This is a genomic window from Clostridium sp. (assembly GCF_051656525.1).
In the GTDB taxonomy this organism is placed as follows: Bacteria; Bacillota; Clostridia; order Clostridiales; family Clostridiaceae; genus Clostridium.
This window is the reverse complement of sequence record NZ_JBOGCC010000366.1, coordinates 1-57,671: the sequence shown is the minus strand read 5'-3', so window position 1 is coordinate 57,671 and position 57,671 is coordinate 1. Positions and strand designations below refer to the sequence as shown.

56 protein-coding genes, 1 pseudogene and 1 riboswitch (1 of these 58 running past the window's edge) are annotated in these 57,671 nt (G+C 27.8%); of the genes and pseudogenes, 41 read left to right on the top strand and 16 right to left on the bottom strand.

All coding sequences use genetic code 11. The features are described 5' to 3' along the window. Both yjeM and ACRDDY_RS18010 read right to left on the bottom strand, forming a co-directional pair. A protein-coding gene (gene yjeM / locus ACRDDY_RS18015; RefSeq protein ID WP_438566308.1) for a glutamate/gamma-aminobutyrate family transporter YjeM crosses the window boundary here: on the bottom strand, positions 1-1,084 show its 5' portion. 461 nt of this gene lie to the left of the window's left edge; 1,084 of the gene's 1,545 nt are visible here — the first part of the coding sequence; the start codon lies at positions 1,082-1,084; its stop codon lies beyond the left edge, outside the window. A 254-nt stretch (positions 1,085-1,338) separates the two neighbouring features. Further along, positions 1,339-1,662 carry a winged helix-turn-helix transcriptional regulator gene (locus ACRDDY_RS18010; protein WP_438566307.1) on the bottom strand — a complete coding sequence of 108 codons (324 nt, stop codon included), beginning with the start codon at positions 1,660-1,662 and terminating at the stop codon, positions 1,339-1,341. Between the two features lie 244 nt (positions 1,663-1,906). Here ACRDDY_RS18010 and ACRDDY_RS18005 point away from each other — a divergent pair, with 244 nt between their 5' ends. After that, positions 1,907-2,221 carry a hypothetical protein gene (locus ACRDDY_RS18005; RefSeq protein ID WP_438566306.1) on the top strand — a complete coding sequence of 105 codons (315 nt, stop codon included), beginning with the start codon at positions 1,907-1,909 and terminating at the stop codon, positions 2,219-2,221. A gap of 63 nt (positions 2,222-2,284) precedes the next feature. On the opposite strand, the gene ACRDDY_RS18000 is transcribed toward ACRDDY_RS18005, so the two are convergent. After that, positions 2,285-3,814: a sodium:solute symporter gene (locus tag ACRDDY_RS18000; RefSeq protein WP_438566305.1), complete on the bottom strand. Its 1,530-nt coding sequence runs from the start codon at positions 3,812-3,814 to the stop codon at positions 2,285-2,287. 207 nt (positions 3,815-4,021) lie between these two features. Between ACRDDY_RS18000 and ACRDDY_RS17995 the strand changes: the two genes are divergently transcribed. The 10 genes from ACRDDY_RS17995 (at position 4,022) to ACRDDY_RS17950 (ending at position 11,839) form a co-directional block, all read left to right on the top strand. Further along, positions 4,022-4,705, top strand: coding sequence for an N-acetylmannosamine-6-phosphate 2-epimerase (locus ACRDDY_RS17995; protein ID WP_438566304.1), 684 nt, complete (start codon positions 4,022-4,024; stop codon positions 4,703-4,705). A gap of 15 nt (positions 4,706-4,720) precedes the next feature. After that, on the top strand, positions 4,721-5,590 hold the full coding sequence (locus ACRDDY_RS17990; protein ID WP_438566303.1) for an N-acetylneuraminate lyase: 870 nt from the start codon (positions 4,721-4,723) through the stop codon (positions 5,588-5,590). After that, positions 5,571-6,566, top strand: coding sequence for a hypothetical protein (locus ACRDDY_RS17985; RefSeq protein ID WP_438566302.1), 996 nt, complete (start codon positions 5,571-5,573; stop codon positions 6,564-6,566). Before ACRDDY_RS17990 ends, ACRDDY_RS17985 begins: the two co-directional genes overlap by 20 nt. Then, a complete protein-coding gene (locus ACRDDY_RS17980; protein WP_438566301.1) occupies positions 6,563-7,003 on the top strand; it encodes a YhcH/YjgK/YiaL family protein in 441 nt (146 codons plus the stop codon). Before ACRDDY_RS17985 ends, ACRDDY_RS17980 begins: the two co-directional genes overlap by 4 nt. 12 nt (positions 7,004-7,015) lie before the next feature. Next, positions 7,016-7,888 carry an ROK family protein gene (locus ACRDDY_RS17975; protein WP_438566300.1) on the top strand — a complete coding sequence of 291 codons (873 nt, stop codon included), beginning with the start codon at positions 7,016-7,018 and terminating at the stop codon, positions 7,886-7,888. Positions 7,889-8,023: 135 nt separating this feature from the next. Further along, entirely contained in the window at positions 8,024-8,875 is an 852-nt protein-coding gene (locus tag ACRDDY_RS17970) for a MurR/RpiR family transcriptional regulator (protein ID WP_438566299.1), read from the top strand. Between the two features lie 201 nt (positions 8,876-9,076). Further along, complete coding sequence (locus tag ACRDDY_RS17965; RefSeq protein ID WP_438566325.1) at positions 9,077-9,769, top strand: DUF969 domain-containing protein; 693 nt, start codon at positions 9,077-9,079, stop codon at positions 9,767-9,769. Continuing rightward, entirely contained in the window at positions 9,754-10,689 is a 936-nt protein-coding gene (locus ACRDDY_RS17960; protein ID WP_438566298.1) for a DUF979 domain-containing protein, read from the top strand. The genes ACRDDY_RS17965 and ACRDDY_RS17960 overlap by 16 nt, the downstream gene beginning before the upstream one ends. An 89-nt stretch (positions 10,690-10,778) precedes the next feature. Next, positions 10,779-11,420, top strand: coding sequence for a pyroglutamyl-peptidase I (gene pcp, locus ACRDDY_RS17955; protein ID WP_438566297.1), 642 nt, complete (start codon positions 10,779-10,781; stop codon positions 11,418-11,420). Continuing rightward, complete coding sequence (locus ACRDDY_RS17950) at positions 11,414-11,839, top strand: gamma-glutamylcyclotransferase family protein (protein ID WP_438566296.1); 426 nt, start codon at positions 11,414-11,416, stop codon at positions 11,837-11,839. The genes pcp and ACRDDY_RS17950 overlap by 7 nt, the downstream gene beginning before the upstream one ends. Positions 11,840-12,149: 310 nt before the next feature. On the opposite strand, the gene ACRDDY_RS17945 is transcribed toward ACRDDY_RS17950, so the two are convergent. Beyond that, positions 12,150-12,587, bottom strand: a complete 438-nt coding sequence (locus ACRDDY_RS17945) for a hypothetical protein (RefSeq protein WP_438566295.1) — start codon at positions 12,585-12,587, stop codon at positions 12,150-12,152. Between the two features lie 101 nt (positions 12,588-12,688). On the opposite strand from ACRDDY_RS17945, the gene ACRDDY_RS17940 reads away from it, so the two are divergent. The 3 genes from ACRDDY_RS17940 (at position 12,689) to ACRDDY_RS17930 (ending at position 15,506) form a co-directional block, all read left to right on the top strand. Further along, on the top strand, positions 12,689-13,363 hold the full coding sequence (locus tag ACRDDY_RS17940) for a response regulator transcription factor (RefSeq protein ID WP_438566294.1): 675 nt from the start codon (positions 12,689-12,691) through the stop codon (positions 13,361-13,363). Beyond that, positions 13,360-14,370 carry a sensor histidine kinase gene (locus tag ACRDDY_RS17935; protein ID WP_438566293.1) on the top strand — a complete coding sequence of 337 codons (1,011 nt, stop codon included), beginning with the start codon at positions 13,360-13,362 and terminating at the stop codon, positions 14,368-14,370. The genes ACRDDY_RS17940 and ACRDDY_RS17935 overlap by 4 nt, the downstream gene beginning before the upstream one ends. Before the next feature lie 110 nt (positions 14,371-14,480). Continuing rightward, on the top strand, positions 14,481-15,506 hold the full coding sequence (locus ACRDDY_RS17930) for a hypothetical protein (RefSeq protein WP_438566292.1): 1,026 nt from the start codon (positions 14,481-14,483) through the stop codon (positions 15,504-15,506). 33 nt (positions 15,507-15,539) lie between these two features. On the opposite strand, the gene ACRDDY_RS17925 is transcribed toward ACRDDY_RS17930, so the two are convergent. Continuing rightward, positions 15,540-16,118, bottom strand: coding sequence for a hypothetical protein (locus ACRDDY_RS17925; protein WP_438566291.1), 579 nt, complete (start codon positions 16,116-16,118; stop codon positions 15,540-15,542). After that, on the bottom strand, positions 16,119-16,982 hold the full coding sequence (locus ACRDDY_RS17920) for a hypothetical protein (protein WP_438566290.1): 864 nt from the start codon (positions 16,980-16,982) through the stop codon (positions 16,119-16,121). A 608-nt stretch (positions 16,983-17,590) separates the two neighbouring features. Between ACRDDY_RS17920 and cls the strand changes: the two genes are divergently transcribed. Continuing rightward, positions 17,591-19,123, top strand: a complete 1,533-nt coding sequence (gene cls / locus ACRDDY_RS17915) for a cardiolipin synthase (RefSeq protein ID WP_438566289.1) — start codon at positions 17,591-17,593, stop codon at positions 19,121-19,123. A gap of 29 nt (positions 19,124-19,152) precedes the next feature. Next, positions 19,153-19,905 (top strand): TrkA C-terminal domain-containing protein, encoded by a 753-nt coding sequence (locus ACRDDY_RS17910; RefSeq protein ID WP_438566288.1) that lies wholly within the window; start codon positions 19,153-19,155, stop codon positions 19,903-19,905. 24 nt (positions 19,906-19,929) lie between these two features. On the opposite strand, the gene ACRDDY_RS17905 is transcribed toward ACRDDY_RS17910, so the two are convergent. After that, positions 19,930-20,199, bottom strand: a complete 270-nt coding sequence (locus ACRDDY_RS17905; RefSeq protein WP_438566287.1) for a DUF1294 domain-containing protein — start codon at positions 20,197-20,199, stop codon at positions 19,930-19,932. Positions 20,200-20,306: 107 nt separating this feature from the next. Then, positions 20,307-21,134: a hypothetical protein gene (locus tag ACRDDY_RS17900; RefSeq protein ID WP_438566286.1), complete on the bottom strand. Its 828-nt coding sequence runs from the start codon at positions 21,132-21,134 to the stop codon at positions 20,307-20,309. A gap of 153 nt (positions 21,135-21,287) precedes the next feature. Here ACRDDY_RS17900 and ACRDDY_RS17895 point away from each other — a divergent pair, with 153 nt between their 5' ends. Further along, the gene (locus tag ACRDDY_RS17895) at positions 21,288-21,881 is read left to right on the top strand and encodes a hypothetical protein (RefSeq protein ID WP_438566285.1); all 594 of its coding nucleotides are present in this window, start codon (positions 21,288-21,290) and stop codon (positions 21,879-21,881) included. Between the two features lie 42 nt (positions 21,882-21,923). Beyond that, positions 21,924-22,370, top strand: coding sequence for a hypothetical protein (locus ACRDDY_RS17890; protein WP_438566284.1), 447 nt, complete (start codon positions 21,924-21,926; stop codon positions 22,368-22,370). A 46-nt stretch (positions 22,371-22,416) separates the two neighbouring features. On the opposite strand, the gene ACRDDY_RS17885 is transcribed toward ACRDDY_RS17890, so the two are convergent. Together ACRDDY_RS17885 and ACRDDY_RS17880 are read right to left on the bottom strand one after the other, a co-directional pair. Further along, positions 22,417-22,656 carry a DUF3892 domain-containing protein gene (locus ACRDDY_RS17885; RefSeq protein WP_438566283.1) on the bottom strand — a complete coding sequence of 80 codons (240 nt, stop codon included), beginning with the start codon at positions 22,654-22,656 and terminating at the stop codon, positions 22,417-22,419. A 47-nt stretch (positions 22,657-22,703) separates the two neighbouring features. Then, the gene (locus ACRDDY_RS17880; protein WP_438566282.1) at positions 22,704-23,975 is read right to left on the bottom strand and encodes an ectonucleotide pyrophosphatase/phosphodiesterase; all 1,272 of its coding nucleotides are present in this window, start codon (positions 23,973-23,975) and stop codon (positions 22,704-22,706) included. A 332-nt stretch (positions 23,976-24,307) separates the two neighbouring features. Here ACRDDY_RS17880 and sfsA point away from each other — a divergent pair, with 332 nt between their 5' ends. Beyond that, positions 24,308-25,000 (top strand): DNA/RNA nuclease SfsA, encoded by a 693-nt coding sequence (gene sfsA, locus ACRDDY_RS17875; protein ID WP_438566281.1) that lies wholly within the window; start codon positions 24,308-24,310, stop codon positions 24,998-25,000. 13 nt (positions 25,001-25,013) lie between these two features. Next, the gene (locus tag ACRDDY_RS17870) at positions 25,014-25,508 is read left to right on the top strand and encodes an NAD(+) diphosphatase (RefSeq protein ID WP_438566280.1); all 495 of its coding nucleotides are present in this window, start codon (positions 25,014-25,016) and stop codon (positions 25,506-25,508) included. A 23-nt stretch (positions 25,509-25,531) separates the two neighbouring features. On the opposite strand, the gene ACRDDY_RS17865 is transcribed toward ACRDDY_RS17870, so the two are convergent. Together ACRDDY_RS17865 and ACRDDY_RS17860 are read right to left on the bottom strand one after the other, a co-directional pair. Then, positions 25,532-25,879, bottom strand: a complete 348-nt coding sequence (locus ACRDDY_RS17865) for a hypothetical protein (RefSeq protein ID WP_438566279.1) — start codon at positions 25,877-25,879, stop codon at positions 25,532-25,534. Beyond that, complete coding sequence (locus ACRDDY_RS17860) at positions 25,869-27,131, bottom strand: DUF1576 domain-containing protein (RefSeq protein ID WP_438566324.1); 1,263 nt, start codon at positions 27,129-27,131, stop codon at positions 25,869-25,871. The genes ACRDDY_RS17865 and ACRDDY_RS17860 overlap by 11 nt, the downstream gene beginning before the upstream one ends. A gap of 201 nt (positions 27,132-27,332) precedes the next feature. Here ACRDDY_RS17860 and ACRDDY_RS17855 point away from each other — a divergent pair, with 201 nt between their 5' ends. From ACRDDY_RS17855 to ACRDDY_RS17825, 7 genes are all read left to right on the top strand, one after another. After that, the gene (locus tag ACRDDY_RS17855; RefSeq protein WP_438566278.1) at positions 27,333-28,031 is read left to right on the top strand and encodes a hydrolase; all 699 of its coding nucleotides are present in this window, start codon (positions 27,333-27,335) and stop codon (positions 28,029-28,031) included. Between the two features lie 38 nt (positions 28,032-28,069). Then, positions 28,070-28,276 (top strand): GNAT family N-acetyltransferase, encoded by a 207-nt coding sequence (locus tag ACRDDY_RS17850; RefSeq protein ID WP_438566277.1) that lies wholly within the window; start codon positions 28,070-28,072, stop codon positions 28,274-28,276. Positions 28,277-28,430: 154 nt separating this feature from the next. Then, positions 28,431-28,597, top strand: a riboswitch (Lysine riboswitch). Between the two features lie 107 nt (positions 28,598-28,704). Further along, positions 28,705-30,000, top strand: a complete 1,296-nt coding sequence (gene lysA / locus ACRDDY_RS17845; RefSeq protein WP_438566276.1) for a diaminopimelate decarboxylase — start codon at positions 28,705-28,707, stop codon at positions 29,998-30,000. A gap of 127 nt (positions 30,001-30,127) precedes the next feature. After that, positions 30,128-30,634 carry a signal peptidase I gene (lepB, locus tag ACRDDY_RS17840; protein ID WP_438566275.1) on the top strand — a complete coding sequence of 169 codons (507 nt, stop codon included), beginning with the start codon at positions 30,128-30,130 and terminating at the stop codon, positions 30,632-30,634. 402 nt (positions 30,635-31,036) lie between these two features. Continuing rightward, positions 31,037-31,612 (top strand): signal peptidase I, encoded by a 576-nt coding sequence (gene lepB, locus ACRDDY_RS17835; protein WP_438566274.1) that lies wholly within the window; start codon positions 31,037-31,039, stop codon positions 31,610-31,612. 82 nt (positions 31,613-31,694) lie between these two features. Then, positions 31,695-33,806, top strand: coding sequence for an ATP-dependent zinc metalloprotease FtsH (gene ftsH / locus ACRDDY_RS17830; protein ID WP_438566323.1), 2,112 nt, complete (start codon positions 31,695-31,697; stop codon positions 33,804-33,806). 12 nt (positions 33,807-33,818) lie between these two features. Next, the gene (locus ACRDDY_RS17825; protein WP_438566273.1) at positions 33,819-35,915 is read left to right on the top strand and encodes a HelD family protein; all 2,097 of its coding nucleotides are present in this window, start codon (positions 33,819-33,821) and stop codon (positions 35,913-35,915) included. A gap of 38 nt (positions 35,916-35,953) precedes the next feature. On the opposite strand, the gene ACRDDY_RS17820 is transcribed toward ACRDDY_RS17825, so the two are convergent. Continuing rightward, positions 35,954-37,954, bottom strand: a complete 2,001-nt coding sequence (locus ACRDDY_RS17820; RefSeq protein WP_438566272.1) for an oxidoreductase — start codon at positions 37,952-37,954, stop codon at positions 35,954-35,956. A gap of 190 nt (positions 37,955-38,144) precedes the next feature. Continuing rightward, positions 38,145-39,227 carry a PRK06851 family protein gene (locus ACRDDY_RS17815; protein ID WP_438566271.1) on the bottom strand — a complete coding sequence of 361 codons (1,083 nt, stop codon included), beginning with the start codon at positions 39,225-39,227 and terminating at the stop codon, positions 38,145-38,147. A gap of 376 nt (positions 39,228-39,603) precedes the next feature. On the opposite strand from ACRDDY_RS17815, the gene ACRDDY_RS17810 reads away from it, so the two are divergent. The 4 genes from ACRDDY_RS17810 (at position 39,604) to ACRDDY_RS17795 (ending at position 42,113) form a co-directional block, all read left to right on the top strand. Continuing rightward, entirely contained in the window at positions 39,604-40,437 is an 834-nt protein-coding gene (locus ACRDDY_RS17810) for a transporter substrate-binding domain-containing protein (protein WP_438566270.1), read from the top strand. Between the two features lie 122 nt (positions 40,438-40,559). Then, positions 40,560-41,246 (top strand): amino acid ABC transporter permease, encoded by a 687-nt coding sequence (locus ACRDDY_RS17805; RefSeq protein WP_438566269.1) that lies wholly within the window; start codon positions 40,560-40,562, stop codon positions 41,244-41,246. Then, positions 41,233-41,958, top strand: a complete 726-nt coding sequence (locus tag ACRDDY_RS17800) for an amino acid ABC transporter ATP-binding protein (protein ID WP_438566268.1) — start codon at positions 41,233-41,235, stop codon at positions 41,956-41,958. The genes ACRDDY_RS17805 and ACRDDY_RS17800 overlap by 14 nt, the downstream gene beginning before the upstream one ends. 32 nt (positions 41,959-41,990) lie before the next feature. After that, positions 41,991-42,113, top strand: coding sequence for a hypothetical protein (locus tag ACRDDY_RS17795; protein WP_438566267.1), 123 nt, complete (start codon positions 41,991-41,993; stop codon positions 42,111-42,113). Between the two features lie 326 nt (positions 42,114-42,439). On the opposite strand, the gene ACRDDY_RS17790 is transcribed toward ACRDDY_RS17795, so the two are convergent. Continuing rightward, positions 42,440-43,618, bottom strand: coding sequence for a cation diffusion facilitator family transporter (locus tag ACRDDY_RS17790; RefSeq protein ID WP_438566266.1), 1,179 nt, complete (start codon positions 43,616-43,618; stop codon positions 42,440-42,442). 199 nt (positions 43,619-43,817) lie between these two features. On the opposite strand from ACRDDY_RS17790, the gene ACRDDY_RS17785 reads away from it, so the two are divergent. The 9 genes from ACRDDY_RS17785 to ACRDDY_RS17745 all read left to right on the top strand — a co-directional run bounded on the left by ACRDDY_RS17785 (position 43,818) and on the right by ACRDDY_RS17745 (position 54,828). Beyond that, entirely contained in the window at positions 43,818-45,113 is a 1,296-nt protein-coding gene (locus ACRDDY_RS17785; protein WP_438566265.1) for a M18 family aminopeptidase, read from the top strand. 217 nt (positions 45,114-45,330) lie between these two features. Continuing rightward, positions 45,331-46,374, top strand: coding sequence for a galactose ABC transporter substrate-binding protein (locus ACRDDY_RS17780; protein WP_438566264.1), 1,044 nt, complete (start codon positions 45,331-45,333; stop codon positions 46,372-46,374). Between the two features lie 261 nt (positions 46,375-46,635). Then, on the top strand, positions 46,636-48,135 hold the full coding sequence (mglA, locus tag ACRDDY_RS17775) for a galactose/methyl galactoside ABC transporter ATP-binding protein MglA (RefSeq protein ID WP_438566263.1): 1,500 nt from the start codon (positions 46,636-46,638) through the stop codon (positions 48,133-48,135). Between the two features lie 16 nt (positions 48,136-48,151). Further along, positions 48,152-49,186 (top strand): galactose/methyl galactoside ABC transporter permease MglC, encoded by a 1,035-nt coding sequence (gene mglC / locus ACRDDY_RS17770; RefSeq protein ID WP_438566262.1) that lies wholly within the window; start codon positions 48,152-48,154, stop codon positions 49,184-49,186. Between the two features lie 15 nt (positions 49,187-49,201). After that, a complete protein-coding gene (locus ACRDDY_RS17765; protein WP_438566261.1) occupies positions 49,202-49,351 on the top strand; it encodes a hypothetical protein in 150 nt (49 codons plus the stop codon). A gap of 107 nt (positions 49,352-49,458) precedes the next feature. Next, positions 49,459-51,066: a response regulator gene (locus tag ACRDDY_RS17760; RefSeq protein WP_438566260.1), complete on the top strand. Its 1,608-nt coding sequence runs from the start codon at positions 49,459-49,461 to the stop codon at positions 51,064-51,066. A 9-nt stretch (positions 51,067-51,075) separates the two neighbouring features. Then, positions 51,076-52,866 (top strand): sensor histidine kinase, encoded by a 1,791-nt coding sequence (locus ACRDDY_RS17755; RefSeq protein WP_438566259.1) that lies wholly within the window; start codon positions 51,076-51,078, stop codon positions 52,864-52,866. Beyond that, positions 52,863-53,801: a substrate-binding domain-containing protein gene (locus ACRDDY_RS17750; RefSeq protein ID WP_438566258.1), complete on the top strand. Its 939-nt coding sequence runs from the start codon at positions 52,863-52,865 to the stop codon at positions 53,799-53,801. The genes ACRDDY_RS17755 and ACRDDY_RS17750 overlap by 4 nt, the downstream gene beginning before the upstream one ends. Positions 53,802-53,823: 22 nt before the next feature. After that, positions 53,824-54,828, top strand: a complete 1,005-nt coding sequence (locus ACRDDY_RS17745) for a galactose ABC transporter substrate-binding protein (protein WP_438566257.1) — start codon at positions 53,824-53,826, stop codon at positions 54,826-54,828. A 27-nt stretch (positions 54,829-54,855) separates the two neighbouring features. On the opposite strand, the gene ACRDDY_RS17740 is transcribed toward ACRDDY_RS17745, so the two are convergent. After that, positions 54,856-55,071 carry a hypothetical protein gene (locus tag ACRDDY_RS17740; protein ID WP_438566256.1) on the bottom strand — a complete coding sequence of 72 codons (216 nt, stop codon included), beginning with the start codon at positions 55,069-55,071 and terminating at the stop codon, positions 54,856-54,858. Between the two features lie 783 nt (positions 55,072-55,854). Here ACRDDY_RS17740 and ACRDDY_RS17735 point away from each other — a divergent pair. Next, a pseudogene (locus ACRDDY_RS17735) lies at positions 55,855-57,671 on the top strand (hypothetical protein); the annotation flags it as partial.

Here is a 57,671-nt window from a genome sequence, read left to right as displayed (position 1 = left end):
CTTTTTGAAGTTTTTCAGGTAACATTCCTTTTGGTAGACCTTCGAACATGTGCTTGATTGGTGTATAAAGTCTTAATGGGATAGAAGTTAATCCAATTAATCCGATTATAGTTGTAATTCTATTAATCCATTCACCAAGTCCTAATGCTTGTGATGGCGATAATCCAAGTAAAGTACCAAGCCTAAAGAATTCTTGTTGAACTATATAAATACTGAAATTGGCAAGGTTAACTTTAGAGGAATTGAAAGTTGCATTCCAGTTACAAACAAAACCTAAAATTAAAACAGTTCCTATATAAAGTACTGTAATAAGTACTGTAGCAACAAAAATTGCTCTAGGTACATTTTTCTTACCATTTTTTACTTGGTCAACAAGACCACCACTATTTTCCATTCCAGCAAAGATACAAACAGCAAATACTAAGAATCCAAGTGCTGGTAAAAATGATGAATAGCTAGGGTTTGGTCCATAAAAATAAGAATGTATATTTGTAAAATCAAATCCTTGAGCTGGCTTAAATCCTGATAAAGCAAATAAAAGGATACCACCACCTAATATTAAAATATGTGAAACAATAACTGTTACAATTGATATATTAGAAAGAAACGATAATCTTTTTAATCCTCTAGTAGTAATTAAAGCCGCTACTATCATATATATAGCACCAACGATAGCTAGTGTTTCAGGTGCATTAAATCCCAAGAAATGCCATGTTGAGGTTGTATCTACTCCAAAGATTGCAACAGAAATTGCAATACATATAGATGAAGCTGAGAACCACATAACAACGAATGATCCATACCAAATGAAAGTTCCAACTAAACTAAAACCTTCATTTACAGATTCAGACATCCAAGAAAATATTCCACCTTTTTTATGTTTAAAAGCTGAACTCATTTCAGCAACAATAAATGAATAAGGTATAAAAAATATGATAACGGCTATTACTAAGTATGTAATTGCTGCATATCCCATTTGGTAATAAACTTGTTCACCATTTGGTAGCCCATAAACAGTTAGAAAAATCATAACTAAAAAGCTGAAAAAAGATATACTATACTTAGTATTTTTTTCATTTGACATAAGGTTTCCTCCTAAAATTTTTAATCAATCGTATCTATTATTAACGAACATATAAAAATGTCTTCCTATAAAATACATTTGTCCTTATTATATAATACATCTTTAATATGAATAAAAAGAAAACTAAAAATGCATAAATTGTAAAAATAAATTGTTTTAACAAAAATAATCTTAAATAATAAAAAAAGTATTATAAAAACAATGAAATAATGAGTGAATTAAAAAAATACCACTTTAATTTATTAAATTGAAAATTATTTTAATTCATTTAAGAATTCAGTTCCTACTTTTTGCATTATTTTTAATGCTTCTAATATTTCTTTTCCTCTAGAAGTTAAAAAGTATTCAACTCTAAGAGGATAGCCAGGATAAACAATTTTATTAATGATTTTAGCTTCAATAAGTTCTTTTAATTGCTCTAAAAGCATTTTTTGAGTGATACCTTTAATATCTCTTTGAAGTTGAGATGGTGATGTATTACCACAGCGAAGTCTCCATATAATAATAGGTTTCCATTTACCACGGATAATGTCAAAACAAAGTTCTAATGGACAAGTAAAAGTTTTTCTAACTTTCATAAAAATACCTCCTTAAAAAAATTACAGTAATATGTAATAGTATTTCGTAATATAAATGATTATATAAGTTAATAATATTAAACAAAGAAGTAGATACTGTGAATGATTTTTAAATAAATCAAGAAAGACACTATAAAGACATTATTATGTAACCATATGTTCAAAAAAATAAATTATAATTACAAGAATAAATAGAATAAAAAGGATATAAACTATAAGTATTAAAATGAAGGAGTGGGGAAATTTGTTTGAATTGTATAACGATATCATAGAAGTTTGTAGAGAAGCGGGACTAATGCCAGGTTTTAAATTTGATAAAATGTTTCAAATGATTAATAGTAAGGGAGCACTTTTATCACTAAAAGAAATAGTAAGAAGTAATGAAGATACAGAAAATGTTGAAGAACTTATAAAAGTAGGAAGAGAAGATTTAACAATAGAAACATTAATATTAAGCGAGAAATATAAAAATGAATTCAGCGAAGAAGATAAAGAATTTGCAAGAATAAAATTAGAAAAGTTTAAAACTAAAGAAGAGTTAGTAATAACTGAGGAATAATATAAGTATGATAAATATATAAAAGAGTCCGCCTTTAAGACGGACTCTTTTATATTCATAAAGTTAATTTGATGAATTAACTTTATTTTTCTTTAATGAGCCATATATAGTGATTTTATTTAAATCTTCACGTTGAGTAGCTTTATTATCTTTAAAGAAGAAACTAGCTATATAACCAACAACGATGACAGTTAGAATGTTTATAATTGAATATGCCCAAAAATCTACTTTAGTAAAATAGTTTATATAAACGGATAGTACTAAAGAGACAATAAATCCTACAATAGCACCCTTAGTATTAGCTTTTTTAGTAAGTATTCCTAAACCAAATAGACCACCAACTAATCCTAAAATAATTCCAACAAATCCATTAAAGAAATTGAACATGGACTCTATATGAGAATTAGCAAAAACTATAGCAAGAATGATAGAGAATGCACCTACAGCAAAAGATAAAATTTTACCATATCTAGTAGCTTGTTCGTCAGTGAAATTTGTTTTTAATGATTTAGCTAAATCTAAAGTCCATGTTGAAGCTATACCATTAATACCAGAAGAAAGACTAGATTGACCTACTGCAAAAAGTGCTGCAATAAGTAAACCAGAAATACCTATTGGTAATTGGTTAACAATAAAACTTGCAAAAATTTTATCTTCAGTTGCATGAGCAGCAATTAATAGATGTGGATTTTGTTTATAAAATACAAACATTCCAGTACCAACAAAGAAAAATAAAGAAGCAACAATAATAGACATAATACCATTTAAATAAGTCATTTTTTTCATTTTACCTAAATCATCTGTTGTGATGTAACGTTGAACCATATCTTGGCTTGAAATATAAGAGGCAAGAGTAGATAAACCAGCACCAACTATAACGATAGGTAAACCATTTTTAAAAATACTTACAGACATCATTTGAGAAGTATTTAAAAATTTATGACTAGCGATTCCAGTGGAAATTATTTGAGAGAAACCACCTTTTACAGAGAATATTAAATAGAACACAACAAAAAGTACACCAGCAGTAAGAACAATACCTTGTATAAAATCTGTCCATAAAACAGCTTTTAGACCTCCGAAAGCAGAATAAATAACAGCAATTACCCCAAATATCAGGATTAAGACATCAATATTCATATGAGTTATAAATGCTAAAGCGATAGCAGGCAAATACATTATGATTGCATTTCTAACTATCTGAAAGATAATAAACATTGAACTACCTAAAAAACGAAGTTTTCTATCAAAACGTCTTTCTAAATATTCATATGCAGTATCTAATTTCATTCTTTTATAAACTGGTAAGAACCAGATTATAGTTAAGGGAACGGCAATGAAAATACCAAGTTGTCCAAGCCAAGCTTCCCAGTCAGTCATAAAAGATTTACCAGCTAGGGTTAAGAATGATATAGGACTTAATAAAGTAACAACTAAACTAACTCCAGCAACCCACCAAGGTATAGTACCATCATTACCTTTGAAAAATGTTTTACCACCTTGTTTTTTTCGGGAAAAACTTAATCCAATAGCAAAAACAGCAAGTAAATAAACAACAATAATAATGTAGTTAATAGGGGAATATGATTTCATTTAAAAAACCTCCTTCTTTTGTTAACGTTTACTTTATGATTTAATTATAGAAATAAAAAAATCAAAATGCAAAAAATAAACTGTTAAAATAAAATATTTTTCATTAATAATAAAAAAATAAAAATTAATTTCAAAAAATGAAAATAATATTGAAAAATGAAAAAATAAATCTTATAATAAAGCTATAAAGTGAAAGGAGGGAGAGAAATGGATAATATTTTAAAAAGTCTAGAAGGAAAATTGATAGTATCATGCCAAGCATTAAAAGATGAACCACTACATAGTTCATATATAATGACTAGGATGGCTATTGCTGCAAAAGAAGGAGGAGCATCTGGAATTAGAGCCCAAGGGATAGAAGATATAGAAGAAATAAAAAAAGTAATAGATATGCCTATAATTGGTATAATTAAAAAGAAATATGAAGACTCAGAGATATATATAACACCTACCAAAAAAGAGGTAGAGGAATTAATAAAAACTAAATGTGAGATAATAGCATTAGATATGACAGAAAGAAAAAGACCTAATAATGAAAATGTAAAGGATTTAATAGAATTGATAAAAAAAAATAATAGGATAGTTATGGCTGATATATCTACGTTAGATGAAGGCATAGAGGCGGAGAGATTAGGAGTAGATTGTGTTTCAACAACTTTAGCAGGATATACAAATTATAGTGAGTTTATAGATGGACCAAACTATAAACTTATAGAAGAATTATCAAAAATTTTGAAAATTCCTGTTATAGCAGAAGGAAAAATACATTATCCAGAGCAATTGAAAAGAGTATTAAAAAATGGAGCATTCTGTGCAGTTGTTGGAGGAGCAATAACTAGACCACAGGAGATAACAGAACGATTTGTTAAAGAAATAATTAAAGAAAAATAAGGAAGGTGTTTTAAAATGAAAGGAATTTATTCAGCATTATTAGTATCATTTAAAGAAGATGGAAGTTTAAATGAAGAAGGGCTTAGACAAATTATTAGACACAATATTGATGTATGTAAAATTGATGGGTTATATGTTGGAGGTAGTACAGGAGAAAATTTTATGCTTTCAACAGACACAAAAAAAAGAATATTTGAAATTGCAGCAAGAGAGAATAAAGGACAAGTTAAATTAATTGCTCAAGTTGGATCTTTAAATATTGAAGAATCAATAGAACTTGCAAAATTTGTAACTGACTTAGGATATGATGCAATTTCAGCAGTAACACCATTTTATTATAAATTTACGTTTGAAGAAATAAAGGATTATTATAATACAATAATAAACTCAGTAGATAATAAGATGATAATTTATTCTATTCCATTTTTAACTGGAGTAAATATGAGTGTTGAACAATTTGGGGAACTTTTTGAAAATAAGAAAATTATAGGAGTGAAATTTACTGCAAATGATTTTTATTTATTAGAAAGAATAAGAAGAACATATCCTGATAAACTTATTTTTTCAGGATTTGATGAGATGATGTTACCAGCAATTGTTCTAGGAGTTGATGGTGCTATTGGATCAACATTCAATGTTAATGGAAAAAAATCAAGAGAATTATTTTACTTAGCAAAAGAAGGAAAAATTACTGAGGCATTAAAATTACAACATGAAGTAAATGATTTTATTAGTGAGGTATTAGATAATGGACTATACCAAACATTAAAAGGATTATTATCATTACAAGGTATTGATGCAGGATATTGTAAAAAACCAATGAGAAGCCAAAATGAGGAGATGAAAGTAAGGACAAAAGAGATATATGAAAAGTACATCAGATAAAATAATATTTAAAAAGGAATTCTTTTTAAAAAAAGATAAATTAGGATTTGTTAGTATGAATATATTAGGAGATAGTATATCGCATGGAGCGAATGTAGAGAAGATTTATGAAGATTCTTGGGTAGCACTTTTAAAACAAAAGTTTATGAGTGATTTAGATACAAAAAATTATGGATTTATAAATTGTCTATCTCCTATTTCAAATGAGAAAGGTATATATAACGAATTAATAATATTTAAGAGTAAGGAATGTGATACAAAAGAAGAGAATAGTACTATTGGATTTTATGATATTGAAATGAATGAAAATACTAGTAGCTGTAAGGGAAGTTTTTTATTAAAAAAAGAATTTAGTAAAATATACTTGAAATTGAGAAGTAAAACAAAGTTTGGAAAGATAAAAGTTCTATTGATAGGAGAGGAAAATGTTCTTATAAAAGAAAATATAGTGAATATTGACTCTAGAGAAGATTTTTTAGTTGAAATTGAGAATGAAAGAAATGAAAAAATTGAAAGTATAAATATTATAAATATAGAAGGAAAGAATGTATTTTCAGGAATCTATTTAATTGAAGAAAAAAATATGCCAGTAATAAATAATTATTCTCGTAGTGGATTGAGAATATCTAATTTGAATGATGAAGTTTTAAATCAGATATTAGATTCTAATATAGTGATATTTTCATTAGGATACAATAAATGTGAAAATGTAGAAAAGTATATAGATAGATGTAAGGAGTTAATAGAAAAATTTAAACCGAGATTAATTATATTAGATTTTTGCTGGAGTAAAGATCGTGTGAGTACGTCAAAAAAACTAAAAAAATTTGCAGAAGAGTGTAGTGCTATCTATATAGATTTTACGAGATTTAATGAAATTAAAGGCTTTTTAAGTGATAAGGCTCATCCAACGAAAGAGGGGCATAAAATTATATTTAAAGAAATAATTAAAGTATTGGAGGAAGAGTTAAAATGATATTTGGAAATATAAATAATCTTAAAAATGTAGATGAAAAAATAGTATATTTAATAGAAATAGCAAAGAGTGAAGACTTATTAAATCTACCTATTGGAAAAAATAATATATATGGAGATATTATTTTTTTAAATAGGCAGTCAAAAGATTTAAGTGAAGATGGTTTTTTTGAAGGACATAAGGAGTACCTAGATTTGCATATTATTTTAGAGGGAGATGAGAAGATTGGATATAATTTAAAAGAAAATTTAAAGTTAGTAAACTTTAATGAAGAGGAAGACTTTATTAAATATGAAGGAAAGGAACAATTCTTTATAAATTTAAAGAAAGGAGATTTTGCTGTATTTTATCCAGAGGATGCACATAAAGTATTATTAAAACCAAGTTCAGAATGTAATCATGTAGAAAAAGTAGTATTAAAAGCTAAATTATTTTAGGAGATGATGAAAGTGTTTTATTTGGGAATTGATATTGGAGGAACCAATATAAAATATGGCATCACAGATATAAATGGGAATGTATTATTTCATGGAAAGGTTAAAACTACAATAATTGAGAATAATAATTTTATATTAAATGATATAGATAAAATTATTCAAATAGCTTTAGAAAAATATCAAATAAATGGGATTGGTATATCAACAGCAGGTGTTGTAGATGTAGAGAATGGAAAAATAATATATGCAGGAGCAAGTATTCCTAACTATACAGGTACTGAGTTAAAAAAGCATATTTTGGAGAAATATAATTTAACATGTATTGTAGAAAATGATGTTAATTCTGCAGCTTTAGGTGAGTTATGGAAGGGAGCGGGGAGAGGAAAAGAAAATATATTTTGTTTAACTGTTGGAACTGGAATAGGTGGAGCATGTATAATAAATAAAAAGTTGATATATGGTAAGCATAATAGTGCTGGAGAAGTTGGGTATATGCATATATTTGAGGAAGAGATACAGAATATAGCATCTACGACAGCATTAGTAAAGATGGTGAAAGATGAAATAGATGAAGAGATTGTAGATGGAAAATATATTTTTAATAAAGCAATAGAGGGCGATGAAGTTTGTATAAAGGCAATTAATCATATATTAAAAAATATAGCAATGTTGATTGTTAATATTAATTATGTAATAGCTCCAGATATTTTCATTTTAGGTGGTGGAATTATGGAGCAAAGGGAATATATAAAGCCAATATTAGAGATGTATATATTAGAAAAAACAAGAGGGACAATATTTAAAAGTATTGAAGTTGTTTTTTCTGAAGCAGGGAATATGGCAGGTGTTTTAGGTGCTATATACAAATTAAAAGAGATAGAATAAAAATTTAGAAATGTTATATCCTTTAATTTAAAAATATTTTAGTATATTATAAGGATGTAACATTTTTTATGCACAATATTAAAAATATATTATGTATAAAAAATGTTAATAAAAATAATAAGGATAGGGATAGACATGAATATTATTGATAGAATAAAAGTTCAAGAATTTAGGCCAAGTAAAAATGATTTAATTTTGATAAATTTTATAAATGAAAATCCAAAAGAATGTGTAGATAAATCAATTTCAGAGTTAGCAAATAAATTAAATATTGGGGAAGCAACAATAACAAGATTTTCAAGAAAAATGGGGTTTGGTGGATATCAAGAATTAAAAAGAAATATAGCAAATTACATATTTAAAGAAAATAAGGTGAATAGAGTAAATATAAAAATAGAAGGTGGTGAATCAGTAAAAGAAGTAGCAGAAAAAATATATGTTAATAATATAAAGGCAATGCAAGAGAGTATAAAAATATTAGAAGAAGAGAAAGTACTTGAGATAAAAGAATTAATATTAGAAGCAAAAAGAATATTCTTTTTTGGAATAGGTGATTCCGGTATAGTAGCAACACAAACAGGATATAAGTTTATGAGAATTGGATTAAAAAGCGAATCATCAACTGATGCACATACTATGAGTATGCTTGCAGCATTAATGACAAGAGGTGATTTGGTAGTTATATTTTCACATACAGGTGAAACGCATGAAGTAATAAAAGTATGTGAAATTGCAAAAAGAAATAAGGCAAAAATTATATCAATAACTGAGAATACAAATAATACATTAGAGAAGAATTCAGATATTAATTTAGGATATGTAGCAAATGAAACAAAATTTGAGAAAAGTGTAACCTTATCAAAATTTACTCAATTATTTCTTGTTGAGATTATTTATGCAGAGGTTATAAAAGAAAATTATGAAGAGTATATAAAAAATAGAGAAAAAACAATGAAAGCTATTAAATATATGAGAGAAGAATTTTAAAGAATTAATTGTAATATAGATTGTAAATAAAGAAACCATATCAAAAATTGATATGGTTTATTTGTTTTATTTATATTATTAATCGACATAAATATTAATAAAGTGTTAAAAATGTGTTGCATTTTTGAATAAAGTATTATAAAATTGAAACAAGAAGAAAAAGCGAAAGTAAACATAAGAAAGAAGGGAAATAAAGTTATGATTAAATTAATTGGTATAGCCATTGTAATATTAGGATTTACATTTAAGGTAGAAACGTTATTTACAGTACTACTTGCAGGAGTTTCCACAGGGCTTGTAGCTGGGATGAGTATAAATGAGATATTATCAGTTTTAGGAGAATCTTTTGTAGCAAATAGAGCTGTATCATTATTTATACTAACTTTACCTGTAATAGGAATATTAGAAAGATATGGATTGAAACAAAGAGCAATTCAATTAATAAAGAATTTAGGTAAACTTACAACTGGTGGAGTTTTGTCAGCTTATACATTTATTAGACAAATAATGGGAGCACTTTCAATCAGAATAAGTGGACATCCTCAATTTGTAAGACCATTAGTAAATCCAATGGCTCAAGCAGCAGCAGAAAGTAAGTTTGGGAAAATTGATGAAGATGATGAAGAAAAGATAAAAGCACTTGCAGCAGCATCAGAGAACTATGGAAACTTCTTTGGACAAAATCTTTTTGCAGGAAGTTCAGGAGTTTTATTAATAGCAAGTACATTAACTGAATTTGGATATAGTGTATCAGGATTACAAATAGCAAAGGCAAGTATAGTAATGGCTATTATAGCATTTTTAATATCATTGATACAGAATAGATTATATGATAAGAAATTACAAAGAAAATATGCAAAGAAAAAGGAGGAAGTTAAATGCAAAACTTCATAAATGTAACTTTAGAAAGCTTTTACGTGGTAATGGGATTATTAATGTTAGTGATTGCATATAAATCCTTCACAACAATAAAACATGGACAGAAAAAATATGGAACAGCATTATTTTGGACACTAATTGCAATACCGTTTATATTTGGAAAAGTATTACCATCTCATATAGTTGGAGGAATATTAGTATTATCGAGTCTTCTAACATTATCTAAGAAAGTAGTTTTTGCTAAATATGATGAAGCATCAGAAGAGAAGTCAGCAAAATCATCATTAAAGATAAAGAATAAAATATTCATACCATCATTGGTGTTAGCATTTGTAGCTGTTATTATTTCGATGTTATTCTCAGATTTAAAGAACTCATCTCAGTTTGCAATAGGGGCAGGAGCTATAGTTGCATTAATAGCAGCATTCTTTATAACTAAGGCAAAGCCTAAAGAGGCAGTAAATGATGGAGCAAAATTATTACATCAAATGGGACCAACGGCAATGTTACCACAATTATTAGTAGCACTTGGAGCTTTATTTACACAAGCAGGAGTGGGACAAGTTATAGCAGATGGAATATCAGGAGTAGTTCCAACAGATAATAGATTCTTTGGAGTAGTAGCATATGTACTTGGAATGGCAATATTCACAATGATAATGGGTAATGGATTTGCAGCATTCTCAGTAATTACTGCAGGAATAGGAGTACCATTTGTACTTATGCAGGGAGGAAATCCAGTTATAGTTGGAGCATTAGCATTAACAGCGGGTTACTGTGGAACATTATTAACTCCAATGGCAGCGAATTTTAACATAGTACCAGCAGCATTATTAGAATGTAAAAATCAGTATTCAGTTATTAAGCATCAATCAATAACAGCAATAATACTTTTAGTGGTACACATATTTGCAATGTATTTCTTGGCTTTTTAATTAAGAGTTAAGGATTAGAATTAAAAAGTAAAGGTTAAGAAAGTAGAAATTAAGGTTTGGATAGATTTTAACTTAGGAGGAAGTTTATTATGAAAGTTTTAGTTACGGGGTTTGATCCATTTGGAGGAGAGAAGATTAATCCAGCACAGGAGGCTGTTTTAAGAGTAAGAGATGAGATTAATGGAGCAGAGGTTATTAAGGTTATTATTCCAACGGTTATGGAGAAATCTTTAGAAGTCATTGAAAAAAGCATAGAAGAGCATAAACCAGATGTGGTTATATCTATAGGTCAAGCAACTGGAAGATTTGGAATTACACCTGAGAGAGTAGCTATTAATTTAAATGATTTTAGAATAAAAGATAATGAAGGTAATCAACCAATTGACGAAGTTATAAGGAAAGATGGAGAGGCAGCTTACTTTACTACATTACCAATAAAGGGAATGGTAGACCATTTAAATAAACATGGAGTACCAAGTGAAATATCAAATACAGCAGGCACGTTTGTTTGTAACCATGTAATGTATGGTGTATTATATCTAGCACAAAAAAAGTATACCAATATAAAGGCAGGATTTATTCATATTCCATGTGCAACAATTCAAGCTATTGGAAAGAGGAATGTACCATATATGTCTTTGGATGAAATTGTAAAAGGCATTGAATTAGCCATAGAAGCATGTACAATTTATGAGAACGATATTAAAGAAGTAGGTGGAGCTATATGTTAAAGAAAGTTTTTGTTTATGGAAGTTTAAGAGAAAATATGTTCAATTATGATAGATTATTAAAAGGAAAAGTTGAAAAAGTAGAAGAGGGAAAAATAAAAGGTGAATTATTTCATATAGAAAATAAAGGCTATCCAGCAGTTATAAAAGGTGATGAATGGATTATTGGTGAACTTATGACAATAAAAGACTTTGAAAAAAATTTAGAAATATTAGATCATCTAGAAGGATATGTAGATGGAGATGAGAACTGCGAATACTTAAGAGAAATTGTTAAAATTATACTATCAAATGATGAAGTAGAAGAAGCATATTTTTATAGATATAATAGAGAAGCAAAAAGAAATAAAAATGATGTATTAGTAAAAGTTTCAGGAAATGACTGGAAAGAATATATGAATGAATATAAAAAAGTAATTTAGATAAATACTATAATGAAAAGCTATTCACTTTGAAGAAGGTATCTTTTAGAACCTTACTTTTAAAGAGTGAGTGGCTTTTTTAAATTTTAGAGTGAAAAATTTAAAATTTAGAATTAGTGGGAATCGCAAGCGATTCTTGGGAAAACTCAAAATTTACCTGGAGGTAAATTTTATCGTTAGAAAATGGTTTAGTGAATAGTTAATAAATTAGGTGAGAAATAAAAAAAATTGGCTTTACCAATTTTTTTGTATTTCCAAAACTCGCTCAAGTGAGTTTTTCATCAATTCTTAATGATTAGCTTTTAATTCCTCAAAGGTTTATGAAGATTAAACGATTATTTATAAAGTACAACTCTAAATTTTTGTCTAAATGATGTTTTAATTCTGATTTATCAGAAGCCTTTAGTTTGGGAAGTTGTTTGTTGTTTATAAAATATAAAGGAGTTTTTTCTTTTTTTAGAGTGAGTTTTCCCTCATATTTTTTTATAAGCTTTGGATTTTTTAATCCGTTAGAAATTGATAAAATATCTCTAAATGTATCATATAAAAGAAGTAGTGCAAAGAAGTCTATTACTATAAGAATAGATGAAACTGTTTCGTTTGCTGTTAATTTTAATAGAAATAATACACAAGAAAGTATTATTAGAATAAAATAGGCTATTAGATGTTTGGTAAATTTCTTTAAACTAGCTCTTAATGTTTGTTCAATTTTTTCTGAATCTATATTTTCTATAGAAATAATAGTCATTTTTTAATTCCTCCTATATTTAGCTTAATGTAAATTATATCATAGCTTTAAGAGAGGGGAAAATATTGATATAATTATGAAAAAGGAAAGGTGTTTATATAATGAAGAAAATTGGAATAGTAGAAGATGATTTAAATATTAGAAATGAAATAGTTAAAACTATAGGAAGATATGGATATGAAGGCATTCAACTTACTGATTTTGAGAATATATTAGATGAGATAAAGAAAAAAGATGTAGATTTATTATTGTTAGATATAAATTTACCTTATTTTGATGGATATCATATTTGTCGTGAAATTAGAAAGTTTAGTCAAATGCCTATAATTATGGTTACTAGCAGAAATAGTGACATGGATGAACTTATGAGTATTAATATTGGTGCCGATGATTTTGTGACTAAGCCATATAATATTCAAGTATTATTAGCTAGAATTGAAAGGCTTTTAATAAGAAGTGGTATGGGTAAAGCAGAAAAAAGCAGTGTTTTAGAGCATAGAGGAATGAAGCTTAATTTAGAAAAAGGTGTAATTACTTATAATGATAATGAAATTGATTTAACTAAAAATGAGATTAAAATAATTACTTATCTTATGAAGAATAAAGAAAAAATAGTTTCAAGAGAAGATTTAATGAAATATTTATGGGACTCTGATTATTTTGTTGATGATAATACTTTGTCAGTTAACATCACTAGAATAAGAAAAAAATTGTTAGAGGTTGGTCTTATTAATATTATTGAAACTAAAAGAGGGCTTGGGTATATTATGCAATGAGTATAGGAAGATATTTTAAGGATAGAAGTCTTTTTTTAGGAATAAATTTATTTTTATATTTTTTAGTAGTATTACTATTAAGTCTTGTTTCTGTAGGTTCAGGAATTTTATTTTTAATTTTTATAATTTGGTTTTTACCGATAATTTCCTATATGATTATAGAATATTTTAAAGTTGGGAAGTTTTATAAAGATATTAAGGAAACTGTAGAGGAGTTAGAAGAAAAGTATTTAGTATGTGAGATTGTAAATAAGCCTAATTTTATAGAAGGTGAAATTATATATGAAGGTCTTAAGGAATGTAATAAAGAGATGCATGAAAGAGTTAAAGCATATAGAAAAAAGACAGAGGAATATAAAGAGTATATTGATATGTGGGTACATGAGATTAAAACTCCCATAGCGGCTACAAAGCTTATTATTGATAATAGTGATTCAAGGGAAGTGAAAAGGATAGACAATGAACTGAAAAAAATAGATAAGATGATTGAGCAAGTGTTATATTATTCAAAAATAGATGAGGCAAATGAGGATTATAGAATAGTAAATTTAAAACTACAGGAAGTGGTAGGGAAAGTATTAAAAAACAATTCTATGGATTTTATTTTAAAAAGAATAAGAGTAGATTTGAAAAATTTAGATTTAAATATATTCTGTGATAAAAAGTGGTTAGAATTTATTTTGAATCAGATAATAGGAAATTCATTAAAATATACTAAGAATGAAGGTGAAATTTTATTAGAAGGTATAGAGAAAGAAAATAGTGTTGAATTATTAATAAAAGATAATGGAGTTGGAATTAGAAAAGAAGATTTAAAAAAGGTATTTTTAAAAGGATATACTGGGAAAAATGGAAGAATATTTGGTAAATCAACAGGAATGGGCCTTTATATTTGTAAAAAGCTTTGTGATAAGCTAAATATTGGAATAAAAATATCATCAGAAGAAAATGGAACAAGTGTAAAATTAATCTTTTCGAAAGGGAAAAATACAAATTTATTTAAATAAAATCTAAATTTTAGGCAAAAAGTAATAAATACAATGGATAAAAGTAGTATTATCATTTAGAATATAATAATGGATATAGTTAAAAGTTAGGAAGAGAAGGTAGGACTCTTATGAAAAAAATTAGTTGGAAAAAGGGAATAATTATAGGGATTATAGTTGTAGCACTTATAATTATAATTAGTGTAGTTGTAGCATTTTTTAATACAATAAGTGAAAAAGAAAAAGCTCTTGATGGAACAAATTATAAAAATTCATATCAATACAAGATGCAAAGAGAAAAGAATTTACAGGTTTTAAAAAGTTTTTATGGAGATTACATAGTAACAGGTGTAAGCGGAACAACATCATCAGTTGGATTAAGTAGTGATGATTTAAAAACTTTAGAAAATGATATGGTTGGTTCTAAAATTGTATTACAGCCAGATCAATTCTCAATAACATATAATGATACAAAGCCAGTTAATTTAGTTAACTTTAGTAATGAAAGCATAAATAAGCCTTACTATGAAGTGAATAGTACTAATGAAAGTATGTTCCAAAGCGTATATAATACAAGTTTAAGTGCTGTAGGAATAAAATCTAGTACACCATATTTTATAAATGTAGGTGGAAGCAATAACTATGCACAAGAAATAATTCAAAATGGTGATGGTGGATTATTAATATATAGCCAAGGGGTATTCTTTAAGTTAGAAGCAGAAACTAAAGTTTTAGCAGAGAGAAATGCACAGCTTGAAAAACTTGCTGGTAATGCATTAAAAGTTGGAACAGGAAATGAATATAAATATATTTTCCCAGTTGAACAAATTCAAAAAGATGGAAAATTTGAATATAAAAACTCAGATAGTAGTTTAATATTCATGTGTAAAAATAAAGATAATTCAGTAGTTCCAGATAAAGATACAGATTTTATCACTTTATCGCAAGGCGTAGTAACACCAGTAGGTACTACAAGTAAAGATAATAAAGATGCTAAAGACAATAAAGATACTCAAAATAAACAAACTGAGGATAAGAATGCAGGAAAGCCGTTCTATAACTTTACAATAAATACATTAGGACAAATGAATCAAACTCAAGGTGGAAAACCTATAGTAGGGAAAGTTTATTTAAATGGAGATGTTGTTATAAGTTAAAAAAGTGGGGATTACCAAAAAGGTAATCTCCACTTATTTTTTTTCAGTAGGCTGAACAATATCTATTTTGATATCTGTATCAGTAGATATATTAACATTATCTTTAAAGGCATTAATTTTAATTTTTCCCTTAAAATTTTCAGGAACTACAATACGAAGTTCAGGAGAAAAAACACCGCTAAAAGAGTCATTTATAATAATTTTAGCTGTTTTAGTATTGTTGAAATATTTATAATCAATAGTATTAATATGATATAAACTATTAAGTTTTCTAACATTATAATCATAAGAGATTGTATCTAAATCATATGAATCAACAATTAAAATATTAGTATTAGGTGCCTTGATGTCGATAGTATTAACTGGAGTTTCATTAAGATAAATAAGATTATGATCATAAGAATCTCCAGAAGCAAACCAATATCCAAAATCTAAAAGAGTTTCTGAATCAAGGTTATATAATTTCTTTAATTCGCCTGAATAATTAGAAAGTCTATAACTTGTACTACTAAGCGAGCCTAGAGCAAATAGAAAAAATATAAAGGAGAGTAGAAAAGAAACTAAAGCAAATTTTATATAAAAGCTTTTTTTAAATAAATTAGTAAGCTTCATTTAAATTCCTCCCCTTTTTTTAAAAATAAAGTTTAAAGCGCTCTTTGTTATTGAAAAAATTGTTTTCTTAAAAGATTTTACATATGCAATTCCTAAAAAAAATAATCCTAAGCTTAAGAATAAAAAAGATGTACTAAAGAGCAAAATTATGCTACTTGGAAACTCTGTTAAAAAGCTAGGTACAGATGTAAAAATAATTGTACTAAAAGATTTAACAAATAGAATACAAATCCCTGATATAGACAATGCAAAAGGAATTAAAGACATTCCAAAAATAAAAATACCAATAGCAAATGCAATAAGAATAGATGAAATATATAATGCACCTGCGGATAGTCCTAAACAAGATCCAATTGGAATTGTTATAGCTAAAAGTGGAATAGATAAAAGATATCCCAAAAAGCTTTTTTTATTTACTTTTTTCTTAGGGAGAGAGTCTTTTTTAGTTTGCTTTTTTTTACTAATCTTTTTTATAGTTTCTATATCTTCAGAATCATTTTTCATATTGAAATCAATAGTTGTAGTATCTTCTACAGAAAAATAATCATGTATATCTTCTTTTGAAACTGTTTCAATTTCTGATTTTGAAGGAGTTTCATTTATATTTATAAAACTTTCAGAGATTGTAGGAATTTCTTGTGTGAAACTTAATTTTTTAGTTTTTAGTAGATGAGAATATTCCTCTTTATAATGTGTAATTAAATTTTCTATGGAACCTAAAGCAAATATTGCTTCCTCTTCAGATAAAATTTCTTTCTTTGATTCAAAATAGTCTTGATAATCAAATAAAATATCTGAAACCACATTTGGAGGAAGGTCCTTAAGTTCTAATATAATTTTGTTTAAAAAATCTTTTTTGGTCAAATAATCACCTCATATTCGTAGTAACCCTTTTAAAGAAAGTATATATAGTCAGGAAATATATAACAATATATATATAGGTTAATTAAGGAAAGAATAAGAAATCTTAAGGTTTCTTAAGAATATGTAATGAAGATATATAACTATAAATACAAATATTAATATTTTTTTAAATAAAAGATTAATTTAGTTAAAAATAGGACATTTGTAACAAGTTTTCATTTTGAATTGATTGAAAATTTAATGAGTTTGTATTAAATTTTAAGAAATTAAAGATAAATGATTGAAATATAATGAACAAAGTTACTATTCGATGCTAAATAAGAAGTGAATATGAATAAGTGAGTAATAATCAGTAACTAAATAGTTAAAAAATAGAAATTCACATAACAAGAGTAAAAAAATATGATAAGATAATGATATAAAGCTAACCAATAATGGAATAACTTAATTTAAGAAGAAAGTCCCTATTTGCTATACACAGGTACTCAATATTTGCGTATAACCAATGGGGATTTTTTTCTTAAAAAATCTTAAGGTTTAGAAACATTGTAAAGAGATAGAATATTGTATTAAAATATAGATATTAAAAAGGATAGAAGGAGTTATAGATGAGAAAAATATTTGAATTTTTATTTAGCAGGTTAGCTATTGTAGGAATTTTATTATTAATTCAATTAGGAATTTTAATTTTTGGCATATGGCAACTTGCAGAAGCATTTGCATATATTTATATACCATTATTAATTATAAGTGGATTAGTTGTTGTATATATAGTAAGTAGGAGAGATAATCCATCATATAAGCTTGCATGGACTATTCCAGTTTTGATTTTTCCTTTGTTTGGAGGATTACTATATCTAATATTTGGAGGAAAAAAAATTAATTTAAAATTTAGAAGAAAAATAGCAATAGCATATAATGATGCACGTAAAGTCTCAATACAAGATGAAAGTGTTATAAAAGAGTTAGAAAATGAAAACAAATATATTGCAGGTCAAGCAAAATATACAAGTGAGTACGCACTAGCTCCAGTCTATAGAAATACAAGAACAGAATACTTATCACCAGGGGAAGTTTTCTTTGAGAAGTTAGTGGAAGAGTTAGAGAAAGCAGAAAAATACATATTTATGGAATATTTTATTATTAATGAAGGAAAAATGTGGAATAAAATATTAGAGATACTTGAAAGAAAAGTAAAAGAGGGAATAGATGTTAGAATGCTATATGATGATGTTGGATGCTTAAGAACATTACCATATAAATATGATGAGGTACTAAGAAAGAAAGGAATAAAATGTCAAATATTTAATAAATTTGTTCCATTTCTTTCAATAATTTTAAATAATAGGGATCATAGAAAAATAACGGTTATAGATGGACATACTGGATTTACTGGTGGAATAAATTTAGCAGATGAATATATAAATGAAATAGTTAAGTTTGGGCATTGGAAAGATTCATCTATTATGTTAAAAGGTAAAGCAGTTTGGAATTTAACTGTAATGTTTCTTCAAATGTGGAGCTATGAGAGTAAGGTTAAAATAGATTATGAAAGCTTTAAACCTGAGTTTAAGGAAGAGGAGCTTATTGATGATGGATATGTTCAGCCCTATGGAGATAGTCCATTAGATGATGAAATAGTAGGAGAAAATGTATATTTAAATATAATAAGTAAGGCAAAGGACTATGTTTATATAAATACACCTTACTTAATTATAGATAATGAAATGGTAACAGCTCTAACTAGAGCAGCAAAAAGTGGTGTAGATGTAAGAATAGTAACTCCTCACATAGAGGATAAATGGTATGCTCATATGCTTACAAGGTCTTATTATCCACAACTTATAGAAGGCAAAGTAAAAATTTATGAGTATACACCAGGATTTATTCATTCTAAAACTGTAGTTTCAGATGATGAGGTTGCAACTGTTGGGAGTATAAATTTTGATTATAGAAGTCTGTACTTACATTTTGAATGTGGAGTATGGCTATATAAAACTAAATCAGTACTTCAAATAAAAGAAGATTATTTAGAAACATTAAAGGCTTGTGAACCAATAAGTTTAGAAAAAGCTAGAGGTTCAAACTGGTTACTAAAAATTATAACTGCAGTATTTAGAGTATTTGCACCACTTATGTAAGAGATTTTTACAAAAGAGGAGAGTTGAAAATGGTTTTAATATTAACATTTATACTTTTTATGACATTATTTTTATTAGTAATAGATTTTTTTGCAATATTGTTTAGAATGACAGGAATGCCTATATATAAGGCGCGATTTCAAGTTATATCATTGTTATCAAGTACAGGATTTACGACAAGAGAGAGTGAAATGATTGTAAATAGTCCTATTAGGAGAAAACTTGCAGGATGGCTTATGGTATTTAGTTATGTAAGTACAGCAACATTTATTTCATTTTTTGTTAGCATGCTATCGCATACTGTAACAAGTATTGGTTTTTTTGCAGTAATTTTATTTTTCCTATTTGTTGCAGTTTTTTTTCATAAATTATCATTATTAGAGAAGGTAGAAAATAAAATAGAAAGTAAAATTATAAAATCAAAGATATGGCAAAGATTAAATGCACAAAAAGCAACTTTAATAACAAGTTCAAGAGGATATGGAATATATGAGGTATGTATAGGGAGTGAAAATAGATTGATAGGAGAAACTATAGCAAATAGTGGGTTATCAGAGTTAGAAATTAGAATATTAAATATTGATAAAGGTGATGTATTTGTAAAATTTCCTTCAGCAGATTATGTTTTTGAAAGTGGAGATAAGGCCACAGTATATGGAAATTTAAAAAACATAAAGAATGAATTTGATAGAGAAGAAGTAGAGTTACAGGAAAGTGGGAAATTAAAAAATAAATTACATAAGATAGAGGGAAAACTAAAAATTAAAGAAAAAACTACATAAAAAAAAGCGTATCCTAAGACACGCTTAAAAACGATGAAATAAAAATATTATACATATTATTTCAGCAAAAATTATGATGGGAATTCCAAGATTGAATTTTATTCTTGAAGTTTTATGATTAAAAATGTACATACCAATCCAGGAACCAAATCCGCCACCAAGTATAGGGATAAGTAGGAGAGTTGCTTCACGTATTCTCCATTTGTGATGAATAGCCTTTCTTTTATCAATAAACATAGATAAAAATCCTATAATATTTATTAATATAAGGTAGGCACCTATAAATTTATACAAAAAATAACCCCCTAAAATACTAATTATATAAATTATATATAAAATTTAATGAGAATACAAATATATTCAAAAAGTATGATGTTTAAAAAAACAAAACATCATACTTTTTAATTTTCTTTTTTTGCTGAAATAGTAATGGTAAGTGTTTCATTTAAGTAATGACAAGAATCATTAATAGACGAATCTAAAATTGCAATAATGTCATTACCAATTACATTATATTCTTCATTTGCATTTATAGTATTTGAGTTTAAAGTTAAATTAAAAGGCATTTTTTCAGAACAGATAAGTTCATTTTGATTATTGAAAAATGAATATAAAAGACAACAATCAAGAAAAAGAGTTTTTCCAAAAACTTTATTTACATTAGATATTAAAAATCTTTTTATGTTTAGATTAGAAATACTTGAATTTTGAAGAGAGTTAGATAAAGGAGTAGAAAATCCTTTATTTATAATCGTATTTAGTACTGGTGAGAAAGAATCTTCAAGTGGAACAATTTCATCACAAAGTTTATCTAAATCTAATGAAAGTGATAATAAAACATCTTCATTTAAATTAAAAGCTACATAAGAAAAAACCCTATGATACACTCCAATACCAGAAAGATAATTATCAATTGATGAAGCAGATATAGAAATTGCTGATAGTGGTACAACATCTATACATTCAGATTGTTCATTGGTTAAAGAGAAAATAGTTTCAAACTCTTTTTCATCAGAGAGACAATGTTCTAAAATATTTGAATTAGGATCAAATATTTTATAAGATATTATTTTCTTTAAGACACCTTTAATTATAATTGAGTTATTGATTTTATAAATTCCTATAATATAAGGTTCATTTTTAGTATTTATATCACAGCTAACTATAGCTGGAGGTACTAAAGGTGTATTCATTTCAATAGTTAAGTTAGAATGTAAAATTTCACTCATAGCATTACTCCTAAAAAGTTTTATATTAGTATATGTATTAAAATTTTTAAGATTTGTGAAAAAAATATAGAAAATGGGTAGACTAAGACTAGGTTTTTTTAAAGGAGTGTAGATGATATAATAAGAATTATTACAAAAGAGGAGAGGAAAAATTTGAAAAAAATAATAATAGGGATAATAATTGCAATTGTAGTATTAGTAGCTGGATTTTTTATATTTACTAATAGAACAAGTTCAGCAGAAAGTAGCTTTAAAACATTTATTGGAGATATAAATAAATTTCAATTAAGTAATGCAGAATCATATTTAGAACCAAGTGGGGATTTATCACAAGATATAACTGAAATTAATAATAGTGATATGACAAGAAAACAGGCTTTAAAAATTTGGTTTAGTGCTGTGAAAGTTAATATAACAAAGGCAGAAAAAGAAGGTGGAAATACTGTTCTAGATGTACAATTTTTCTCGCCAAATGGACAAAAGATTTCTAATGATTATCAATATAATGTAAATCAGTTAGATATAAATAGTCAAACAATTCAAGATAGTAATGAAAATGGAGATTATTTAGAAGGACAAATAAGTAGTGCACTTTTAAATGCAGTAGAAGGAAATGTAACTAATGTTGTTCAAACAAATGTTAAAGTAAAAATGAAGAAAACTATGTCAGGATGGGAAATAGTAAATGATGATGATGTTATAAATGGGATATTAGGAGGAACTAGCGCTAGCAGTGTTTTGAATTAAGTAAAAAGGTGGTATAATTAGGTAAAAAGGGGGAGTTTGAATATGAAAAAAATGGTGATAGCTTTAGGGGGGATTTTAGCTATAATGCTAGTTTTTATAGGTTGCACAAGTAAGAAGGATATGATGTTTACTGGGAGTGGATTAGATAAAATACATATAAAAGAATTAGTTGTAACAAATGATGTAACAAAGAAAATATCAAATATAACAGATGCAGATGCAATTAGTAAATTTGAAGATGAATTAAATAATATAAAAATAACAGAGGCAAAAGAAGAGGGTGAACATTCAGGTTGTAATGTTCCGGGAAAAAATAAATATTATATTGAGTTTTTAGGTGATAATAATCAGGTTGTAGGTGATCTTATTATTAGTAAAGCTGGAGATATACAAATAAATAATTTTGAAACAAAATATATAAAAGAAGTTCAAAATGAAGAGGCTAGTAAGTCTTTAGAAGAGATAATAGAAACTAATATAAATCCATAAAATAGAGCACCATAAATGTGTAAGTGAAACATTTATGGTGTTTTTTTTAATCAGAAGGTCTATTAATATTTTCAGATCCGATATAGTCTAGACTAAAACTATCATCAGATGTTCCAACTAGAAATTCATGACCGAAGCTATCTATAGAAGGAGTTACATTTTGAAGAGCACCACTACGTGCTAAAGAAAGTGCTTCTTCTAATGTAACTTGAGTGCCATCAGATAATTCATAAGCCATAGGAACACCGTTATTAGTTAGAACTTTACTAACATTTAAATAATCCATAAAAAAACTACCTCCATATATAGATAGTTTGCCTAAAGATAGGGAATTTATTCAATAAAAATATCTAAAATATTTCCATCAATATTAGGTTCTATGTGATTAAGAAGTCTAAATATAGTAGCACCTTCATCAACTAAGTTCATAGGTCCGATATCAAAATCTTTTTTTACTAAAGGACTTTTACAAGTAAAGAATGTTTTATAATTATCATTTGAAGGATTATAGCCATGATTTGCAACAGGATGAAGTCCTTTTGTTTCTTCAATAATAGGGTAGGTTAAATCATTTATAAAGTAATAGTTATCACTAGCTTCAAGCATAAAGGTACATTTATCACTAGCACCTAAGAGAGAAGCTTCTTTACTTGAAAGGATGTTTTTTATACAATTATTATTTTCTTTTGAAAAATTAGAAATTAAATTATAAATAAGTTTATCAAGATCATTATCTTTAACATAAACATAGGCAGAACCATCACAAAAATTCATATAAGCTATATAATCTTTTATATTTCCCTTAGAATCAAGAGTGATAAGATTGTTATCAATAAAAAATTTATTTAATTTAATAACAAATTCAGCATCTTTAAAACTATGATCACCAAGACAAATTATTGTAGATTTTTCATAAACATTAGTATCTTTTAGAAGAGATATAATGGAATTTAATCTATTATTATGCCTTTTAAGTGATTGAGAGATATGTGGATTAGTAGTACCAAACTCATGTTTGTGAGCATCTGTATCAGTGAAATGAACCATTATAAAATCAGCTAGATCATTTTTAAGTACATACAGTAGAGAATTAAAAACAAAATTATCTAAGTAAGGTTGTTTAAAACCTTGTCTTAAATGACCATAAAGTTTTTCTACTTTTAATTGAAAAATAGGACTTCCGTTTAAAGCAGATACCATTATTTGATTTTGAAATTTTCTATTAGGAAAAATTTCAGGTAAATTTAAATCAATGTTTTTTGCCTTTCCTGTAACAGGCCATAAGAGTGTGCAAGTTCTTAAGCCTTGTTTTTTAGCAATATCATAAACAGTAGTTCCATTAATATATTTTCTATTCCAAAACCAATCAGGAGAAGTTCTCTTAGGTTGGATTAAAATGTTATTTACAATGCCATGATGTATAGGAAGTTTTCCAGTACAAATAGAAGTGTGAGCAGGGTAAGTAAGAGATGGATATACAGATGAAACATTTGAAGAATATGCACTATCTTTAACTAAATCCCTAAAACTAGATAAATTCTTTAACATTTGAAAATCTTCTGATGAAACAGCATCAAAAGAAAGAATAATAAATTTTTTATTCAAAATATCACCTCCAAATCTAAGTTTACTATTAAAAAGAATAAGTTTAAAGAGAAGAGTGTAAAATAAAGTTATCAACAATGTAAAGCTAGTGTTTTCAACGTGTTGTGAATAAGTGTGGATAAAAGCATCAAAATTGTGGATAAGTTAATTATGAGAAAAAGTAAACAGTAACACAATATATGAGGGGATAGTTTGTTCGACAAACTATATAATGGATGTTGTAGAAAAAAGTGAGGTAGGTTAAAATTAACTTAAATAAATGTCGAAAAATATTAACATTACTCACAAGAGTGTGGATAAAATGTGTGGATAATGTGGAAAAGGTGGAAGAAATGAAGTACATAAAAGAAATTGTAGAGGCTGAATTTATTGATAGACCAAATAGATTTAATGCATTAGTTAAAATAGGAGATAAAAGTGAAGTTGTTCATGTTCCTAATACGGGAAGATGCAAAGAGATATTAAGACTTGGAACTAAAATTTTATTAAGAAAAGAAGATAGTGAGACTAGAAAGACAGGATATGATTTAATTTGTGCATATAAACAAGGGATGCTTATAAATATAGATTCTCAAATTCCTAATAAGGTTGTATTAGAAGCTTTAATAAATAAAAAAATAAAAGGATTAGAGAAGTATACTGATATATTAAAGGAGAAAACTTTTGGGAAAAGTAGATTTGATTTTAAGCTAGCAGATGAAGAGGGTGAAACATATTATTTAGAAGTGAAGGGTGTTACCTTAGAAAAAGATGGATTTGCAAGCTTTCCAGATGCACCAACAGATAGAGGAAGAAAGCATCTTTTAGAATTAGTAGATGTGAAGAAGCAAGGGATGGGTGCAGGCATATTGTTTTTAATTCAAATGGAGAATATGAAGGAGTTCATGCCAAATGATGAAAATGATCCAGCTTTTGGAGAAGCACTTAGATATGCAAAAGAAAATGGAGTGGATATTTTTGTTTATTCTTGCATTGTAACTGAAAAGGAAATAACATTAGATAAAGAAGTAAAATTAAAATTATAAGAGGTGAGAAAAATTGAAATTTAAATATTGTCCTATCTGTGGAAATGAACTAGAAGAAAAGTATAGTTATGATGAGGGAGGAGTTCCTTATTGTAAACATGATGATAAATTTTTTTTTGATACTCCAAGACCATGTGTAGTGGTTGGTGTAATAAAGGAAGATAAAATATTACTATTAAAGCAAAGTTATATATTTAAGAATTCAAAAGTTCTAATTTCAGGATATGTAGGGCAAAATGAAAAAGTTGAAGATACAGTATATAGAGAAGTCTTAGAGGAAACTGGAATAAAGGTTAGGGATATAGATTATATAGGTTCAGATTATGTAAAAAATAATGATTTATTAATGTTAACTTTTATTGCATTTTATGAAGATGGTGAAATAAAAAAATCTAATGAAGTTGAGGATTTAGGTTGGTGTAAAATAAGTGAAGCATTAGATCAAATGAAAGAAGACTTAGTTGGAACAAAGGCAGTTAAGAAAATAATAGAAATGCTGAAGGTGTAAAAGCCTTCAGCATTTTTTGTGAATTAAAGTATAGATTTTCTTTCTAATTGTATATCAAGAATATTATTATTATAAGAAATATTAACTTTATCAGTCATCATACCTACTAAAGTTAGCTCAGAATCAAATTCATATTCACCACCAATTTGCCAATAATATTGTTCAACTTCTCTTTGGCGTGGTGTGTTTAATGATGCTCTAAGTTTAGCTAAAGCTTTTTCAGGAAAAGATGGAATTAAAGCTTCAATTTCTATATAGGAAATACTTTCTATTGTTTTAATATTAACTTTAATATCTTTAGTATTAAAATGATAGCAATATGAAACAAGTTCATTTAAAATTTTTAAATCTTTTTCAGTTCTAAAATTCATCTTGTCTTACCTCTTTTCTAAATGTGATTATAAGTGGAACTAAAATCATTGCAACAAGTCCACCTGAGAGCCCATTGTTGTAAAGATTTAATCCACCATGCAAATATCCTACATTTGCACTTAAACAAACGTGTAAAAATCCAGCAATAAGACCTGGAATAAAGCCAAATTTACCTGCAATTGGTGCAAGGCAAGTACTAAATAAAATTGAGAGTAATATACTTGGTGTATTTATTGGATCAATATTTAATCCGGCAGCCATAGTTGAACCTATAAGAATAGGAAACATATTTTTTAGGTGTTTTCCAAAAGCGCCAAATCCAATAGTAGTAAAAATAGCACCTATAGTAGGACCATTTAAATCACCACCAATAAGCAATAAAAATATAGTTGAGAATAGTCCTAAAATCCCCATATTTATATAAGCTACATCGCCATAAAGTAAATAAAAATCTGATACAAGTCTTCCTGATTGTTCTTTAAGAGAACTTAATTTCTCATATCTATTTTCTCCAAAATAGATACCTATAAAAATAAGATAAAGAGAAATAAAAATCATAAATATAAAGAAAAATGTATTATCTCCACTATGCCAAATAAGTCTAGTTTCAAAATCTATTTCTAAGAATCTGAAGATAGACATTAAAATGGTAGCAATAAGTCCTCCTGCAAAACCAATATTGTATAGATTATATCCAGAATGAGCAACCATACAATGGCTCGCTATAGGAGCTAGAATAAATCCAGTTATAACACCAATCACAGAACCTAGAATTAATCCTAAAAGAACATTATCAGATGTAAAGCTAAGTTGACTTACAGTTGGTGCTAGTGCAGTAGATAAAAGCATAACTAAACTATAATTTAGTAAAGGTTCCTTTCGATATCTAGAAAAAAGATAAACACCAAACATAATTGGCCAAATGTTTAAAAGATTTTTTCCAAAGAATGCAAAACCAGTCATTAAAAATAATGCCATAATAGTTGAACCATTAGGTTTTATATCTAAATAAATAAGTATAAAAATACTTATAATACTAGTAAGACTAGCATTATATAATGCAGCAGCATGTCCACCTATTACAACATAATCAGTTATGAGAATATCAGGTGTAAATAAAATTTTCTTTAGACCATACAAAATTTCAGAAGGACTAGAAATAAAAAGTCCAGCAATTAAGAAAAATAAATACATAATTAAAAGAACTTTATAAGGTTTAAAGATTTTTTTCTTTTTAAACAAAAAATTCACCTCATGAATAATATTTTTATGCTTATTCAATAAATAGACATAAATTTAATAATTTATTATAATATAAAAAGGTTGAAAATTTCTATAAAAGTTAAAAATAAAATTCATAGAAAATATTCTCAAAAAAGGATAAAAAATATATAATGAATAATAGAGTGAAAGGAAGGGGGTGAAGCTATTATTTAAAAATAATAGCAATATATGAATAATACAAATAACAATAATACAGGTAAATATGTTCCTGAAGTTATGGGCGTTTTAAGAAGTCATATAGTTAAAGTGCCAGAAATAATAAGGAATTGTACAGGAATTAGAATATTTGGCAAAAGGATAAAAAGTATACTATTTTCAACAGATGTTGCAATGATAAAAAATACAAACGCAGATGCAATAATGGCAGTATATCCTTTTACACCTCAACCTAAAATAACAGAAGCAATAATAACAGCAGCAGATGTACCAGTTTTTTGTGGGGTAGGAGGAGGAATAACTCAAGGTATAAGAGTTGTTAACCTTGCATTAGATGCAGAATTTAAAGGTGCTATTGGTGTAGTTGTAAATGCACCAACATCTAATGACATAGTAAGAAACATAAAAGAAACTATAGATATACCAATAATAGTTACTGTATGTTCAGAAGATGAAGACATAGAAGAGAGAATAAATAGTGGTGCAACTATTTTAAATGTATCAGGAGGAAAAGATACAAGTAAAATAGTAAGAAGATTAAGAGATAAACATCCAACATTTCCAATAATAGCAACAGGTGGACCAACAGTAGAAAGTATAAAAGAAACAATAGATGCAGGGGCAAATGCAATAACATATACACCACCAGCAGGGGCGGAGATAATGAGTGAGCTTATGGATATTTATCGTGAGCGTAAAGGACATAAATAGTTAGGAATTAAGAGTTAAGAATTAAGAATTAGGGGGACTTGCAAGCAAGTCTTCCTTTTGTTGCAGAAAATGATTGTGAGGTGGTAGGAGTTCATATATTAAACAGATATAATAACCTAAGAAAAAATCATGTGGGATTTATTACTATAATGGTGGATAGTAATTATCAATCAAAGGGAATTGGAACTTTGTTGATGAAAAATTTGGGTTTATTAAAGAAGGAATTCAAAAATATTCAGCACTGAAAAATGGAAGTTATGTTGATGAATTAATGATGGGAAGACTATATAATTGATTGAACAATTTAAATTTTAAATTTTAAATTTAAAAAAACTTGTTGCAAAAGTTGAATATTGTGATATTATAATATTAAATATTTTGAATAAAATGGAAATACAAAATTAGGGTAGAGGTGCCAATGTAATTAGTAATTATTAGGAGTTTTGCAGACTGTGAGCAGTAATGAAAGGTGCATTGGCCGAAGTTAACTTTTAGCTAAGGGAGTTTTCTGGGGGTATGTAGAAGATGCATATCACTGTCACATAACGTGGAGTGCTACAAAAGTCTGGATGTTTTTAACAAAGAGGCATAATTAAATTACACGCTATAGCCCGTCACAGTTCTATCTGTGGCGTTTTGTTTTACTACAAATTTGTTGATGGAGGTAATTAAAATGAAATTATTTGGAACTATGAATGTAGAAGAAAATGTATTAAGTGTAGGAGCGGTAAAACTAAGTAAACTGGCAGAAGAGTTTGGAACACCATTATATATAATGGATGAGGAACAAATTGAGGAAAAGTGTAAGAGCTATTATAAAAATTTTAAGTGTGAGGAAAGAAGAAATAGAGTGGCTTATGCTGGAAAGGCTTTTTTGACACTTGCAATGTGTAAACTTATAGAAAAGGAAGGATTATGTCTTGATGTTGTATCAGGTGGAGAACTTTATACAGCTTATAAAGCAGATTTTCCACTGGAGAGAATATTATTTCATGGAAATAATAAAACGTTAGAAGAAATGAAACTTGGAGTTTCAGTTGGAGTTGGAACATTTGTTGTTGATAACTTTTATGAGTTAGAACATTTAAATCATATTGCTAAAGAGCAAGGAAAAATTCAAAATGTATATTTAAGAATTACACCAGGGATTGAGGCACATACTCATGATTATATAAAAACAGGGCAGATTGATTCAAAATTTGGATTTGCACCTATTGGTGATAATATTTTAAATGGAATAAGAAAAGCAATAAGTTTAGAGAATATAAATTTAGCAGGACTTCATTGTCATATTGGTTCTCAAATTTTTGATATAGAACCTTATGAAGATGCTACTGAAATAATGTTAAAGTTAATAAATAAGGTTAAATTAGAAACAGGATACTTAATAAAAGAACTAGACTTAGGTGGTGGTTTTGGAATTTATTATAGTAATGATGATGAACCAAAAGAAATTAAAGAGTATTGTGAGGCAATACTTGCTAAGGCGGATAATGTATGTAAAGAATTAGAACTTGAGATGCCAACACTTATAATAGAGCCAGGAAGATCGATTATAGGAAATGCAGGTATGACACTATATACTGTAGGTTCAATAAAAGATATTCCAGAGATAAGAAAATATGTATCTGTAGATGGTGGAATGTCAGATAATATAAGACCAGCTTTATATCATGCAAACTATGAGTGTGTAGTGGCAAATAGAGTTATACATGATTCAAATGAGAAAATAACAATAGCAGGGAAATGCTGTGAATCTGGTGATATTCTTCTTCAAGGAATAGAGATTCCTTCAGTTTTAAGTGGAGATTTATTAGCTGTAATGTCTACAGGTGCATATGGATATTCAATGTCTAATAATTATAATAAAATACCAAAAGCAGCTGTTGTAATGGTTAAAGGTGGAAAAGCTAGAGTTGTTTGCAAAAGAGAAAGTTATGATGATTTATTGAAAAATGAAATAGTATAATAAGAAAGTCCTATCAAAAGCTTAAAAGTAAGTAGATGATTGGACTTTTTTTCATATAAAAATTCTTTTTATAGTAAAATGAGTATATTTTTGGTAGAATATTATTATAAAGGGGTTGGGTAAAATTATGGTGAAAAAAATATTGAAGGAATGGGGTGTTCCTTTAGTTATTGCTTATATTTTAGCAATGCTAATAAATAAATTTTTAATATTCACAGTTCATATTCCATCAGAATCAATGATGCCTACTATAAATGTAGGAGATAGGCTGATAGCAAAAAGAGTTTATGACTATGGAAAAATAAACAGAGGAGATATTTTAGTATTTGATTTTAAGGAAGAAGATTCTCTTTATATAAAAAGAGTGGTAGGACTTCCAGGTGATTCAATTTTAATTGATAGAAAAAAGTTATATATAAATGGAGAAGAATTTAAAGAAGATTATGTTAAATTTTCAGAGGAGACTTATGCTGAATATATAGTTCCAGAAAAATCATATTTTTTCTTAGGTGATAATAGAGCAAATTCAAAAGATTCAAGATATTGGAAAAATCCGTATATAAATGAAGAGGATATTAGAGGTAAAGCTATATTTAGATATTATCCATTTAATAATGTTGGAATTATTAAATAAAAAGTGTTATATTTTTTAAGAAAGTAGGAAAGAATGTAGAAATACATTCTTTTTCTTAAGGTTTAAAGAGGAGATATTTAAAGAAATGATAAAAATAAGAGAGAAAGAAATAGGAAATTATAAAAAATAAAATATTTGTATGAAGATAAAATGAATTTACATAACTTTGAAAGAATTTTATGTAATTTTTATGATATACTAATAAAGAATAACTATATATAAATTTTGAAATAGGTGGTAAAATAATAAGGGATAAAAATTTTTATATTTATAAGCAAAAAAATGATTAAAAAGATATAAAATTTGTTTTTTAACAAGAAATTATAGATGCCCTAGTTTTAAAATTTTAATATCAAATATTTAGATGGTAAGTAGCTTAATTAAAGAAATGTAGGTGAATGAATGGGTGAGGAAAAGATAAACGAATCTATAATTACAGAGGGCAGTAACTTGCCAAAGAAAAAGCCAAAAAAAAGCAACATATTTTTTGATTGGATATTACCGATATTAATAGCCCTTGCAATAGCATTTTTAATCAATAAATTTCTTATATTTAAGGTTAAAATACCTAGTGGTTCCATGGAACCAACTTTAAATGTGGGAGATAGATTGTTAGTGACTAGAGTGTATGAACCACAAAATCTAAAAGAGGGAGATATTGTAGTATTCTATTCACAGGAGCTTGGAAAAGTATTAATTAAAAGATTAATAGGACTCCCAGGAGATACAGTAAAGATTGTTCAAGGTAATGTATATGTCAATGGTAAGGAGATAGACCAGAGCTATGTAAAATATCCAATGTCAACATATCAGGAATTTCATGTTCCTGAAGGGGAATATTTCTTCTTAGGAGATAATAGGGCAAATTCATATGATTCAAGATTTTGGAAAAATCCATATATTCCAGCAAAGGATATTATGGGAAAAGCAGTGTTTAGGATATATCCTTTTGACAATATAGGATTCTTGAAAAGATAGAGAAAGGTGAGGTGGAAGAATGGACCCAAAGAAAGACTTTAATAAGGGAAATGGAAATAATGATAATAAAAATAGTCCTAATATGATGAAAGGACCAGGAAAAACTGTAATTATATATATAATAATAGCAGTAGCTCTTGTTTTATCAGCAGGATATATTAGAAATACATCCATGAATGAGAAAATAAGTTATACTCAATTTCAACAATTATTAAATGATAAGCAAATATCAGAAGTAACAATTACACCAGACGAGTTATTAATAACTCCAAAAGATAACACTCAATTTAAAGGGAAATCATTATATACAGTGAATATTCCAAATAATAATTTAATACCAGAGCTACAAAAAGCGGGTGTTAATTTTACAGGACAAAATCCAACATATTCACCACTTATAAATACATTGGTTACTTATGGATTGATGGCTTTAGTTCTAGTGTTTATGTGGAAATTTGTATTTTCAAAAATGTCAGGAAAAATGGGTGGCGGAATGATGCCATTTGGAAAAAACAATGCCAAGGTATATATGGAAGATGAGATTGGAGTTACATTTAATGATGTAGCAGGTCAAGAAGAGGCCAAGGAATCCCTGGTGGAAGTAATAGATTATTTAAATGATCCTAAAAAATATACTGAAATTGGAGCAAAGTTACCTAAAGGAGCTCTTTTAGTAGGACCTCCAGGGACAGGTAAAACTCTTCTTGCAAAAGCTGTTGCAGGAGAAGCTAAAGTTCCATTTTTCTCAATTTCAGGTTCAAGTTTCGTTGAAATGTTTGTAGGAGCTGGAGCTAAGAGAGTTAGAGAATTATTTAAAGATGCTGCAGAAAAAGCTCCATGTATAATATTTATAGATGAGATTGATGCTGTAGGTAAGAGTAGAGATAATCAGATGCAAAGTAATGATGAAAGAGAACAAACTCTTAACCAATTACTAGCTGAAATGGATGGATTTGATTCAACTAAAGCAATAGTAATATTAGCTGCAACAAATAGACCTGAAATTCTTGATAAAGCATTATTAAGACCAGGTAGATTTGATAGAAGAATAATAGTTGATAGACCAGACTTCCCAGGAAGAGAAGCTATATTAAAGGTCCATTCTAAGGATGTAAAATTAGGTCCAGATGTAGACTTAAAAGAAATAGCAAGAAGTACTCCTGGAGCTGTTGGGGCAGACCTTGCAAATATTATGAATGAAGGTGCTTTAAGAGCAGTTAGAGAAGGTAGAAAAGAAGTTTCTCAAGATGATTTAAGAGAAGCAGTTGAAGATATCATAGCAGGTAAAGAGAAAAAAGACAGAATTCTTTCAAAACAAGAAAGGGATTCTGTTGCATTCCATGAGGTTGGTCATGCTTTAGTAGCAGCCCTTTTGGAAGATTCAGATCCTGTACACAAAATTACTATAGTTCCAAGAACTATGGGAGCTCTAGGATATACTATGCAACTTCCAGAAGATGAGAAGTATTTAGTATCTAAAGAAGATTTAATGAACCAAATAACAGTAATGTTTGGTGGAAGAGCTGCTGAAGAAGAAGTATTTAATCTTGTTTCAACAGGAGCATCAAATGATATTGAAAGAGCTACACAAACTGCAAGAAGTATGGTAACTGTTTATGGTATGACTGATAGATTTGATATGATGGCATTAGAATCAGTGCAAAACAGATATTTAGATGGAAGAGCAGTTAGAAACTGTAGTGAGCAAACATCTACAATAATAGATGAAGAAGTATTAAATATAGTACGAACTTGTCATAAAAAAGCAAGAACTATATTAAATGAAAATAGAGATCTTTTAGATACAATTACAACAGTTCTTTTAGAAAAAGAAACTATCATGGGAGATGAATTCATGGAGATTGTCTATGAAAAATACCCAGAAATGAAAGTTAAAAAAGAAGAAAAAGATAAAATAAGAGAGGCTGCTAAAAAAGAAGTTGAAGAAGCTAAGAAGAAAGCAGAAGAACTTAGAAAAGCTAAGCTTGAAGAAATAGCAAGAAAAAATGAAGAAAAGCTAATTCGTGAAGCTGAAGAAAGAAAAGCTAAATTTGCTGCATTAGATGAAGCATTAGAACAAATGCAACATGAAAAAGATGAAGCCGCTATAGAAGGTGAAGATAAAGTAACAACAGTAAATTTAGAAAAACCATCAATAGAAGAAAAAAATGATGGAGATGAAAATAACAAATAAAGGAGAATTCTTATGGATAAAAACATGGATTTCTCATTTGAGAGAGAACATTTAGGGGAAACCTTAAATGTTCTTAATCGTGAGATAATAAATTATATTGATAAAAGAAAATATATTACAGAGTATATTATAGACTATAGAAAAAAAGTAATTGAAGATTATAAAGATGATGAGGATTTGATTCAAGAATATTTTGACCATGAGGCGTATGTAAAAGAAGAAGCATTTAGAACTATTGATAGAAAATTAAAGGAGTTTACAAAGCTAAAGGAAAGTCCATACTTTGGAAAAATAAGTTTTATTGAAGATGATAGTATGCCAGAAGAAATGTACATTGGAAGATTTGGCTTAACACCAGAAGAAACTTATGAACCAGTTATAGTAGACTGGAGAGCTCCTGTTGCATCTCTTTTTTATAAAGGGACTCTTGGAACTTCAAGTTATGATGCACCATCAGGAAAAATTGATGCAAATATACTTGGAAGAAGACAAATCATTGTTAAAAAAGGTGAATTAAAAGGAGTATTCGATTCAGCACTTGATGTTAAAGATGAAATACTTCAAATGGTTTTAACTAATAATAGTAATGATAAATTAAAAGATATAGTTATGACTATACAAGAAGAACAAGATGAAATAATAAGAGCAGATGCTGATAAAGTAATAGTTGTAAATGGAGTTGCAGGTTCAGGAAAAACAACTATAGCACTTCATAGAGTTTCATATCTTTTATATAATCAAAGAAAAAGATTTGGTGATAAAATTTTAATTTTAGGACCAAATGATATATTTATGGATTATATAAGCAATGTACTGCCATCACTTGGTGAAGATGGAATAGATAATATGACATTTGAGGTTTTTGCAAAAGATGAAATTGGCTTAGATGAAGATATTATTGGTTTTTCATATTATATGGAAGAAGCTATGAATGGAAATATAAAAAATCTAGAAGACTATAAAGAAAAAAGTTCAAAAGGTTTTGTAGAAAAATTAAATGATATAGTTGAAGACTTAAATGAAAATTACTTTAAAATAGAGGATGTAAAATTCTTTGACAAACTAGTAATGACAAAAGAAGAGATAAAAGACTTATTTGATAATTACTATAAAAACATGCCTTTATTTAGAAGAAGTAAAAAGATAAAAAGAATAATAGTTTCAAAAATAAAAGATATGAGAGATGCGGAAGTTAGAACTTTAAATAAAGAGATAGAAGAAAAACTTAAAGAAGTAAAAGAAGATGTGTTAATCTTTGAAAAAAATAATGCAGACTTCCAAAGAAGAATAAGAATAAGAGAGATAATAAGAGAAGTTATAAATACAAGAACTGAATTAAATTCTTGGATTGAAAGAGAAAAAACTGTAGATATTTATAAAAAAGAATTGAATATAGAAAAGTTAACTTATATGGATTTAGTAGGAATTCTTTATTTAATGATAAAGCTTGAAGGAAAGAAAACAAGTAAAGAGTATAAACATATTGTAATAGATGAAGCACAAGATTATACTTATATGCAGTATGAAATTCTAAAAGAAATGACAGGATGCACAAGTATGACTATAGTTGGAGACAGTAATCAAAGGCTTATAGATACAAATGAAGAAGTAGCTATGGTTAATTTAGATAGTATATTTAAAGGGAAAGTAACAAATTACTCATTAAATAAAAGTTATCGTTCAACACAAGAGATAATGGAATATGCAAGTAAATTCTTAAAAGAGGAAAAAATAGTTCCATTAGTTAGAAATGGTGAGAAAGTGTTAGAGGAAGAAGTAGAAACACTAGATGAAACAATAGATACAATACTTTCAATAATAGAAGATTATGAAGAAGAAGGACTAGAGAGTATAGCTATAATAACTAAAAATAAAAAAGTACTAAAAGAAATATCACCAAGATTAAAAGAAAAAACAAAGATTTTAACTTTTGATAGAAATGATATTTTATATAAAGGTGGAAAAGTTATAATGCCAGCTTATTTTGCCAAAGGTCTAGAGTTTGATGGAGTTATAATATTAGAAGATGGAACTTCACCTGATTTAGTTAAATATATTATGGCAACTAGAGCATTGCATAGATTATCCATAATAAAAAAAGAAAGTTAAAGAAAAAGTATTCCTAATTTTAGGAATACTTTTTGTATTTAAATATTGCGCGCTATTTCATATGCATCCCATATTGCATAATGTACATTTTTCACATTTTTAGCATCGCCTAATAGATATATATCAGAGATATCATATTTTAAATCTTCATATAATTTATTTTCAGATCTATAACCAACTGCAGTAATTACAGTATCAGCTAAAATTTCTTTAGCTCCTTTTTTAGTACTTAATAGTACACCATGTTTTGTTATTTTTTCAACTTTAGATTCTAATAAAATATCTACATTATTAAAATTAAGTAAATCTTTTAACATATCATAGTTGGCAAAAGGAAGAGCATGTTCTCCACCTAAGATTTTATTAGTAGCCTCTATAATTCTAACAGATTTCCCCTTTTTGCTAAGCCATAAAGCAGTTTCACCACCAACAAGTCCAGCACCAATAATAACGATATTTTTACCGGCATTAGTTTCATTTAATAATACTTCATCAGCAGTAAAAACATTAACTGAGTCATTAGATGAGAATGGAAGTTTAATAGGAGTAGATCCTGTAGAAATAATAACTGTGTCTACATTTAAGCTTAGTATTTGTGTTTTATCCATAAATGTATTTAATTTTATATTTACTTTTAAAGAAGTTAATTCATGTTCATACCAATAAATTAACTTGTAGTCATCTCTTTTAAAGCTAGGTACTCCGCCAGGAATAAGGTTGCCACCAAGGGAAGAAGATTTTTCATATAGATAAACTTCATGACCACGAAGAGCACAAACTCTAGCAGCTTCCATACCTGCAATACCACCACCGATTATAGCAACTTTCTTTTTAAAGAGTGCAGGTGTAATCTTATAGTCTTCCTCTCTACCACAAGCAGGATTTACAGCACAAGATATAGGAACACCCTTACTTATTCTATTCATACATCCTTCATGACAAGAAAGACATGGTCTAATAGCATCAAAAATTTCAGCTTTAATTTTTTTTACGATGTAAGGATCAGCTAATAGAGGTCTTCCAAGTGCTACAATATCTGTTTGTCCTGTTTTTATAGCATTACTAGCTAAATCAGGATTATCCATTCTACCAGCAACAATAACTGGAATATTTACTACTTTTTTTACTTGCTCTGAGAATGGAAGATACATTCCTTCATTAAAATACATAGGTGGATGATTCCAATACCATGAATCGTAAGTACCAGCATCAACATTAAGTATATCGTATCCAGCTTGCTCCAGGATTTGTGCTGCAACTAAGCCTTCTTCAGTATCTTTACCTTTTTCAATAAATTCTTCGCCAGGAAGTGCACCTTGTCTAAAGTCTTTAACAAAACTTTTAAGGCTGTATCTTAATGAAACAGGAAAGTCATTTCCACATACTCTTTTTATTTCTTGAACTATTTCAACGGCAAAACGAAGTCTATTAGCTAGACATCCGCCGTACTCATCATCTCGTGTATTATATAAAGAAATAGCGAATTGATCTAATAAATAACCTTCATGTACAGCATGTACTTCAACACCATCAAATCCAGATTTTTTAGCAATTAATGCAGATTCTCCAAACTTTCTAATACAAGTTTGAATTTCTTCAATGGTTATTTCACGATGTTCAATTGAAGGATCCCAACGATTAGAAGAATGTGATGCAGCAACCCTATTTTTCATTAAATATGGCATTCCAACTCTACCCATTCCAGCACCAAGTTGTAAAAAGATTTTACTATTATATGCATGGATTCGTTCAGTCATTTCGCGAGCGGTAGTTATATAGGCTTTAGGATTTATAGTAGGACAAGGGCATGATGGCATTTCAAAACATTCTAAGCCATTATCAACGAGATTGACGCCGGTAATAATTAAGCCTACACCACCTTTAGCACGTTCTATAAAATATTCAGTTCCACGTTTATTATAAGCGCCTTGAACATCACAATATCCCATATTAACAACAGGAGACATTGCATATCTATTTTTTAAAGTTAAATTTCCAATAGAAAAAGAGTCAAATAGAATTTTATGTGATTCCTTCATAATAATTAGCACCTTCTTATAAAAAATTAGTTCGTAAACTTAAGTTAATTTTAAATCAAAAATAGCGGTAAATTTTTGAAATTAGAATGAATTAACAGAATATTCAAATATATGCAAGTAGATTTGATTTAAATAAAAAAGGTTTCATATTAAAGAAACCTTTTTAAATATATAAGGTAATAAACAATATTTATAGACTTTCAATTTCATGGACTATAGTGTCATAAATCTTGTTTACCTTATTAAAATCCATATTGTCTACATAAATTTTTTCAAGTGTATCATGTGTTAATTTTGCTTCTGTTATTAAAGATAGTGCTTTATTTAGAAGTATTTCAAATTCTTCCTTATTGAAATTTATATCTTCTTTTAAAGTTAGTAATTTAGTTTTATCACACATATTTTCAAGATTAAAGGTTGTGCCTTTAATTGTTAGTTTTGATATTTCTCCTTCTGAAAAGATTCCAGTATCTAATTCTGGAATTATTAGATGTGAAATTTTATTTGGAAGGATTGGATTGTGGTAGTATTCAATGTTATATCCGTAGCCAATTGCAGTATTTCCAAGTTCTTTTAGTATTTCGTTTTTTGAAAGTCCTGGCTCTCCTTTTAGAATGAATATTGAATCTAAGTTTTCAGCAAGTGATGATGTGTATGAGACAACTCCATTTGGACTAAAAGCTGTTGAAAATAGGTGTCTTTCTTTCCCTAGTGGAGCTATTCTGCAATTAGGGAATAGCATATCTTTTAAAGAAACATTAAATTTAAATAGTAGATTTTTATCTAAAGTACTATTATTCAAATCTGACCAATCTTTATAAAGTATGCTAGCTGCATTTAAGTATTTGTAAGCTCTTTTAAAACAGTTTCCAATATGAGAGTTTAGTGAAAGAATAGAAGATTTACTAGGTTTTATTTTTTCAAAATCTAAGCAAGTTGCTAAATCTATAATTGTATCAATAGCGCCAGGTGTTTGTGGATCAATTGTATGTGGTGCAGTTCCATCTAAAAGGGCAACATTTAATTCTTTTATTAATACTCCATCTAAGGATTGATCATCTGAAGAGCAGTGAAATTGTTCTATATTATAGCCTTTAGTTGAGAAGTAGAAGGCAATTTTTTTCATAAGAGATGATTTTCCAGTGCCAGGTCCACCTTTTAAGCAATAGATTTTAGTTGCTTCTTCTTGTGAAATTATATAGTTAAAAAATGAAAAAAATCCTTCGGAAGTATTGCCACCTAAAAACATATGACGATCTTTATTTTTAATCATAATAGCTATCTCCTTTGTATTATAAATTTAATAATAGTACAATATATACTTTTTGTAGAGAATATGTTCTAAAAGAGAAGAATAGGTATTAAATTTGATAAAGAGGCTAAAAAGTAATAGATAAAAGATAAAATAGATAATAATTAAAAAGTAGTATAGAGAAAAAGTGTGCATAAAATAAGTATATTGTTTTAGTTTTATGCATAAAAAATAATCTATGTATGTTTATAGAAAAACAAATAAATGATGTGTTTGTATGAGAAAAACAAAAAAATAAAAAATAAAAAATTCCAAAAAATGGTTGCATAAAAATAAAAATAAGATGTATAATTATACCAAGGTAAAAAAAGGAAATGAATTTATAGGAGGAGTATATATGAAAAAAGGATTTTTAAAGAAAATTATGATTGTGTGTATGGCAGGGCTTATGATGTTAAGCTTTGCAGGCTGTGGAGCAAAGGAAGACGGAAAAGGAGAAGATGTAAAACCTACAAATAAGCTTGAACAAGTAAAGAGCAATAAAAAATTAGTTGTTGGAATGAGTGCCGATTATGCACCATATGAATTCCATACAATGATAGATGGAAAGGATACTATTGTAGGATTTGATGTGGAACTTGCAAAAGAAATAGCAAAAGATTTAGGAGTAGAACTTGAACTGAAAGAAATGTTATTTGACTCACTTTTATCAGCAGTACAAGCAGATCAAATAGACATGATAATTTCAGGGATGAATCCAGATCCGGAAAGAGAAAAAGTAGTGAATTTTTCAGACATATATTATGAAGCAAAACATGGTGTTTTAATAAATAAGAAAGATGAGGCTAAATTTAAAGAAATAAAAGATTTAACTGATGCAAAAATAGGAGCACAGCTTGGATCAACTCAAGAGAAATTAACTAAGGATGTAATAAAAGCTAAAAGTCCAACATTATTAGCTGATGTAAATAATTTAATTTTAGAATTAAAAGCTGGAAAAGTTGAAGCAATAGTAACAGAAGAACCAGTAGCAAAAATGGCAATAAAGAAAAATCCAGAAATGATGCTTACAAAAATAGAATTTGAAGCAGATGGAGGAGGAAATTCAGTAGCAGTAAAAAAAGGTGAAACAGCTTTAATAGAAGAAGTAAACAAGACAATAAAAAGATTAATGGAAAGTGGAGAAATGGAAAAATTCATAATAGAAGCAAATGAAATAGCAAACAAATAAAGAAAAATGAAGAATTAAAAATTAAGAATGTAGAATTAAGAATGTAGAATTAAAGTAGGGTTTGCAAGGCAAATCCTTTCCTCTAATTCTTAATTTTAAATTTTAAATTAGAAGGGGGATTTATGGGTTACACGTTGGATTTTAGTTTTGTTCTGGAGTATTTTCCGGTGTTTTTAGAAGGAGCAAAGATGACTTTGATTATTTCAGCTATTGCTGTTTTGTTTGGGTCATTTATGGGTTCAATATTATATTTTTTTAAGAATGTTAATTTTATAGTTTTAAAGGTAAAGCCACTTAATATAATTGCATCTACTTACATAGAGATTGTTCGTGGAACGCCAATGATTTTACAAATCTTAATGGTTTATTCAGGGTCAGCTTTATTTTTAGGAATTCAAATAGAAGCATTAACTGCTGCAATAATTGCTGTTTCTTTAAATTCAGCAGCATATGTATCAGAAATTATTAGAGCAGGTATTGAAGCAGTAGATAGAGGACAATTAGAAGCTGCAAGAAGTCTTGGAATGACAAGAGGACAAGCTATGAGATTAATAATAGTTCCTCAAGCAGTTAAAAATATACTTCCTGCTATAGGAAATGAATTTGTAGTAGTAATAAAAGAATCTTCAATGGCTTCATTTATAGGAGTACATGACTTAATGTTTAGTGCAAATATAGTAAAAGGTGCAACATACAAGCCTTTTGAACCACTAATAGTTGTAGCAGTATTCTACTTTATAATGACATTTACACTAGGAAGATTAATGAAGTATATAGAAAGGAGGATGAAAGAAAGTGATATCCGTTAAAAATTTAAAAAAAGACTTTGGAAAAAATAAAGTATTAAAAGGAATAGATGAAGAAATAAAAAAAGGTGAAGTTGTAGTAGTAATAGGACCTTCAGGTTCAGGAAAAAGTACATTTTTAAGATGCTTAAATCTTTTAGAAACTCCAACAGATGGAGAAATAATATTTGAAGGTGAAAATATAATAGATAAAAAAATAAATATAAATAAAATTAGGGAAAAAATGGGAATGGTGTTTCAGCAGTTTAACCTTTTTCCACATAAAACTGTATTAGAGAATTTAACTATATCTCAAATAAAAGTTAAAAAGAAAAGTAAAGAAGAAAGTGAAAAAAAGGCAATGGAACTTTTAGAGAAAGTTGGACTTACAGAAAAAGCAAAAGCATATCCAAACTCTTTATCAGGTGGACAAAAACAAAGAATAGCAATAGCAAGAGCACTAGCAATGGAGCCAGATGTAATGCTATTTGATGAACCAACATCAGCTCTAGATCCAGAAATGGTAGGAGAAGTACTATCAGTAATGAAATCACTAGCAAATGAAGGAATGACAATGGTTATAGTAACACATGAAATGGGTTTTGCAAAAGAAGTAGGAGATAGAGTACTATTCATGGATGAAGGAATAATAATGGAAGAAGGAACACCAGAGAAAATATTTCAAAATCCAGAAAATGAAAGAACAAAAACATTCTTATCAAAAGTACTTTTTTAGTTAAGAGTTAATTTAAAGAAAAATCTAGGCTTATGAGAAATAGAATATCACATAGATATAAAGAACCAAGTTTTGAAGATATTCATGAATTTATTTCAGAAAATGAAAGTGAACTAAAAAAACTAATACAAGTAGCTGAAAAATATAGAGTATAAGTAAAACTAACTAAATTAAAATTAGAACTATAGAAAATAGCAATATTATAGACAATTATAATAAATGCTAAAAAATCTATAATTTAAGGTAAAAGATTAAAAAAAATAACCAAAGTAGAAAAATTAAAATCTACTTTGGTTATTTTATTTAACTTTCTGTTTCAAGGTTTGGTTGGATTTGTAGACAGAGCTACAAGAATTCCATAAATGTTAGGACTTACTTAAAGTTTACTTATATTTCAACAGCGATAAAATTTACAATCAGGTAAATTTTGAGTCCTCTTGAAGAATTGCTTGCAATTCCCCTAATTCTAAATTCTTAACTCCTAAGTATAATCATGATCAATAGTAATAATACAATTATACTCCGGATGAAGCTCTTTTATAGCCTTAGCTATATTGCTTTTTAAAGCTTGTTCATTCATTATTTTCTTAAGATTTTTTGAGTCTACAACTACATCAAAGATTAAGTTTTTAACATTTCCATCTCCAACTATTCTAAAGTCATGCATTGATTTTATTAGTGGATTGTATTTTATTATTTTTTCTACTTCATCATGTGCAGCTTGTATTTCATCTGTAAATACACAGATTGGATCCATGTGTATTACTAAATATATTTGTAGTTTATGTGATATTTCACGTTCTGCTTTATCAATAATTGCATGAATGGACATTATGTCTATATCTGCTGGAATTTCAGCATGAACTGATGCCATACAACGCCCAGGTCCATAGTTATGAATTATTAAATCATGTAATCCAGTTATATGTGGATATGAAAGTAAAAGTTCTTCAAGTTCCTTTACAAGTTCTGGGTCTGGTGCTGATCCAAGTAATGGATTTAATGTATCCTTAATTAATGAATATCCTGAATATACAATAATTAAGGCAACAACGACTCCTACATATCCATCTATAGGAAAGTTTGTAAATTTTGATGCTAAAAATGATATTGCAACACAAGTTGATGCAAAAACGTCACCTAAAGAATCAACTGCGGCAGCTTTTAATGCATTAGAGTTAATTTTATTTCCAATAAATTTATTAAAGCTTGCAAGCCAAACTTTTAAGAAGATTGAAACTATTAAAAGAATAAAAGGAATAGTTTCAAAAGTTACATGACCTGGATGGAGTATTCTTTCTACTGAAGTCTTAATAAATTCAAGTCCAACTAAGATTACTAAAAATGATACTACTAAAGCTGATATATATTCAATCCTTCCATGTCCAAATGGATGTTCTTTATCTGCTGGTTTGTTAGACATTTTAAATCCAACTATAGTTATTATTGATGAACCTGCATCAGAAAGGTTATTAACCCCATCAGCAGTGATGGCTACACTTCCAGTTATAACTCCAACTGAAATTTTTATAGCTGTTAAAATAAGGTTTATTATAATTCCTACAATTCCACCTAAAGTTCCAAAGGAATCACGTACTTTTTTATCCTTAGTGTTAGTATTATCCTTTACAAAAGTATTTACTAAAAGTTTTGATATCATAAATTTTATGCTCCTATTAAATAATATAAGGTTATTGTACCCTAAAAAAAATTATTAATCAATCTATTTAATAATTATTATTACTTAATAAAAAATGAGATTCATTATTAGCAGGGATTAGTTCTCTTTTATAAAGAATTAAATCTAACTTTATGGTAAAATGAAAGAAGAAGAACAAGAGAGATTAGGAGTGATACAAATGGAAAAACAATTAGCAAGAGAATTAATGGAGTTTATTGATAACGGTAAAACTGCATTTCATGCAACATCAGAAGTTCAAAAAATGTTAGATAAAGAAGGTTTTGTTGAACTTTCTGAAAAGGATGCTTGGCATCTTTCAGAAGGTGGAAAGTATTATATGAAAAAAAATGATTCTGCAATTATTTCTTTTATTGTAGGAAATGGTGATATTGTAGAAGATGGATTTAGACTTATAGGAGCACATACTGATGCACCAGGATTTAAAATTAAGCCAAATGCAGATATGGTAAGTGAAGGAAGCTACGTTAAGTTAAATACTGAAGGATATGGTGGAGCTATTCTTAGCACTTGGTTTGATAGACCTCTTAGCATTGCAGGAAGAGTTACTTTAAAAAGTGAAAGTCCATTAAAACCAATAGTTAGATTAGTAGATGTTAATAAGCCGGTGTTAATAATTCCAAATTTAGCAATCCACATGAACAGAACTATAAATGAAGGTTACGCTATAAACAAGCAAAAAGATACATTACCTTTAGCTGGATTTGTAAATGAAAAGCTTGAAAAAGAAGGATATTTAATGTCTATACTTTGTGAAAGTTTAGGAGTTAAGAAAGAAGAAATATTAGATTTTGATCTTTTCTTATATGAATTTACAAAAGGATGTTTAGTGGGAATAGATGAAGAGTTTATTTCAATTGGCGGACTAGATGATAAATGGATGGTGTATGCAGGTGTACGTGCTTTATTAGATAGTGAAGAGATAAATAGTACAAAAGTTATGATTGCTGTTGATAATGAAGAGATTGGAAGTCTTACATCACAAGGTGCAAACTCAAGTCTTATAAAAAGATTATTAGAAAGAATAGCAATAGGACTTGGAAAGAATACAGAAGAATTCTTTAGAGCACTTGGAAATTCAGTAATGATTTCAGCAGACCTTGCACATGCAGTACACCCTAATTTAGGAGAAAAGCATGACCTAACAAATAGACCTGTTTTAGGTGGTGGTCCTGTTCTTAAAATAGCGGCATCAGGAAGTTACTCAACAGATGCATATTCAGGAGCAATATTTACTGCAATATGTGAAAAAGCTAATGTTCCAATGCAAAAGTTTGTAAACAGATCAGATGTAAGAGGTGGAACAACAATAGGTCCAATGTCAGCTGCTGACCTTTGCATTCCAGTAATAGATATGGGAGCACCACTTATAGGGATGCACTCAGTTAGAGAATTAGCTTCAGTAAAAGACAATTACTATACTGTTAAAGCATTTACTGAATTCTTTAATAATTAGGAATTTAGAATTAAAAATTTAGAATTTAGGATTATGGAGAAAACTCGCTTAGGCGAGTTTTTTTATGAGTTATTGAATTTTTTTGATTTTGAAGATGGAAGTTTTTTGATATAAGTGTGTAGGATTTTGAATGGAATTTAATGGGAGTTAAAACTATAATAAGATTGTAAACGAAAACAAGTATAAAAATTTTAATTATAGAAGGGGATATGGATTTATGAAAAATGTAAAAAGAGTTTTAGCGATGGCAATGGCAACAGCATTAATGACTATTTCTTTAGTTGGATGTGGAGGAAGTCCTGCATCTGATGGTGGTTCTAAAGAAGGAGAGGCTGTAAAGATTGGAGTATGTCTTTATAAGTTTGATGATACTTATATTTCAACTGTAAGACAAAATTTAGAGAAGTATGCAGAGGAAAATGGTAGAAAGGTTGAACTTACTATTGTTGATGGTAAGGGTGACCAAGCTACTCAAAATGACAGTATAGATACATTGCTTCAAAAAGATATGGATTTATTATTAGTTAATTTAGTTGATACAGGAGCTGCACAAACTGTAGTAGATAAAATTAAAAATGAAGAAGTTCCGTTAGTATTATTTAATAGAGAGCCTGGAACTACTGATGCAGTAAAGTCTTATGATAAATCAGTATTTATTGGAACTAACGCAAAAGAAGCTGGAGTTCTTCAAGGAGATATTTTAGTTAAACTTTGGGAAAAAGATCAAAAGGCTATAGATAAAAATGGTGATGGAAAAATGCAATATGTAATGCTTCAAGGTGAACCTGATAATCCAGAAGCTATAGCAAGAACTAAATATTCAGTTGAGAGAATAAATGAAAAAGGAATTAAAACAGAAGAATTAGCAAAACAAGTTTGTAACTGGGATCAAGCATTAGCACAAAATGCTACAGAAGCGTGGCTTTCAAGATTTAAAGATGATGTTGAAGTTGTAATTGCTAATAATGATGGAATGGCACAAGGTGCAATAGCAGCACTTCAAGCTCAAGGATATAACAATGGAGATGCTAAAAAGACAGTTCCAGTAGTTGGAGTTGATGCAACAGCAGCAGCACAAGATTTAATAGAAAGAGGATTAATGACAGGTTCAGTTCTTCAAGATGCAGAAGCAATGGCAAAAGCTCTTTTAGACTGTGGATTAAACTTAGTTGATGGAAAAACTGCAACAGAAGGAACAGAGCATAAGTTTGATGATACGGAGGTTTCTATTCGTATACCATATAAGGAATTTGTGAAGTAATTAGGAATTAAGAATTAAAAATTTGAGGGACTTGCAAGCAAGTCTTGTGGGGGCTCAAAATTTATCTGGGGATAAATTTTATCGCTGGAAGGGTTTTTAATGAAGAGTTAAGAGGGAAGAAGTAAGAGTTTGGTAAAGTTTATAAGTAGGCTTTAGGGGACTCGAAATTTATTTGGCGATAAATTTTATCGCGGAGAATCTAATAACTTTTAACTCTTAATTATTAACTTAGAAAAATATATAAAGAGTGGTGAGGTGTTAATGGGAGATTCAAGATTTCTTCTTGAGATGGTTGATATATGTAAGAACTTTCCGGGGGTTAAGGCTTTGGATAATGCAAATTTGAAGGTTAGGCCTAGAACTGTCCATGCTCTTATGGGTGAGAATGGTGCTGGGAAGTCTACTTTAATGAAGTGTTTGTTTGGTGTTTATATTGAAGACGGTGGAGAGATTTTTATTGAAGGTAAGAAGATAAATTTTAAAAATCCAAAGCAAGCTATGGAGAATGGGGTTGCTATGGTGCATCAGGAGCTTAATCAGGTTCTGCAAAGAGATGTTATGGAGAATATTTGGCTTGGAAGATTTCCAGTTAAGATGGGAATGATTGATTCGAAAAAATTGTTCAATGAAACTAAAAAGGTTTTAGATGAATTAGAGATAGATGTTAATCCAAAGACGAAGATAGGAAAGCTATCTGTATCACAAAGACAAATGGTTGAAATTGCAAAGGCAGTTTCGTATAATGCAAAGATTTTAGTTTTAGATGAGCCTACATCATCATTAACAGAAGAAGAGGTGGCTCATTTATTTAAGATTATAAATAAGTTAAGGGATAAGGGGTGTGGAATAATTTATATTTCTCATAAGATGGAGGAGATACTTCAAATTTCTGATGATGTAACGATTATGAGAGATGGTAAATGGGTTGATACTATTGAAGCAAAAAATTTAACTACAGATAAAATAATAAAACTTATGGTGGGAAGAGATTTAGGTGATAGATTTCCACCAAAGGATAATAAGTGTGGTGAAGTTATATTAGAAGTCAATAATTTAACTGGAATGTATAGGCCTTCTATTATAGATGCTTCTTTTAAGCTTAGAAAAGGTGAAATATTAGGAGTGGCAGGTCTTGTAGGATCTAAAAGAACAGAACTTTTAGAAACTATATTTGGTATTGCAAAACATAGTGAAGGAGAAGTTATTCTTCATGGGAAAAAGGTTGATAATTCAACTTCAAGAAAGGCTATTGAAAATGGTTTTGCATTACTTACAGAAGAAAGACGTGCAACAGGGATATTTGGAGGACTTTCTATAAATTTCAACTCAATTATAGCAAATTTAAATGATTATAGCAGCAAAGGTGTTTTAAATGCTAAAAAGATGGAAGAAGATACACAGTGGGTTATAGAAAGTATGAGAGTAAAGACTCCAAGTTCTAAAACTGCTATAAGAAGTTTATCAGGAGGAAATCAGCAAAAAGTTATTATAGGAAGATGGCTTTTAACAAAACCAGAAATTCTTTTATTAGATGAGCCAACACGTGGAATTGATGTAGGGGCAAAATATGAGATTTATCAATTAATAATAGAGCTTGCTAAAAAGGGAAAAGGTGTAATAGTTGTTTCTTCAGAAATGCCAGAACTACTTGGAATTTGTGATAGGATTTTAGTTATGTCAAACGGGAGAGTAGCAGGAATTGGAGAAACTAAAAGTTTAACACAAGAGAAAATAATGACTATGGCAGCAAAATATATTTAAAGGGGTGATTATATTTATGGAAAAAGAGAGGGTAGAAAGAAAGATAGATAAAAAGAAGGTCATAGATTTTCTTCTTAACTATGCATTATATATTGTATTATTTTTAATGATACTTTTTTTTATAGCAAAGGAGCCAGGCTTCCTTTCATTAAAGAACTTTACTAACATTTTAAGCCAAGCATCAACTCGTGGAATATTGGCTTTAGGGGTTGCAGGATTAATTGTACTTCAAGGAACTGACCTTTCAGCAGGGCGTATTTTAGGGCTTACAGCAATAGTATCAGCCTCACTTTTACAGTCTTCAACATATGCTGCAAGAATGTATCCTGATTTACCAGTATTACCACTTGCAGTTCCATTAATAATTGCAATAGTTATAGGTGGAATATTTGGTGCAATTAATGGATTTGGGGTGGCTAAGCTTAAAATACATGCATTTATAATTACTCTTGGAACACAGCTTATAGCTTTTGGAATATCATGTCTTTATATTGATAGACCACCACTAGGAGCACAACCAGTTGCAAACTTAGATTCAAGATATACAAATGCAGTAAACGGTTCATTAAAACTTGGAAGTGTTGAAATACCATATTTAGTTTTTTATTTAGCAATAGTTGCATTAATTATGTGGTTTATTTGGAACAAGACAACTCTTGGAAAAAATATGTTTGCAATTGGAGGAAATCCAGAGGCAGCTGCTGTATCAGGAGTTAATATAGTAAAAAATATTATGATAATCTTCATTATAGCTGGAATGCTTTATGGATTAGCAGGATTTTTAGAAGCTGCAAGAGCAGGTTCAACTTCAACAGCAACAGGATTTAACTATGAGCTTGATGCAATATCTGCGTGTGTAGTTGGAGGTGTATCTTTCTCAGGAGGAGTTGGAACTATTCCTGGAGTTCTTTTAGGAACAGTACTTCTACAAGTTATAAATTATGGATTAAACTTTATAGGTGTAAATGCTTATTGGCAATATATTATAAGAGGTTTAATTATTATAGTTGCAGTTGCATTAGATGTAAGAAAATACATTGCAAAGAAATAATAAGGAATGAATAGTATGAATGAAGAAGTTAAAAAAGAAGAAAAAAAGACTGTTAGAGATACTTTATATGGAAAGATAGATGTTTCAGTTCAAACTATGGATAAGGTTTTAATAATATTATTTGTATTACTAGCATTTTCGTTAGTAGTTGGAATTTTAATTTAAAGAGTTGGCTTTTGCCAGCTTTTTTCTTGTGTAAAAAAATATATACCTATGATATAATTTAAAGGAAATAAAAGGTAAAAATATAAATTTATACAAGAGGTGGGAAGATGGATTTATATAAAATACTAATAGTAGATGATGAAGAAGAAGTTAGAGATGGAATTATTAAAAAGATAGATTGGAAAGAGTATGGATTTGAAGTAGTTGGAGATGCTGAAAATGGAAAAGATGCATTAGAAAAAGTTGAGAGGTTAAATCCAGATATTGTACTTACAGATATAGCAATGCCTTTTTTAAATGGATTAGAACTAGGAAAAATATTAAAAGAAACTATGCCTTCTATAAAGATAATTATTTTTTCAGGTTCAGATGATTTTGAATACGCACAAAAGGCAATAAAAATTAATGTAATAGAATATATTTTAAAGCCAGTAAGTGCAATAGAACTTTCATCAATTTTAAAGAAGGTTAAGTTTAATTTAGATAGGGAATATAAAGAAAAGAGAGATATAGAAAAACTTCAGAAACATTATAAAGAAAGTTTACCTATATTAAAGGAACAGTTTTTAATAGGAATGATTGAAGGGAAAACTAGAAATGTTGAATATGGACAGGAGATAAAGCGGTTTAATTTAGATTTTTTAAGAAATGATTTAGTAGCATGCATTATTAGATTAGATAATATTAAGTCATTAAGAAAAGAGGATTGCTTTGAAGGAAATATAGATTTAGTAAATATATCAATAAGTAAATTAGTAGAAGAAAAAATGAGTGAATACAGTTTATATACTGAATTTCTTTATTTAAATAAAGTTATTTTAATATGTAGTATAGATGAGGAAAATACTATTGATTTACTGATAAAAGGTTTAAATCAGATTTGTGATGAGTTTAATAAGGTTTTTAAAAAGACCATATCAATAGGTATAGGGAATATATGTAGTAGATATAAAGAGATAAAAAGATCTTTTAGAGATGCTGAAGATGCTTTAAGTTATAGGCTTATATTAGGTAGAGGAAAAACTATTTATATAAAAGATGTAGAGCCAAATAAGGTAGTAAGTTTAGAATTTACAAGAGATGAAGAAAAGAGATTATTAGATTCTATAAAGATGGGAACAGAAGGAGAAATTGAAGAATATATTGAAAATATTTTTATTAATTTAGAGGGATATCTTATTCCATTAAATGATTATAAAATTTACTTAATGGAGATTATGATTTCAATAATGAAGTTAATGCAATCATATGATTTTAAAGGAGAAGATATTTTAGAAGAGGAATTTAATTTATATAGCTTTATAGAGAAAATGACATCTTTAGAAGAGGTTGAAGATATATTAAAAAGACTTGGAATAGGAATAAATAGAAAAATAAAAGGAAGAAGAATAAACTCTTCAAAGGTTTTAATTGAAGAGGCTAAAAAGTATATTAAAGAAAATTTTAATGACTCTGAATTATCAGTTGAACAAGTATGCTCTCATTTACATGTTAGTTCCACATATTTTTCAACCCTATTTAAGAAAGAAATAGGAACAAGCTTTGTAAATTATTTAACTGACATAAGACTTGAAGAAAGTATTAGACTATTAAATACAACAGAAGATAAGGCATACATGATAGCACTAAAGGTTGGATATGCACAAGCAAATTATTTTAGTTATGTGTTTAGAAAAAGATATGGTGTAGCACCTTCAAAGTATAGAAAAAGCTAAGGGGACAATATGAGAAAGTTGTTAAAGAGAAAAATAAAAGATATATTTGAAAAACTAACTATTCAGCAAATTATATCTATTACTTTTACATTAGTTTCTATAGCTAGTATGTTAATTATAGGAACTATTCTCTTTTTTAGATATACAAAAGAGATAGAGAAAAGAGTTATAGAAAATAATATAGAAGTTTTAGAGCAAACTAATTCAAATTTAGATAATTATTTAAGAAAAATGATGAAAGTTTCAGATACTATTTATTATGATGGAATAAAGAAAAAAGATTTAGAGAAAGAAGATATAGATTTAGAATTAAAACTTTTGTATGAGGAAAATAAAGAAAGTCTTAATAGTATTTGTTTATTTTCAGAACTAGGGGAAGGGATAATATCATATCCTGTAATAAACTTAAAAAAAGATACTAATTATAGACAAAGCTCTTGGTTTAAAGAAGCAATGAGAAAAAAGGAAAATATGCATTTTTCAACTCCTCATATACAAAATCTTTATGAATATAGTGGGAGTAAGTATGAGTGGGTAGTATCTTTAAGTAGATCAGTAGAAATAAATGAAGGCGGACAAACTACTAATGGGGTATTATTAGTAGATATGAACTTTAAAGGTATTGAAAAGATTTTTAGTAGAAATAAGAAAAATAATGAGGGGTATACGTATTTAACTGATGAAAATGGTGAAATAATTTATCATCCAAGACAGCAGTTAATTTATTCAGATTTAGAAAAAGAGAATAATAAAAAAGAGGCAAACTATGAAGATGGTGCACATACAGAAAAATTTCTAGGAGAAGAAAGAATAGTAACTATAAAAACTGTTGGATATACAGGGTGGAAGATTATAAATGTAACTCCTGTGAAGGGTATTGTTGAAAGCCATAAAGAAATAAAGATATTTTTTATATTTATAATTTTTATGACTCTTTTTTTACTTGGAAGCATAAATATTTTTGTATCTCATAAGATAGCATATCCTATAAAAAGGCTAGAGAAATCTGTAAAGAAATTAGAAGAAGATATTAATGATATAGATATAGAGATTAATGGAAGTACAGAGATAAAACATTTGGGAAAAGCTATAAAATCAATGGCTAAAAGGGTGAATACATTAATGGATGAAATGGTAATTATAGAAAAAGCTAAAAGAAAAAATGAGTTAGATGCACTTCAAGCTCAGATAAATCCACACTTTTTATATAATACATTAGATTCTATTATATGGATGATAGAAAGAGAAAACTATAATGAAAGCGTTAACATGGTAAGCGCGTTAGCAAAGTTTTTTAGGATAAGTTTAAGTAAGGGAAAAAATATAATAACTTTAGAAAAAGAAATTGAACATGCTAAAAATTATTTAACTATTCAAAAGATAAGATATAAAAATAGATTTGATTACTCAATAGAAATTGAAGAAGAAGTTAAAAATTTAGCATCTATAAAACTTATAATACAGCCATTAGTTGAAAATGCAATATTTCATGGAATGGAGGATATGTATGGAGATGGAGAAATTATTATAAAAGCTTATAGAAAAGAAGAGAATGTATATATAGAAGTTATTGATAACGGAATGGGAATGCTTGAAGAGGTATGTGAGAATCTTCTTACAGGAAATTCAAAGGTGAAGGGTGCAGGTTCAGGTGTAGGACTTAAAAATGTACATGAAAGAATTAAACTATACTTTGGAGAAGGATATGGAGTAAGTGTAGAAAGTGAACTTGATGAAGGAACAACAGTAAGAATTCATATGAAAGCTATAAGTATAGAGGAAGGAATTTTAAGGGTATGAGAATAAGAAGAAGAGGAATTTTAGTAGGATTATTTTTATTAGTAATCATATCATTAATATTTTTTATAAATGAAGCTATATTTAAAAAAGAAGAAGTGAAATCTTATAAAATTGTAGTAATTACTAATGGAGGAGAATATAACAGTTTTATTAGATTAGAAAATGGAATTGATAGAGCAAAAGAAGAATTTAATGTAGATGTTGAATTTATAAATAAGGGAAAGAGAAATAATAAGGAAGAGCAAAAAGAAATTCTAGAGAAAAAATTAAATGAAGATATAGATGCAATAATAATCTCGCCAGTTGAATATAATTATATAAAAAATCAGATTGAAAATAGAGAGAAAAAGATACCGATTATAGTTATTGAATCAACTATAAAAGAAGGTAAGGTTACTAACATACCTTATAATAATAAAAAAATAGGGTATAAACTAGGAGATGAAGTAATAAGTCGTGGGTATTTTGATAAAGAGATAGTAATAATTCAGGAAGAAAACGATTATGTAAAAGAAAGAATAGAAGGATTTGCACAGTCTATTAAAATGACAAGAAATAAGATGAGCTTTATTAAAAATGAGAGAAAAGAAATTGAGAAAGTTTTAGGAAGTAATAAGGAAAAAATTATAGTTTCATTTGATATAGAAACGTTAGAGAAAATAGTAAGACTTAAGGAAAATTTATTTAGTTATAGTAAATCTGAAATTTATGGTGTGGGAACAAATAATTATTTAATTGGTGCATTAGAAAGAGGAAGTGTCAATGGAATTTCAGTTCAAAGTGAGTTTAACATGGGGTATCTAGGAATAAAAACGGCAACTAAATTAATTCAAGGCATGGATATAGAAAATGTAATCATAGATTCAAAGTTAATTAATTATGAGAATATGCATTATGAAAATAATCAAAGAATTTTATTTCCATTCAATAATTAAAAACTCTTTAGGGGGAAAAGAAATGAGAGGGTTTAAAAAAATAGCATTAATAAATTTAGTAGTAATTAGTGGCTTTGTATTAAGTGGATGTAGAGAAAAAGAGATAAAAGAAAAGGAAGTGAGGATAGGAGTTACATTATATAGTGGTGATGATGTATTTGTAAGATCAGTAGGAGCTGAAATAGAAAAAAGATCAGTAGAGATTAGCGAAGAGAGAGATGAGAAAGTAAAGGTAGATATACTAAATGGAAAAGAAGATATGGAAGTACAAAAGAGTCAAATAGATAATTTTATAGAGGGAAAATATGATGTTATATGTATAAACATTGTTGATAGAACAAAGAGTGCGGAAATAATAGATAAATGCAAAAGAGCAGATATACCAGTAATATTTTTTAATAGAGAAATTGTCGATAAAGATATGGAGAGATGGGAGAAGGTATATTATGTAGGAACTGAAGGCAGTGATGCAGGAAAGATGCAAGGAGAAATATTAATTGATAAATACAAAAAAGATAGAGGGGAAGTAGATAAGAATAATGATGGAAAACTTCAGTATGCTATTTTAGAAGGAGAGGAAGGACACCAAGATACAATTTTAAGAAGTGAATATTGCATAAAAGAATTATCTGAAAATGGACTTAATATAGAGAAAATAGATAGTGAAAATGCTAATTGGAGAAGGGATGAAGCAAAAGGCATTATGAAAAATTGGATAGACAATTATGATGATAAAATTGAAGTAATATTCTCTAATAATGATGAAATGGCAATAGGTGCTAGAGAAGCTATAAGTAAAAATAATATAAAAGAAAATAAAAAATACAATCCAATAATTATAGGCGTGGATGGAACAAAAGAAGGAATTAATTCAGTGAAGAGTGGAGATATGCTAGGAACTATTATAAGTGATACTAAAATATTAGCTAATGAAATATGTAATTTAGCATATAAATTATATGCTAGTGAAAATATAAATATTGAAAATAATATTATAAAAGTTTCATATAAGAAATTTTATAATTAATATAAGAACACTAGAACTGAAGTAAACCTAGTGCTCGCCCCTTGAAATTAAATATTGATGTTTGCTACGGTTATAAACTAGTTTAGCATTATCAAGTTCGTCACCATCAATGATGAAATAATTTCTTAAGTCTTCTAAATCACGTTGAATAGTTTTTTCTGTAACGTTAAATAAAGAGGCAGCTTGTCTCTTTGTTATACCGTCTCCTTTAATTAATCTGGAATAAATACTCAGTATCCTCATTAATCGAGCATCTTTTTTGTCTATCATAATAATCCTCGCTATATCTGTAAAATTGAATTTAGTATTAAAGTTATTAATTAATTAATAATAATACAAATATTATTATACACAAAAAAGTTGAACATTAATTGAACAATTACTATAATTTACACATTATTAATATGATTTTATTAAAATGATATGGATTTACATGGACATAAAATCAATAATAAATATATGTAATTATTAGATTAATATATGAAGAAATAAAAAATATCTATTTAAGATATACTTTTTATTCAAAATTGATAATACAACAAATATATTTATTGATATTTAAAAAAATAAAATTGTTTTTGAAGGAATATAAATTTATAGTGAAACAGTAAGTAATAATAAAATATACAAAAAAATTTATTTTTTGAGGGAAATATACATGACATTATACAGGTGGAGCTTTACTTGGTGCTGAAGCAAAAATACTGATTTAAATAAAGAGTTACAAGCTGAAAATTATAAAGTAAATAATGATTTAACAACTGCACTTATTAATTTAGAACAAGCATCAGAATAATATAGATAAAGAAAAATCACTTACACCAAAATGGTACAAGTGATTTTTTTTGTTAAAATATTTCTAAAGGAGAGATTGTATAAATCTCTTATTTAAATTTACCATAAATTATGTAAAAAAACAACTTTAAATGGATAAAAATGTAATGAAATTTGTAATAAATTCATAAATATTTGGATAAACTAAGTTGTAGAAATTTATCAAATTTATAGGTAAAAGAGGAATTTATTATGAATAAAGGAATATCTAGAAAATATAAGAGAGATCTTTTAAATGACTTAAATAATGGATATAAAAGATTAAGGGAAAGTTATAAAAAAATATATAAAGCAATAAAAAAAGGCGCAATAAAAATAGAAGTTAGTGAATGGATTTTAGATAATACATTTTTATTAGAGAGAGAGTTTAAAATGGTAAAAAGGAATTTTCCAGAGAAGTATTTCTTTAGTTTACCTGTAGAAAATAAAAAAGAACTCCCACGTGTTTATTATATCTGTAAAAATATAATAAAAAATGAAGTGAAGATGGATGTAAAAAGTTTAAGTGAATATGTTGTACAAGAAAATAAATATTTAACTTATGGAGAAGTTGTATCTATTCCAATTTTCTTAAAAGTATATTTATTACTTAAAATTTGTAATCTTGGAAGTTTCATTGGTGATATTTATGAAAAAGATGATGCAGAAAAACTTTTATTAAATGATGATATTAGAGAAGAAATTGAAAAAAGTATAATAGCACTTAGAAAAATAGAAGATTTAAAATGGTGTGATTTTTTTAAGGAAACATCTATGATGGAAATTCTTTTAAATAAAGATTATAGTGGTGTTTATGAAAATATGGAAGAGTCTTCGAAAGACTATTATAGACATTCTATTGAAGAGTTAGGTAGAAAATATAGTTTAAGTGGAATAGATATAACAAAGAAAGCTTTAGAGATTTCAAGAAAAGGATTTGAAGAAGGAAAGAAAGGACATATAATTCATATTGGATATTACATAGTTGATTATGGTTTGTATGAGCTTTTAGAAGAATTTAATATACATAAAAAAGTAAAAACAAATCTTAATGAGAAGGTATTTATTTTAGGAAATATCTTAGGAAGTATATTTTTAGATTTATTAATAATAATTTTAGCAAATATTTTTAGATATAATACTATAAGCACTTTTGAACAAATACTTTCATTTATAATAATTCTTCTTCCATGCAGTGAAATGGTTACATCATTGATTAATTATTTTGTTCCAAGATTTAAAAAAACTACTCATATTCCTAAGATTAATTTTAAAAATGGAATTGGTGAGAAAAATAAAACAGCAGTAGTAGTACCAACAATAATTGAGAAAAAAGAAAAGATTGATTTTTTAATAGATAAATTAAGAGTTATGTATATTAGCAATAAAGATGAAAATGCTTATTTTATAATACTAGGTGATTTTGTAGATAGTATAAAAAAAGAAACAGCATTAGAAAAAGAGTTATGGGAATATGGAAAATCTGAAATAGATAAATTAAATGATGAATATGGAAATCTTAAATTCTTTATTTTAATGAGAGAGAAAATTTATGATAAAAGTGAAGAAAAATATATAGGATGGGAAAGAAAGAGAGGAAAACTTTTAGAGTTTATGAAGCTTTTAAGAGGCGAGAAAACAACATATAATCTTTTTTCATCAGATATAGATATATTAAAAAATTCAAAATATATAATAACACTAGATACAGATACATTTATGAAAAGGAATATCTTAAAAAGATTAGTAGGTGCAATGAGTCATCCTTTAAATGAACCAAGAGTATCTGTTGATAGAGTTCAGCGTGGATATGGAATAATGCAACCTAAAGTATCAATTTCATTAGAAAGCAAAAATAAGACAATGTTTTCTAAAGTTTTTGGTGGAACTGGAGGAGTTGATGGTTATGGAATAGCTTATTCAGATACATATCAAGATATTTTTAATAAGGGGTCTTTTACAGGAAAGGGAATAATTCATATTGATACATTCTTAAAAACTATGAAAGGAAAAATAGAAGAAGATACAGT

Excerpts from the sequence above, each read along its gene's own strand:
- ACRDDY_RS17820 (WP_438566272.1), bottom strand. The coding sequence starts at position 37,954 with ATGAAGGAATCACATAAAATTCTATTTGACTCTTTTTCTATTGGAAAT.
- sfsA (WP_438566281.1), top strand. The coding sequence starts at position 24,308 with ATGAAGTACATAAAAGAAATTGTAGAGGCTGAATTTATTGATAGACCA.
- cls (WP_438566289.1), top strand. The coding sequence starts at position 17,591 with ATGAGAAAAATATTTGAATTTTTATTTAGCAGGTTAGCTATTGTAGGA.
- lepB (WP_438566274.1), top strand. The coding sequence starts at position 31,037 with ATGGGTGAGGAAAAGATAAACGAATCTATAATTACAGAGGGCAGTAAC.
- ACRDDY_RS17805 (WP_438566269.1), top strand. The coding sequence starts at position 40,560 with ATGGGTTACACGTTGGATTTTAGTTTTGTTCTGGAGTATTTTCCGGTG.
- ACRDDY_RS17945 (WP_438566295.1), bottom strand. The coding sequence starts at position 12,587 with ATGACTATTATTTCTATAGAAAATATAGATTCAGAAAAAATTGAACAA.
- ACRDDY_RS17740 (WP_438566256.1), bottom strand. The coding sequence starts at position 55,071 with ATGAGGATACTGAGTATTTATTCCAGATTAATTAAAGGAGACGGTATA.
- lepB (WP_438566275.1), top strand. The coding sequence starts at position 30,128 with ATGGTGAAAAAAATATTGAAGGAATGGGGTGTTCCTTTAGTTATTGCT.
- ACRDDY_RS17780 (WP_438566264.1), top strand. The coding sequence starts at position 45,331 with ATGAAAAATGTAAAAAGAGTTTTAGCGATGGCAATGGCAACAGCATTA.
- ACRDDY_RS17750 (WP_438566258.1), top strand. The coding sequence starts at position 52,863 with ATGAGAATAAGAAGAAGAGGAATTTTAGTAGGATTATTTTTATTAGTA.
- ACRDDY_RS17790 (WP_438566266.1), bottom strand. The coding sequence starts at position 43,618 with ATGATATCAAAACTTTTAGTAAATACTTTTGTAAAGGATAATACTAAC.
- ACRDDY_RS17745 (WP_438566257.1), top strand. The coding sequence starts at position 53,824 with ATGAGAGGGTTTAAAAAAATAGCATTAATAAATTTAGTAGTAATTAGT.
- ACRDDY_RS17815 (WP_438566271.1), bottom strand. The coding sequence starts at position 39,227 with ATGATTAAAAATAAAGATCGTCATATGTTTTTAGGTGGCAATACTTCC.
- ACRDDY_RS17935 (WP_438566293.1), top strand. The coding sequence starts at position 13,360 with ATGAGTATAGGAAGATATTTTAAGGATAGAAGTCTTTTTTTAGGAATA.
- ACRDDY_RS17910 (WP_438566288.1), top strand. The coding sequence starts at position 19,153 with ATGGTTTTAATATTAACATTTATACTTTTTATGACATTATTTTTATTA.
- ACRDDY_RS17985 (WP_438566302.1), top strand. The coding sequence starts at position 5,571 with ATGAAAAGTACATCAGATAAAATAATATTTAAAAAGGAATTCTTTTTA.
- ACRDDY_RS17755 (WP_438566259.1), top strand. The coding sequence starts at position 51,076 with ATGAGAAAGTTGTTAAAGAGAAAAATAAAAGATATATTTGAAAAACTA.
- ACRDDY_RS17970 (WP_438566299.1), top strand. The coding sequence starts at position 8,024 with ATGAATATTATTGATAGAATAAAAGTTCAAGAATTTAGGCCAAGTAAA.
- ACRDDY_RS18010 (WP_438566307.1), bottom strand. The coding sequence starts at position 1,662 with ATGAAAGTTAGAAAAACTTTTACTTGTCCATTAGAACTTTGTTTTGAC.
- ACRDDY_RS18000 (WP_438566305.1), bottom strand. The coding sequence starts at position 3,814 with ATGAAATCATATTCCCCTATTAACTACATTATTATTGTTGTTTATTTA.
- mglA (WP_438566263.1), top strand. The coding sequence starts at position 46,636 with ATGGGAGATTCAAGATTTCTTCTTGAGATGGTTGATATATGTAAGAAC.
- ACRDDY_RS17765 (WP_438566261.1), top strand. The coding sequence starts at position 49,202 with ATGAATGAAGAAGTTAAAAAAGAAGAAAAAAAGACTGTTAGAGATACT.
- ACRDDY_RS17810 (WP_438566270.1), top strand. The coding sequence starts at position 39,604 with ATGAAAAAAGGATTTTTAAAGAAAATTATGATTGTGTGTATGGCAGGG.
- ACRDDY_RS17980 (WP_438566301.1), top strand. The coding sequence starts at position 6,563 with ATGATATTTGGAAATATAAATAATCTTAAAAATGTAGATGAAAAAATA.
- ACRDDY_RS17950 (WP_438566296.1), top strand. The coding sequence starts at position 11,414 with ATGTTAAAGAAAGTTTTTGTTTATGGAAGTTTAAGAGAAAATATGTTC.
- ACRDDY_RS17930 (WP_438566292.1), top strand. The coding sequence starts at position 14,481 with ATGAAAAAAATTAGTTGGAAAAAGGGAATAATTATAGGGATTATAGTT.
- ACRDDY_RS17865 (WP_438566279.1), bottom strand. The coding sequence starts at position 25,879 with ATGAATTTTAGAACTGAAAAAGATTTAAAAATTTTAAATGAACTTGTT.
- lysA (WP_438566276.1), top strand. The coding sequence starts at position 28,705 with ATGAAATTATTTGGAACTATGAATGTAGAAGAAAATGTATTAAGTGTA.
- pcp (WP_438566297.1), top strand. The coding sequence starts at position 10,779 with ATGAAAGTTTTAGTTACGGGGTTTGATCCATTTGGAGGAGAGAAGATT.
- ftsH (WP_438566323.1), top strand. The coding sequence starts at position 31,695 with ATGATGAAAGGACCAGGAAAAACTGTAATTATATATATAATAATAGCA.
- ACRDDY_RS17940 (WP_438566294.1), top strand. The coding sequence starts at position 12,689 with ATGAAGAAAATTGGAATAGTAGAAGATGATTTAAATATTAGAAATGAA.
- ACRDDY_RS17825 (WP_438566273.1), top strand. The coding sequence starts at position 33,819 with ATGGATAAAAACATGGATTTCTCATTTGAGAGAGAACATTTAGGGGAA.
- ACRDDY_RS17885 (WP_438566283.1), bottom strand. The coding sequence starts at position 22,656 with ATGGATTATTTAAATGTTAGTAAAGTTCTAACTAATAACGGTGTTCCT.
- ACRDDY_RS17990 (WP_438566303.1), top strand. The coding sequence starts at position 4,721 with ATGAAAGGAATTTATTCAGCATTATTAGTATCATTTAAAGAAGATGGA.
- ACRDDY_RS17855 (WP_438566278.1), top strand. The coding sequence starts at position 27,333 with ATGAATAATACAAATAACAATAATACAGGTAAATATGTTCCTGAAGTT.
- ACRDDY_RS17960 (WP_438566298.1), top strand. The coding sequence starts at position 9,754 with ATGCAAAACTTCATAAATGTAACTTTAGAAAGCTTTTACGTGGTAATG.
- ACRDDY_RS17760 (WP_438566260.1), top strand. The coding sequence starts at position 49,459 with ATGGATTTATATAAAATACTAATAGTAGATGATGAAGAAGAAGTTAGA.
- ACRDDY_RS17795 (WP_438566267.1), top strand. The coding sequence starts at position 41,991 with ATGAGAAATAGAATATCACATAGATATAAAGAACCAAGTTTTGAAGAT.
- ACRDDY_RS17890 (WP_438566284.1), top strand. The coding sequence starts at position 21,924 with ATGAAAAAAATGGTGATAGCTTTAGGGGGGATTTTAGCTATAATGCTA.
- ACRDDY_RS17925 (WP_438566291.1), bottom strand. The coding sequence starts at position 16,118 with ATGAAGCTTACTAATTTATTTAAAAAAAGCTTTTATATAAAATTTGCT.
- mglC (WP_438566262.1), top strand. The coding sequence starts at position 48,152 with ATGGAAAAAGAGAGGGTAGAAAGAAAGATAGATAAAAAGAAGGTCATA.
- ACRDDY_RS17995 (WP_438566304.1), top strand. The coding sequence starts at position 4,022 with ATGGATAATATTTTAAAAAGTCTAGAAGGAAAATTGATAGTATCATGC.
- ACRDDY_RS17785 (WP_438566265.1), top strand. The coding sequence starts at position 43,818 with ATGGAAAAACAATTAGCAAGAGAATTAATGGAGTTTATTGATAACGGT.
- ACRDDY_RS17900 (WP_438566286.1), bottom strand. The coding sequence starts at position 21,134 with ATGAGTGAAATTTTACATTCTAACTTAACTATTGAAATGAATACACCT.